Genomic DNA, 55,208 nt, shown 5'->3' on the forward strand with positions numbered 1-55,208 from the left:
ACAAGCGTCACCGCGCCACCGAATTCCTCGACTTCCTGAAGCGGATCGACGCCGAGATGCCAAAGGGCCCGGACGTGCATCTGGTGATGGACAACTATGCGACCCACAAGACGCCACGGATCAAGGCTTGGCTTGCGCGCCGCCCGCACTGGCATGTCCACTTCACACCGACTTCGGCCTCCTGGATCAATCAGGTCGAGCGGTGGTTTGCAGAGCTGACGCGAAAGCAGTTGCAGCGCGGCGTCCATCGCTCCACCGCAGAACTGGAAGCCGATATCGACGCCTTTATCAAAGCCCACAACGAAAGCCCTACCCCTTACAGGTGGGTCAAATCCGCAGACCAAATCCTCGCATCGGTCAAGCGCTTCTGCCAGAAGACAATGAGACGAACTTCAGATTCAGGTGAATAGGAAAAAACGGGACAGAATAATAAAAGGCCGCCGCTGGGCGGCTTTTTTCGTTTATGACGGTTTTCGGCCATTGCTTTTCGCGGTCCGGCCATTGGCCTTGGCCAGCTAAATATGATAATGCGCCGTCATTCACTACAGCGCGGTGCGTCCTTTAGGACGCACAAAGGACGCTGTAAGTTATTGAATCTGCGCATCGTGCTTTCCGAAAATCGATTCCGATTTTCGGGCCGATGCTGTAACCTTTGACCGGCAACCCGGAGGGATAGCTATCATGTCGCAGGCGAACGCTGCTTCAGCGCAGGCATTTTCGGAAACATTCTTCAACGCCAGCCTTGAGGAAACCGATGCCGAACTGTTCGGCGCGATCCGTAACGAACTTGGCCGCCAGCGCCATGAAATCGAGCTGATCGCTTCGGAAAACATCGTTTCCCGTGCCGTTCTCGAGGCGCAGGGCTCGATCATGACCAACAAATATGCCGAAGGCTATCCCGGCAAGCGCTATTATGGCGGCTGCCAGTTCGTCGATGTGGCCGAGGAACTGGCCATCGAGCGTGCCAAAAAGCTGTTCGGCGCGGAATTCGTCAACGTACAGCCGAACTCCGGCAGCCAGATGAACCAGGCCGTGTTCCTGGCATTGTTGCAGCCGGGCGACACCTTCATGGGCCTAGACCTCAATTCCGGCGGACATCTGACGCACGGCTCCCCCGTCAATATGTCGGGCAAATGGTTCAACGTCGTTTCCTACGGCGTGCGTAAGGATGACAACCTACTCGACATGGATGAGGTCGAACGCCTCGCCAATGAGCACAAGCCCAAGCTCATCATCGCCGGCGGCACGGCCTATTCCCGCTTCTGGGATTGGCAGCGCTTCCGCCAGATCGCCGATTCGGTCGGCGCCTACCTGATGGTCGACATGGCGCATATCGCCGGTCTCGTTGCCGGCGGCGTCCATCCTTCACCGATCCCGCACGCCCACGTCGCGACGACGACGACGCACAAATCGCTTCGCGGCCCGCGCGGCGGCATGATCCTCACCAACGATGCCGAACTCGCCAAGAAGATCAATTCGGCCGTGTTCCCCGGCCTCCAGGGCGGCCCGCTGATGCATGTCATCGCGGCAAAGGCCGTGGCTTTCGGCGAGGCGCTACGCCCTGAATTCAAGACCTATACCCGCAATGTCGTGGAAAATGCCCGCGCTCTGGCCGAAGTCCTGAAGCAAAACGGCCTCGACATCGTGTCCGGCGGCACGGACAACCATCTCATGCTGGTCGACCTGCGCCCGAAGAACGCCACCGGCAAACGGGCGGAATCAGCCCTTGGCCGCGCCAACATCACCTGCAACAAGAATGGCATTCCCTTCGATCCCGAAAAGCCGTTCGTCACCTCTGGCGTCCGTCTCGGCACGCCAGCCGGCACGACGCGCGGCTTCGGCATCGCCGAGTTCCAGGAAATCGGCAATCTGATTTCAGAGGTGCTCGACGGGTTGAAGGTCGCCAATTCCGATGATGGCAATGCCGTGGTGGAGAAGGCTGTGAAGGAAAAGGTCGTGGCGCTCACCAGCCGCTTCCCGCTCTATTCATATCTCGGCTGATATCGGGCAATTATTGAATTGGAAACGCCGGTGGGGCAGTACCCCCCTCTGGCTTGCCAGCCATCTCCCCCTCAAGGGGGGAGATTACGCCTTCATGACCGCGCGGCACCAATCGCAGACTTGGCAGAACGGGGGCGGAGAGACGTGTCAGCCAATCTCCCCCCTTGAGGGGGAGATGTCCGGCAGGACAGAGGGGGGTATGCCTCGCCATGCGGCAATTGCGTGGTTCATTATGAAATTCTTATGCCATAGTCTGCCGCGAAGAATCACGGCGAAAGAAGTTCATGCGTTGCCCATATTGCCAGTCGGAAGACACACAGGTGAAGGATTCCCGCCCCGCGGAAGACGGTGCGGTGATCCGTCGGCGTCGGGTCTGCTCGGTTTGCGGCGGACGTTTCACCACTTTTGAACGCGTTCAGCTGCGCGAGCTGCTGGTGGTCAAGAAAAGCGGGCGTCGAGTTCCCTTCGACCGCGACAAGCTGATGCGGTCGGTCGAAGTGGCGCTGCGCAAGCGCCAGGTCGACGCCGAACGCGTCGAGCGCGCCATATCAGGTATTGTCCGCCAGCTGGAAAGCTCGGGCGAAGCGGAAGTGGCATCGGACGAGATCGGCCGCCTGGTCATGGATGCGCTGAAAGGCATAGACGATATCGCCTATATCCGCTTCGCCTCCGTCTACCGCAATTTCCGCGAGGCGAGCGATTTCCACAATGTCATTGACGAGTTGACCGTCAAGGACAAGCTTCCCGACGATTTTTCGGACGACTAGTCGATGTCGGGCGCGCGTTCTTCAGCAATCAGCACTGCCGATCTGCGGTTCATGGCTGCCGCCATCCGCTTTTCCCGCAGGCATCTCGGGCTGACGGGCACCAATCCTTCGGTTGCGACACTGATTGTTCGTGACGATGGTGACGGACCTGTCATCGTCGGCCGCGGCGTGACGGCGATCGGCGGCAGGCCGCATGCCGAAACGCAGGCAATCGCCGAGGCAGGTGAACAGGCCAGGGGTGCGACAGCCTATGTGACCCTCGAACCCTGTGCCCATCACGGCCGCACGCCGCCTTGCGCCGATGCGCTGGTCACCGCCGGTGTGGTGCGCGTCGTCGCGGCCGCGACCGATCCGGACGATCGCGTTTCCGGAAAGGGTTATGCCATATTGCGCGGAAGCAGCCTCGAAGTCATCGAGGGCGTGCTGGCCGACCAGGCCGCCGATGTGATGGCCGGCTATTTGATTCGCTCTTTCAAGAAGCGGCCGGAAGTCACTCTGAAGCTTGCCGTTTCCGCCGACGGCATGATCGGCCGCAAGGGCGAGGGGCAGGTGCCTATCACGGGGCCGGTGTCGCGGGCGCAGGTGCATCTGATGCGAGCAGAAAGCGACGCGATATTGGTTGGGATCGGCACGGCGCTGGCCGACGATCCGATGCTCACCTGTCGCTTGGCCGGACTGGAACAGCGCTCTCCGGTTCGCATCGTGCTCGACAGCGATCTGCGGCTGCCGCTTTCCTCGGCGCTGGTGCTCTCCTCATCTGCTGTTCCCGTCTGGATCGCCTGTGGCGCGGACGCCGATCCCCGCAAAAAGCAGGCGATGATCGATGCCGGCTGCCGTATCCTGGCGACGGAGAGCATCAATGGCCGCATCGCCTTGCCGGAATTGCTGGAGGATCTGGCCGCGCAGGGTATCGCGACAATCATGGTCGAGGGCGGCGCCAATGTCGCCGATTATTTTCTGAACGAGGGTTTGATCGACCGCGTAGCGCTTTTCGAAGGCCCTGATGCGATCGGTGAGGAACAGGGGCTTGCCATGCCTGACCTGCGCTCCCATATCGCCAGTTTCATCTTGTCCCACGAAGCGCGTTTCGGCGCTGATCGTTTCACCGAATTCAGGAGGAAGCCCTGATGTTTACTGGTATCATTACGGACGTCGGCAAGGTCGAACGGATTAAGCTGCTGAATGAGGGCCTGCTTCTGCGCCTCGAGACGGCCTATGATCCTGATACGATCGAACTCGGTGCCTCGATCGCGTGCTCGGGCGTCTGCCTCACTGTCGTGGGACTGCCTGAAAAGGGCTCCAACACCCGTTGGTTCGAAGTCGAGGCATGGGAGGAGGCGCTACGCCTGACCACGATTGGCGAATGGCGACCGGGAACGCCGATCAATCTCGAACGTTCGCTGAAGCTGGGAGACGAGATGGGCGGCCATCTGGTTTCAGGTCATGTCGACGGGCAGGCGGAGATCATCGAGCGCAGGCAGGAGGGCGATGCCGTCCGTTTCCGGCTGCGCGCGCCGGAGGCCCTTGCCCCCTTCATCGCCCAGAAAGGGTCTGTCGCCCTGGACGGGACATCGCTGACCGTCAACGGCGTCGACGGCAATGAATTCGATGTCCTTTTGATCCGCCACTCGCTTGAGGTTACCACCTGGGGAGACCGCAAGGCAGGCGATAAGGTAAATATCGAGATCGATCAGCTCGCGCGATACGCTGCGCGGCTTGCGCAATATCCGAAATCGGCCTAGAGCCATTGCCGAATGGCGGACTACCTTTCCGTCAGCATTTCAGCGTCGACCGCTGTCGGTCCGCAAACCTGTCATGGAGCTCTTTATGGCCAAGAAAAAGGCGCGCGCGCCGCATCTGCTTATTGTCGAAGCCCGGTTTTACGATGACCTCGCCGACGCGCTTCTCAACGGCGCCAAGCTGGCGCTCGACGAGGCTGGCGCGACCTATGAGGTGGTGACCGTGCCGGGTGCGCTGGAAATACCCGCCGCCATTTCCTTCGCGCTCGACGGCGTCGACGAGGATGGGGCCGAGTATGACGGCTATGTCGCGCTCGGCTGCGTCATTCGCGGCGAAACCTATCATTTCGAAATTGTCGCCAATGAATCCTGCCGTGCGCTGACCGGTCTCGCCGTCGAGGAAGGCCTTGCCATCGGCAATGGCATCCTGACCGTCGAGAACGAGGAGCAGGCATGGGTTCGCGCGCGGCGCGAAGACAAGGACAAGGGCGGTTTCGCCGCCCGTGCCGCGCTCACCATGATCGGTTTGCGCAAGAAACTGGGAGCCTGAAGCGATGGCTTCTTCTGCTGAAGGGCGACCCGCCGCCGCCCGTATGGCCAACAAGCGTGGCGCTGCCCGCCTTGCTGCGGTGCAGGCACTCTATCAGATGGACGTCGCCGGAACCGGCGTGCTCGAAGTCGTGGCGGAATATGAATCCTTCCGTCTCGGCAAGGAGGTCGACGGCGCGCAATATCTCGAAGCCGACCCGCAATGGTTCCGCGCCATCGTATCCGGCGTTGTCACCGATCAGCTCAGGCTTGATCCGATGATCCGCGAGGCGCTGACCGAGGATTGGCCGCTGTCGCGGCTGGATTCGACGCTGCGCGCCATCCTGCGTGCCGGTACGTGGGAATTGAAGAACCGCAAGGATGTTCCGACCGCCGTCATCGTCTCGGAATATGTCGATATTGCCAAGGCTTTCTACACCGAGGACGAGCCCAAGCTGGTGAATGCCGTTCTTGACCGCTTGGCGCACCAGATTCGCGGTGAAAGCCGCGGCATGAAGGGCGCGTGAGCGGGCCGGCCGAAACCGAGGCAAAACGAACCGCCCTCATCTTGGCGGCGGCGCAATCGATTATCGGCAGTGCCGCACCCATCGCGATTTCCATGGGGGGACTCGCGGGGTTCTATCTCTTAGGTCTCGACAAGTCGCTGGCCACCGCTCCCGTTACCGGTTTCAATCTGGGAACGGCGCTCGGCATGCTTCCCGCCGCCGCCCTCATGCGGGTGATCGGGCGGCGCTACGGCTTCATGTCCGGCGCCGGCGTCACGTCGCTTGGCGGTCTCGTTGCCGCATTCGCCCTGTTTGAGGGCAATTTCTGGCTGTTCGCGGCAGGTCTCATGCTGATCGGCGCTGGAAACGCCTTCGTCCAGCAATATCGTTTCGCGGCGACCGACAACGCGCCGCTTTCCTTCAAGCCCAGGGCGATCTCCTGGGTCATGACAGGTGGCGTCTTTGCGGCCATCATCGGCCCGACGGCGGTAATCTATACGCGCGAGCTTTTCACTCCGGTCATGTTTGCCGGCTCCTTCCTGGCGGTCGGCGTCATCGGCGTGCTGGGCATGTTCATCCTCTCCCTGCTGCGCATGAAAAATTACGTCGCAGCGGTGGTGGAGGACGATATCCTGCCGCCGCGGCCGGTCCGCACCATCATTTCCCAGCCGCGATTTTTCGTGGCGCTTCTCTGCGCCATCGTCACCTATGCGCTGATGAGCTTCGTCATGACGGGTGCGCCGCTTGCCATGGTCGGTTGCGGGTTTTCGACTGATGAGGCGACGCTCGGCATCCAATGGCACGTTCTCGCCATGTTCGCGCCGAGCTTCTTCACCGGACGCCTCATTGCGCGCTTCGGCAAGGAGACGATCGTCGCAACCGGGCTCCTTCTGCTTCTCGCTTGCGCCGCGGTTGCGCTTTCCGGCCTCGAACTATGGAATTTCTGGCTCGCCCTCATCCTGCTCGGCGTCGGCTGGAACTTCGGTTTCATCGGCGCGACCACGATGGTGACGGATACCTATCGTCGTTCGGAAAAGGGCAAGATCGAGGGCCTGCACGATTTCCTGCTGTTCGGAACGGTTGCCGCCGCCTCCCTGATGTCCGGCAAGACGCTGACTGCATTCGGCTGGGATGCGCTGAACTGGATCGTCTTCCCCGTAGCCGGTGCGTGCCTTCTGGCGCTGGCAGCGCTTGTCGCCTATGAGCGGCGGCGTGTCTCCGCTCCTGCGGAGTGATTGCTGATAGCGTAAGGTTCATATCGGCCGGTTATCTGCTCCCAATAACTATATCTTGACGTTTTCAGCGCTGTTTCGCATCCTCTCCGCCGTGCGGCGGGAGGGGTATCTTCATGCTGTACTGAAACATAGGCCCGGGGAGGAGCTTTGGGCCAAGATCAATGGGAGTTGGCATGGCAGTTCTTCTTCTCGTCATAGCCTGCGGTTTGCTTGCTGTCCTTTACGCCGTCTGGGCGACGAGATCGGTCCTTTCGGCCGATCAGGGCAATGCAAGAATGCAGGAAATCGCAGGCGCCATCCGCGAGGGTGCGCAGGCCTATCTCGCGCGGCAATACACGACCATCGCCCTTGTCGGCATCGTCGTCTTCATCGCCGTCTGGTTCCTTCTGTCGTCGACTGCGGCGATAGGCTTTCTCATAGGCGCTGTCCTATCGGGCCTGACGGGCTTTATCGGCATGCATGTCTCGGTGCGCGCCAATGTCCGTACCGCCCAGGCCGCATCGCGTAGTCTTGCGGGCGGGTTGGAAATCGCCTTCAAATCCGGCGCGATCACCGGCCTTCTGGTGGCTGGCTTGGCGCTTCTCGGCGTCTCCGTTTATTATTTCGTGCTGACGCAATGGCTTGGCTATTCGCCGGCCGACCGCACCGTGATCGACGCGCTGGTTTCGCTCGGCTTCGGTGCTTCGCTTATTTCCATCTTCGCGCGTCTCGGCGGCGGCATCTTCACCAAGGGTGCGGATGTCGGCGGCGATCTCGTCGGCAAGGTCGAGGCGGGAATCCCGGAGGACGACCCGCGCAATCCTGCGACGATCGCCGACAATGTCGGCGATAATGTCGGCGACTGTGCCGGCATGGCGGCGGATTTGTTCGAGACCTACGCGGTGACCGTGGTCGCCACCATGGTGCTGGCGGCGATCTTCTTCAGCGGTAGCGCCTTGTTCGAATCGATCATGCTTTATCCGCTGGCGATCGGCGGCGTCTGCATCGTCACATCCATCGCCGGCACCTTCTTCGTCAAGCTCGGCGCCAACGGCTCGATCATGGGCGCGCTCTACAAGGGCCTGATCGTAACAGGCCTCCTGTCGATCGTCGGCCTCGCCGTCGCCACGTCGATCACCATCGGCTGGGGCGAGATCGGTACGGTTGCTGGAATGGCGATCACCGGCGGCAATCTCTTCATCTGCGGGCTGGTCGGCCTTGTGGTGACGGGATTGATCGTCGTCATCACCGAATACTATACCGGCACCAACAAGCGCCCGGTCAACTCGATCGCCCAGGCGTCGGTGAGCGGCCATGGCACCAATGTTATCCAGGGGCTGGCCGTATCGCTCGAATCGACGGCACTTCCGGCGATCGTCATCATCGGCGGCATCATCTCCACCTACCAGCTTGCCGGCCTGTTCGGGACCGGCATCGCCGTGACCGCCATGCTGGGCATTGCCGGCATGATCGTCGCGCTCGACGCCTTCGGTCCCGTGACCGACAATGCGGGCGGCATCGCCGAGATGGCGGGCCTCGATCCGGAGGTGCGCAAGTCGACCGATGCGCTCGATGCCGTCGGCAATACCACCAAGGCCGTCACCAAGGGTTACGCCATCGGTTCGGCCGGCCTGGGTGCACTGGTGCTTTTTGCCGCCTATTCCAACGATCTGGCCTATTTTGCCGCCAATGGGGCGACCTATCCCTATTTCGCCAATATGGGCCCGGTCTCCTTCGATCTCTCCAACCCCTATGTGGTGGCCGGGCTGATCTTCGGCGGCATGATTCCCTATCTCTTCGGCGGCATAGCCATGACCGCCGTGGGAAGGGCGGCCGGATCGGTGGTGCAGGAAGTGCGCCGCCAGTTCCGCGAAAAGCCGGGGATCATGACCGGCAAGGACAGGCCGGATTATGCCCGCGCGGTCGATCTTCTGACCAAGGCGGCCATCCGGGAGATGATCGTCCCGTCGCTGCTCCCCGTTCTGGCGCCGCTCGTCGTCTATTTCGGCGTGCTGTTGATCTCGGGCTCGAAGGCTTCGGCCTTCGCCGCACTCGGCGCATCGCTTCTTGGCGTCATCGTCAACGGCCTTTTCGTGGCGATCTCCATGACGTCGGGTGGCGGTGCCTGGGACAATGCCAAGAAAAGCTTCGAAGACGGGTTCATCGATGCCGATGGAATCAAGCATATGAAAGGCTCCGAAGCTCATAAGGCTTCGGTCACCGGCGACACCGTGGGCGATCCCTACAAGGATACGGCCGGCCCGGCGGTCAATCCGGCGATCAAGATCACCAACATCGTAGCCTTGCTGCTGCTGGCGGTGCTGGCGCATTCATGAGGTCTTGAAGCCCGATTCAAAAAGAAACCCGCGGAATTGCTTTCGCGGGTTTTTTCTTTCGGATCTGCGTAATTGATTAACAGGTCGGTCAGCGCCCCGTAGTCGGTAGTGAAGGCGTTGTTCCGGCGCCGGCCAGGAGCTGGCCGAGGAAGGATTGATCCTTGCCACCGGTCGGCGTGGTCCGCGAGATGAAATCGAACACTCTGCCGTCCTGGAGGCCATAATTCGCGATTTGCGAGACTTTGCCGTCCCCATCGAAATACACCGCGAGGATGCGCCGGTCGATGGTCTTCGGCCTCAGGAACTGGACCGGCCGATAGCGCTTCTCCGAGATGTAATAGAAGACTTCATTGTCGAAAGTCGCCGTAGTTGACGGCGAGCCGAGCGACAGGAGCACCTGTTCGCGGCTCGAGCCGACGGGAATCGAATCGAGCGCCTGTTCATCCAGTACATAGCCCTGGGTCAGCGTTTCAGCAGGGTTGAGTGACGCCGCGGTGTTGCACCCGGTCAAACTGGCTGAAAAAAGAATGGTGGTTCCGACAAGAAACGCTTCTCTCGTCCGAACACCCTTGAAAATCCGCTGCAACAACGACATCTCCATTTTCATTACCCCAATCTGGCACTTTCGCCATCGGGAGAACTTCGGTAAACCACCTTGCTTCTGGATGCAACAAGCACGGTCCACCCCTGATGATTCTCAATCTTTTCAGCCGCAAGTCGAAGGCGAATGAGGCAATTACCCTTGCCGTTTATGAGGCGATCGTGGCAGCGGCGCGGCAGACGCGCTTCTATTCACAATTTGATGTGCCCGATACGCCGCTTGGACGCTATGAAATGCTTTCGCTGCATGTCTTCCTGACCATGCGCCGTCTGAAGGGAGACAATGCATCGCTTCGCGCCATCAGCCAGGAGATTGCCGATGAGTTCTTCAGGGATGTCGATCATTCCCTGCGCGAACTGGGCATTGGCGACCAGGGCGTGCCGAAGCGGATGAAGAAGCTGGCACGCATGTTTTATGGCCGTGTCGGCTCGTATGAGGCCGCGTTCGCCGAGGATGACCGCGAAGCATTTGCCGCTGCGTTGACACGCAACGTCCGCCCGGATCTGGAGTTCTGGCCAGGCGCGGCACCGCTTGCGGCCTATGGCTTTGAAGCAAAGGAAAGCCTTGAGAGGCAGCTCGACGAGGAACTGGCGCGTGGCAACATCGTGTTTCCCGATGCGGGGCGATTGGCCTTACCGCAGACTGACTGAGAGTGACAGGCTGGGAAACAAGGCCAAGAAAGAAGATTCGAACATGAGCGAGACCTCCGCCCTGAAATTTCCGGTTTCCGTGCAGCATCTGCCCCAGAAAGGCATCACCGTCACGATCAAGGCGAATGAACGGGAGCGCACGGCGCTCGCCAGGGACCACGACCTGGAAGTGGTGAAGTCCTTCGAGGCTGAATTCCAGATCATGCCGTGGAAGAAGCAGGGCGTGAAAGTGCAGGGCCGGATCGATGCCGATATCGTCCAGGCCTGTATTGTCACGCTCGAACCTCTCGATGCCAGGATTGCCGAAGACGTGGAAGCGGTGTTCGTGCCGGAAAATTCCAAGCTCGCGCGCATTCGCCTTGACGAAAGCGGCGAGATGCTGATCGACGCGGAAGGACCGGATATGCCGGAAACCTTCTCCGGTGATCGCATCGATATCGGCGCGGTAGCGGAGGAATTTTTCGAACTTGCCATTGATCCCTATCCTCGCAAGCCCGGCATCACGGAACCGATTACGTCTTCGGAATCAGCGGTGACAGATACGGAAAAGCCGGTTTCTCCTTTCGCCAGCCTCGCCGATTGGAAGAAAAAGCCGTGATATTCGGCTTTGCAGCATTGAAATTCCGGTTGTTTGTGACCGCAAAAACGCTATTTTCCCCGCACCCCGCAAAAGGCACCGGCGGGGAACGGCTGGCGTAAACAACCAGAGCATGTTCGGGAAAGCCACACGGTATTTCCAGGAATATGCCAGGGAACACGCGCTGAACAAAATGGAGCGGTCTGAAAACCGCACCGGCACCGGGACAGGAAAACAGAGTGATCAGAATCTCGATCGATGCGATGGGAGGCGATTTTGGCCCAGAAATTGTTGTCCCCGGCGCGGCGATAGCGCTTGAGCGCCATCCGGATATACGCTTCGTCATCTATGGTCTGGCGGATCGGGTCGAGCCTGTTCTGGCACGATATCCCAGGCTGCAGGCTGCATCCACCTTTCACGCAAGCGAAATCGCCATCCGCATGGATGAGAAGCCGAGTCAGGCGTTGCGCAACGGCCGTGGCAAATCCTCCATGTGGCAGTCGCTCGAAGCGGTCCAGGCGGGCGAGGCGGATGTCTGCGTTTCCGCCGGCAATACCGGCGCATTGATGGCGATGTCGAAATTCTGCCTGCGCATGATGGCCGATGTCGAGCGCCCGGCGATCGCGGCGATCTGGCCGACATTGCGCGGTGAAAGCATCGTGCTCGACGTTGGTGCCACCATCGGCGCCAACGCGCAGCAGCTTGTGGACTATGCCGTCATGGGGGCGGGCATGGCGCGCGCTCTGTTCGAGATCAAGCGCCCCACGGTCGGTCTGCTCAATGTCGGCGTCGAGGAGGTGAAGGGCCTCGACGAGATCAGGGAGGCCGCGCAGATACTCCGCGAGGTCCCGCTGGCCGGCCTTGAATATTCAGGTTTCGTCGAGGGCAACGATATCGGCAAGGGCACGGTCGATGTCGTGGTGACCGAAGGCTTCTCCGGCAATATCGCGCTGAAGGCCGCCGAAGGCACGGCCAGGCAGATGGCGGACCTTCTGCGTGCCGCGATGAACCGGACATGGATGGCGAAGATTGGCTATATCTTCGCCAAGAGCGCGTTCGACCGGCTGCGCGAGAAGATGGACCCGCGCAAGGTCAATGGCGGTGTCTTCCTCGGATTGAACGGCGTCGTTATCAAGAGCCACGGTGGAGCCGATGCGGAAGGCTTCGCTGCTGCGCTGGAAGTCGGTTATGACATGGTGCGCAATGCGCTCCTTGAAAAAATCTCTGCCGATCTGAGTCAATTTCACGAGATCCGCCCTGCTGCTGCCACTGTTGAGGACGACGCCGAGGAACAGCAGTAATCGCCAAGCCCCGAGCTTTTTTGTGCAGGCCCGGCTTTGCGCCAGCTTTGTATATGACAGGAAAACAAGCATGATCAGATCCATCGTGAAAGGCGTCGGCGCTGCAACGCCCGCCCGCATCATGAAGAACGCCGATTTCGAAGGCATTGTCGAGACGTCGGACGAATGGATCGTTCAGCGCACCGGAATCAGGCAGCGCCATATCGCGGGCGAGGGCGAGACCACCGTTTCGCTCGGCGCTGCCGCGGCGCGGGCGGCACTTGAGAATGCCGGGCTGATGCCCGAAGACATCGATGTGATTATTGTCGCGACATCGACGCCCAACCACACCTTTCCGGCGAGCGCCGTTGAGATCCAGAAGGAACTGGGCATCACGCACGGCTTCGCCTTCGATGTGCAGGCCGTATGCAGCGGCTTCATCTATGCCCTTACCACCGCCGACCTCTATATTCGCGGCAGCCTGGCGAGGCGGGTGCTCGTGATCGGTAGCGAGACTTTTTCGCGCATTCTGGACTGGACGGACCGCACGACATGCGTCCTTTTCGGGGATGGCGCCGGCGCCATGGTGCTGGAAGCGGGAGAGGGCCATGGCTTGACCTCCGATCGAGGTGTCCTGGCTGCGAATTTGCGTTCGGACGGTTCGCACAAGGAAAAGCTTTACGTCGATGGCGGGCCATCGACCACGCAAACGGTCGGTCATCTGCGCATGGAAGGCCGCGAAGTGTTCAAACATGCTGTCGGAATGATAACGGACGTGATCGAGGCGTCCTTGGCCGATGCGGGTATTACGGTGGACGATATAGACTGGTTCGTGCCGCACCAGGCAAATAAGCGCATCATCGATGCATCCGCAAAAAAGCTCGGTCTTGCCGAGGAAAAGGTGGTTATTACAGTCGATCGGCACGGCAATACATCCGCTGCGTCGGTTCCGCTGGCGCTGGCGGCGGCAGTCGCCGATGGACGTATCAAGAAGGGCGATCTCGTGCTTTTGGAAGCCATGGGCGGCGGATTTACCTGGGGGGCCGTTCTCGTTCGCTGGTGAAGGGGCTTTTTATCGCTTTGCCCGATCGAGGCGGCTTGACCCCGCTGGAACTCATTGTGTAACGTCCCGTAACTTAACTATATTATTTGTTGCAATCGCTAACCAAGTAGGTTCCGTCATGGGGGGAAAGACTGTCACGCGCGCCGATCTGGCAGAGGCCGTCTACCGCAAGGTGGGACTTTCGCGCACAGAGTCGGCCGCATTGGTGGAAATGATACTCGACGAGGTTTGCGACGCGATTGTGAATGGCGAAACGGTTAAGCTTTCGTCTTTCGCGACGTTTCATGTCCGTGAGAAGAACGAGCGTATCGGTCGCAACCCGAAGACGGGCGAGGAAGTGCCGATCCTTCCGCGCCGCGTGATGACATTCAAGGCGTCCAATGTGCTCAAGCAGCGCATTTTGCAGGCGCATCAAAGCCGCAAGCGCAAAACCGGCTGAGAATTCGTCATTTTTTGCGAATTTCATGAAACAACGGTTGGTAACCCGATCCCAACGCTTGAAAGACCGCGCATAAATCGCTGATATTAAGAGGCGAATCGTACTCCCTGGAGCATTGCGCGCCCATCTGGACGCGCAAAGGACGCTCTGAGTTTTTATATCTACGCATCGTGCTTTCCGAAGATCGATTTCGATTTTCGGGCCGATTTTGTAGCCGGAAGGGGACGCGCATGGACAAGAGCCCGGATGCTTTCAGGACGATCAGCGAAGTAGCCGAAGACCTCGGTCTGCCTCAGCATGTACTGCGTTTCTGGGAAACGCGATTTACCCAGATCAAGCCGATGAAGCGCGGCGGCGGACGCCGTTACTACCGCCCGCTCGATGTCGAACTGCTGAAAGGCATTCGCCATCTCCTCTATGATCAGGGCTACACGATCAAGGGCGTGCAGCGATTGCTGCGCGAGAACAGCGCTCCATTCGTCATTGCGCTTGGTAATGGCGACGTGGCTGCGGTTGAGGCGATCACGCGGCAGAAACAGACAGCCTTGGCAAAGGAAGCCGCCGATAGCGGCGAGGCGGATGGAAACGACGCTCTGCCTGCAGGCATTGCCCGGCCACAGCCCGGCCGCAAGCTTTTCGGCCTGCTGAAGGGCGAGGAAGACGGCCCGATCGGCGCGGATGACAAGCGCCTTTCCAAGGATAACCGAACCTTGCTGCAGGAGGCGCTTTTCGATCTCCTCGAGTGCAAGCGCCTGTTGGATCAGGTCCGCTGACGGTGGATTTCCAACGCAAATCTAGGAAAAGTGCGTAGCGGGTTTCCCCGGGGAAAGCAGCAACTGCTTTTTCCAAGGACTTGCGGGGAAACAAAGGGCCGGAGCGTCCCCGGTTACGTTAAGGCGGCAGGCCCGGCCATCGCGAGAGCTGGTGCGATTGAGGCCCTTTCCCCATTACCGAAAGCAGTTTTCAAGACCATCGATGAGACGGAATATTCTCGGCGCAGGTGGGGGAATATGAATGTCGTGCAGCCATCTTGATTCGAAGGCCGATCTTGGCGCTGCCCGATCAATTGATGCCAACCGAAGCTGCGCAATTCTGCCAAACGAAATTGCGCTACAGAGATTGTAAACTATCAGAAATACTGAAAACTGCCCAATCACTATACGGTAGCTAAGTGATTGATATAATGGTCGGAGCGGCGGGATTCGAACCCACGACCCCTTGACCCCCAGTCAAGTGCGCTACCGGGCTGCGCTACGCTCCGAACCGTCGAAAGCCGTAGATTATCAACGATTTTTTCGCAAGGCCTAAATCAGACTTTTGGAACAAAAGTGGGCGTTCCTCACCGGTTTACGCTGTTCCGTGGTAGAAAGTCCCACGGATATTCCGCAATTGTTTTAGCCACTATCTGCCGTGATCCGCCAGACGTGCAACAGGGTGGCGGTCATGCGGGATGGCAAGATCATGGAAATCGCGGACACGGAGGCGCTTTTCGAGCATCCGCAGCAGAGCTATACGCGTCATTTACTCGACTTGATGCTAGAGCGCCGTGCGTCCAATTGGACGCACAAAGGACGCGTCTCAAGCCTTTGAATCTACGCATCGTGCTTTCCGAAAATCGATTCCGATTTTCGGGCCGATGCTGTAGGAGTTCCCCCGTCCTGGGGCTCGTCGAGCGGCTTGGTCTTTTCCTGCTCCGCTAGAACTTGGCTGACGATGGCGTCGCGCTCCTCGGCGGGAAGATAGTCAAGGAACAAGACGCCGTCCATATGATCTATCTCGTGCTGAATACAGGTTGCGAGCAGCCCATCCGCCGCAAGCACCTTCTCGTTGCCTTCGACGTCGAGATATCTGACCGATATTGTGGCGGGGCGTCTGACTTCTCCGCGAAAATCACCCACCGACAAGCATCCCTCTTGATACGTACTTTGCTCGTCGGATGTTTCGACGATCTCGGGATTGAAGAGAATGTGAGGGGCCGGCTCGCCGTCACGGTATGAAACATCGGTCACCATCAGGCGCAAGAGACTGCCGACTTGAACGGCGGCAAGCCCCGCTGCCTTTGCCGCATATACCGTGTCCAACATGTCCTGTGACAGCGCGCGCACATCATCATCGATCTGATCGACTGGTTTCGAAACTTGTCGCAACAACGGATCGGGGTATTTCACAATTGATAAAACGCCCATGAAGATACTCGCAGGTCAATCGGATTGGTCACAATGGATCGGTATCACAATGATGCAAAAGGGAGCATTTTTCCTCGGGATCGGCAACACCAAGAACGTCCTCCCACGATATTGCCGCGGTGCTGCCGAGCGTGTCGCCATGAAGAACGGCATTTCTGGCACTGCACCGCTATCCACGAGCGCGATACACTGATTTACTCGGGTTTCGCACAAAGCGCCCCTGTCGCACGAACAAGAGCCCAACGGTGCAGATCATCTGCAGCGGCATCGGCGATGGTCGAGGCGACCCATTGGTTACACCGCGCATCCCTGCGATAAGGATCGAACGCTGCAAGACGTTCGAGCAATGTGTTCTGCAATCGATCCAGCTGCGCACGGATTTCGTGCAGGTCTGGATGCGACCCGGAAGGCGCTTTCCCAGTCTGTACCCACTGCCACAGCAGCCCGTACTGAACGAGCTTGTTCGCCTCGATCTGCGCCGAGAAGAAGCGTTGCGTCGGGTCGGGCTCAAGGCGGAAACGCGATGCCTGAGCGGGTACTGCAGTCAGAACGGCTTGCTCCCTCTTCAGATCTTCCACAGGCGCATGACTAGCCCATTTACTCAACGCAACCTGATCGGCGATGGCAATGCGCTGTGCAATGGCGTCGATCAATGGCGTCAGAGCATCGGGGGCAGCTTCGGCCCGTATCGACATCGGCGATAGAAAGAGCCCAATCAGAAGTATTGCCCATAGAAACCTTTTTACCCGTAACGTTCGCATGCCTTATTCCTCCTGGGCATCTCACAGTGTGATCTTAAACTCAGCTTTTGGGCTTATGTGTGGTCCAGGCATTATAGGAGAGGGGCATCGTAAATTGGAGATTGCTGGTCGAAATCTCATCCATCCGTCAGGGCTATTCCACCTCGGCGGGATTAGGATGTTCGGCGCGTCAAAACGGAACAATCTGGGTGCATCAGGGTTTTTCTGAAAGAGAAAGGAGTATCGAAATGCCCGATCCGAAACAGCCGGTTCCGGACGAAGAGCCGCCCATGCCGGCTCCCGCATGGAAGCCTGAGCCGATCGAGGAGCCGGAGCCTGACGTTTTGCCCGATGAAGTGCCGGTTCCCAATCCTGACGAGACTCGTGAGCCGCCATTGCACGCAGCCAACGGCCAGCAGCCACGGCCGGTTCCCCCTGGGCCCCGCCCTGGGCCATTCCCGGATCCAAATCCGGTGCCGCAACCGACACCTGATCCCGAACCGGCCCCGGCACCTGGTCCGGCACCACCGAGGCCTACCATGTGAGGAGCGCGGTGGTCTACGGACAGCAGAGCCTATAGTGAAGACCGGCGTCCATGGGAACGTCCGTCGAAGCGGAAGGGCAGTTTCACTTGCTGTTTGAAGCGAATAGCTTCCTCGTTCGCCATTTCTCTTGAATTCCCGCATCGCTCCAGAATCATTTCGGCTTGCATCGGCGTGATGCGATGCTTTTTGGCGAAATACTCGATTGAATATTGGTTTTGAGGGCTCGGATCGCCGGCCATAGTCATCATCCCCAGTTGCTACAGCGGTGCCAAGCTGCATCTACTATAGGATATCGCCGGCGACAGCTCCCATATGGGAGGGCCGCGCGGAATTTTTGATCTTCCGGTTAAATTGTTCGCGGTGCGAAGCAATGAATGGGAGTGGTTCTAGTGGTTTGTTTCTAACATTTGAGTCCGATGGAATTGGACGCAAATGTGTAAAAGAAACAAACACAAACAAAAGGTTATCTAGTGGTTGGGCCGACGTTTCGCGGGAGCGAAGCGTCGGAGTCAATCCACTAGGCCGCTATGGAGCCGACGAGCCGAACCAGATCGATCTGCCGATTGACCCCGACTTTTTCAAAGACGACCTTGAGATACTGGCGGGCGGTGCCGACTGAGATTCCAAGATGCGAGGCTGCTTCCGCTATGCGTGCCCCGCGGCATAGCAGTGCCGTCAGCTCCGCTTCCCGCTGGGTCAGCCCATATTGCGTTCGCATTTCGATCAGGGACAGATTGCGGCTCTTTTCAGGGTCCACAATCAGCAGGATCGCCGAGACACGCTGGTCTCCCAGTATCGCGCTGCCTGGCACAGCGGAGACAATGAACGGCAATCGTCCCGGAACGCTGGAAATCGCAAGCCGCATCTGTGCAAACGTCGAGCGGTTTGCCGTATCCTCCAGATCGTTCCGGTTTTCGTCGAGACCCGCGGCCACACGGATTGCAGCCTGGAGCCGGGCATTTTCTTTATTGGCCGTTGCGGATACCCCGTCGCGGGAAATCTTGAGACCTGCAGCATCACGCGCGATCATCTCTGCCCGCTTGTTCAGATAGAGTGGGCGGAACTCACGGTCTAGCACCACCACGGCGTCGCTCATGGCATTCAATATCTGATAGGTGCTTGAAGCGGCACGCTGCAAATTGGCAATGCGTCGCGCAATGCGGCTTGCCATGACGATGTGAGGCATCAGCATGTCCATGACGGTCAAATCGCCATCATCGAAATCGCGGTCTTTGGCGGCGGATCGACAGGCAATGGCCGAGACGATCTCCGTCCCATCGCGGCGAAGAGCAACGGAAGCGAGGCCGCCATTCAACGGCCGGATAATATCCTGATAGATAGGGGTGTTCTCCAACTCCTTCGGCGACATCAGGGAAGACATGCGTATAGTGGGGCCGGGGCGTAACTGACCCATCACCGCACCAAAATCATCGCTTTCCGCGATATATTCGAAAATGCGTGGATCGATGCCGGCCAGCCGGCTGCAAGTCCAGGATTGAGCAACATCCGTGTCGGAAAAACGATGCAGCACGACATGCTCGGCTCCCACGCTGGCACGCAACGCGTCGAGGAAATTTCGCTCATCGCCGTCTTCGGCCAGGCAACCATAGATCGCCTGCACCGCCCTAAGAACTTGGCCCGCTTTCATGCACCCGTCCTCTCCAGAGGGTTTGAAGAATGCAGTGAAACAGCGGAAGTTGCAAGCTATGGTGGAAACAGGCGTGGTACAGGTCGCCGATATCGAAAGCACCCGACTGCATTTGATTAATGCGCACACCGCGCCATTTCTACCATGTACGGAGCCAGATGGAGACAAAGATGACGATGAACATGTTCAGTCGGTTTCTGAGCGGCGGTGTCGTGGCGATGCTGATCGTCTCGGGCGCCGCGGCGCATCATGGTTGGTCCTGGGCCGAGGCCGAACAGATCGAACTCCGAGGAACAATCCGCGATATCTATATCGGGCCGCCGCATCCCACACTGGATGTCGAAACCGCCGATGACGGTGTATGGCGCGTGGACCTCGCCAATCCACGGCAGACGGAGCGGTCGGGGTTCGTTGAAGGCTCGGCAAAGGTCGGCGATGAGGTTGTCGTGCTTGGAAACCGGTCCACCGATCCGGATGAAAAGCACATGAAAGCGGTGCGGATCACGGTTGGCGGCAAGAGTTATGATCTTTATCCCCAACGCATAAAGACCAACTGACCGACGCGCTGATGGAACTGCTGCAGGCGCTCTCCGATTGGCCCGTCGCGGTCGTGCTGCGACGGTCCATGATCGCCTATCTGCTTGTCAATGCAGCGCATATCTTCTCGATCGGGCTCCTCGTCGGCGCGATCGTGACGCTCGATCTCCGAGTTCTCGGATTGTTCAAACGCTATCCGATCGCCGTGCTCGGTCCGCCGTTGTCGCATATGGCGATCGCGGGCGTCACCCTCGCCATCCTGACGGGATTTCTGCTCTTCACCGTTCGCCCGACCGCCTATGTCCAGAACAGTGCGTTCCTCGTCAAGATCGGACTGGTAGGCCTTGGCATCGTCAATGCGCTGATGGTCAACTACAATCGCCACTGGCGGCTTGCGCTTGCCGGCGGTGAAATGCATCTGCGGGTGCAGATTGCGGCATTGCTGTCGATCGCGCTCTGGGCAGGTGCTGTCATCGCCGGCCGCTGGATCGGCTTTCTCTAAGTCCGGACTTGGCTTCCAGCGCCGCACATCCCCAGATGATGCCGATCAGCAGATAGAAATGCCGCCAGTGATCGGTGTCGATCACATTGCCGATCAGGACATGCGTCAGGTAAACCACATAGGTACAGATGAGATATGGCTGCCACGGGCGGTCGCGCAGGAGGATGCGCAGGCCCATGCCGATGGTCAGCATCGTCATCGTCAGAAAGGCGGCGAAGCCGAGCCAGCCATAGTCGAGCGCCGCCTTCAGCCAGATATTGTGCGTATCCTCGCCATAGATCGGGCCGAATTCCAGCGGGCCGATACCGAGCGGATGCTGGACGGCGAGTACCAGGCCGTACCAGTGGCGCGCGAACCGGCCGATGCGGTCGCTGTCATACTCCTGCACCAGCTGGGCGCGTTCGAAGAAAAGCTGCGCCACCTGAGGTATCTGCAGTGAGGCGGCAATGGCGAGGCCGATGATCAGGAGCGCGAGTGCTGCGAGAATGATCAGCTTCAGGCGGAATTTGTTGTTGCGGTTGTGGATGGCCAGGATGAGCGGCAGGAGGATCATGACAACCGCCAGCATGCCCCATGCGGCGCGCGAGAACGACAGGAAAAGCCCGAAGACGAGAACCAGGAGGGGGACGAGATGCAGCGGCAGGGCGCGGAGCTTTCCCGTCAAAATCTGGTGAATGCTCCATGTTATAGGCAGGATCAGAAATGGCCCGAAGACGTTTGGATCCTGAAATGCCCCCTTGGCGCGCCCGTAGAGTGTGAAAATGTCGGCGCCCGGGAATGCATTGAAATAGCCGAGGATGCCGCAGACCGAGGTGATGAGGGCGGCCAGATAATAGGCCCGGAAGATCGTCGATAGCCTGTGATAATCCGCTTCGATGATGGCGGTGAAGAAAACCGCGGTGAATGCCAGGAAGAGCGATACGGCTATGTAGAGCGGTGCGCTCTTTAGATCGGGCATCTGGGTTGCCGATATCAATCCGCCGAAATTGAACAGAACCAGGAGCGCCAGAAGCACCGCCGCGGTACGCGATATCCTCAGGCCGAATAGCGCCCAGATGGCGATCAGCCCGGCCATGTAGATCTCGTAAGGCGCCGGTTCGTCGATCACGAACCCGCTCAGGAAGACGCCGAGGCCGATTGCAGCCTTCGATATCAGCCGGACGAGCGCCCGGTTGACCGCCGCCCGATCCGGGGCAGGCGGTGAACTGAGGCCATTTGCCGCCGTCGCGTTCAATAGGCGCTGTCCGTGTTGAGAAGGCGGATCGGCGTCAGGAACAGGATCTTGAGATCGAACCAGAGTGACCAGTTTTCGATGTAGTAAAGGTCGAATTCCGTCCGCATCTTGATCTTTTCGGCATTGTCGATTTCTCCGCGCCAGCCATTGATCTGCGCCCAGCCGGTGACGCCGGGCTTGACCTTGTGGCGGGCAAAATAACCGTCCACCACCTCATTATAGAGCAAATTATGCGAATACGCGGCGATGGCGTGCGGGCGGGGGCCGACAAGCGACAGCGTACCTACCAGCGAATTGAAGAATTGCGGCAATTCGTCGATCGATGTCTTGCGGATGAAGCGCCCGACCCGCGTCACTCGGGGATCGTTCTTTGTCACAGTCTTGCGCGCGGTCGGATCGCATTGTTCGATATACATCGAACGGAATTTCCAGACCTTGATGATCTCGTTGTTGAAGCCGTGCCGCTGCTGCTTGAAGATGACGGGCCCTTTGCTTTCCAGCCGGATGGCGATGGCCGTCAAAAGCATGATGGGCGAAAAGACGATGATCCCCAACAGGCTGAACACGATATCGAAAGCCCGTTTGGCGACGTAATCCCAATCGTTGATCGGCTTGTCGAAGATGTCGAGCATCGGCACCGCGCCGATATAGGAATAGGCGCGGGGGCGGAAGCGAAGATGATTGGTATGCGCCGACAGCCTTATATCGACCGGCAGCACCCATAGTTTCTTGAGCATCGACAGAACGCGCGCTTCCGCAGTCAACGGCAAGGACACGATCAGCATGTCGATATGCGCGATGCGGGCGAACTCGATGAGTTCGGATATGTTGCCGAGCTTGGGATAACCCGCGACGATGGGCGGAGAGCGGCGATTGTCGCGATCGTCGAAGATGCCGCAGATACGGATGTCGTTGTCCGGCTGCTGCTCCAGCGACCGGATCAGATCCTCGGCGTTCTTGCCGCCGCCGACAATGACAGCGCGTCGTTCCATCGTGCCGTTGCGTGCCCAGCCACGGATCTTGCGCGCAATGATGAAGCGCAGCACGACGAGCATGGCGAGACCGGTGCAAAACCAGGTAACGAACCAGAAGCGCGAATATTCGATCGAGATTTTCATGAGAAATCCCGTCAGGGCGAGCATCGCGAAGACGCCTATCCATGCCAGCAGCAGGCGTCCGACATAATGTGCCGGACTGCGCAACGCCATGACCTGATAGCCGTCCGTCATCTCGATCAGCACTACATAGAGCAATGCGCCCGCCAGGATCACCAGCGGATAGACATAGGCGAGGTGGGTTTGAATACCCACATAGACCGCGAAGATCACCAGGCCCGAAACCAGCACGAGCCCGAATTCGGCGATGCGCAGGAGCCCGCTGACCATGACTGGTGAGATGGTATCGCGGCGATACTGGTGGGCGACCTGACTGGCGATCGGATTGAGCGTGACGGGCTGCGACGTCTCGCTTCCGTTCTCGGCACCGTCAAGCCGGGTGAGCGCTTCCCTGCTGAAAGGTCCGCTCGGATGTTTTTTATTCATTGTTGCGCCTCGCCCGGAAGATCGCAGAAATCTCGTTGCTCTATATAATATATACCCGCCAGCCACTAAGAAAGGCTTGATGTGGTTCAGCGTCTCAGCGCCGTCCGGTAGACATCATCGACGGCTTCCGCCATCGCCGCCACGCCGAACCGCCGCCTTATATCCTCATGATCGGGCATTTTTCCCCGATAGGCGACTGGATCGGAAGCAATCTCGGCCATCTTCTCCGCCAACGCCTTGACCGTGGGCGCGACCAGCGTGGCCGGATTCTCACCCAGAATTTCAGGAATGCCGCCGACGCGGGTGGCGAGGAGGGGCTTGGCGGCGGCAAGCGTCTCCAGCACGATATAGGGCATGGCCTCGGCGCGGGAGGGGACGACGACCGTTTGCCCCAGGCGGAAGGCCTGACGCACCGGCATGGGATCACGGAATTTCACCCGGTCGGCCATGCCGAGCTCTTCGGTCAGGCTGATATAGCGCTGCTTGTCGGCGCCATCGCCCACGAGAATGGCCGATAATTTGCGGCCGGTGAGAGGCTCTGCTTCAGCGATCGCTCTGATGAACATGTCAGGACCCTTCAGGTCACGCATCATGCCGACATAGAGGAAATCGGCCGCATCGGCTGAAGCGCCTACCTTCTCGAAATCCGTGTCCGTTAGTCCGTTATAGATGACGACGCTGGCGCATTTCGGCTGTCCGATCTTCTGGACATAGCTGTCATGCTCATATTGCGAGACGAAGATGATGGTGTCGGTGAATGGCTCCATCATCCTTTCAGCCGCAAAGACCAGTTTCCCTTCCAATTCGTCCTTGCCGAAATGCAGGCTGCCGCCATGCGGCGAATAAAAACGGGCTACGCGAGACCTTGAAACCCGTAACACTGTGCCGAATATGCGCGAATAGACGCCGCCTTTGGCGCCGTGTCCGTGCAGGATATCCGGCCGCAATTTCTTGATGATCTTGTAAGTCTTGATGCCGGCGAGAATGTCGCCCGGCCCGACATGACGTTGCATGGCGATGCGGTGCACGCCCAGTGCCAGCTTGTCACGTATGCTGTCGAACAACTGGTCCTCATAGACACCGCCCGTCGATGAATCGCAGATGATGCCGATCTGGTGTCCCGCCGCGAATTGCGCGCTCGCCAGGTCCCGCACATGCCGGAAGATGCCGCCGACCGGCGAACGGAAGCAGTGGACGATGCGCAATGGCGATTCAGTGACCATTGATCATTCATCAAAACAGGCGTTCGCGGACATAGATGGTGTCGCCTGGCAGGAGGGGATCGGTGATGAGGACGCGTCCTGTGATGATCTTGCCGTTGAACTGCCTTGTGATATCGACATCGCTCTGGTTGGCGCGCGGCGAAAAGCCGCCGGCGGCGGCGATGGCCTTTTGCGCGGTCATGCCCGGCACATAGGAATATTGCCCGGCCGCGCCGACTTCGCCCATGATGAACACCGGACGGTAGCGGTCGATCTCGACGGAAACGTCAGGATCGCGCAAAAAGCCGTTGCGCAGCTTGGCGGCGATCGCCGCCTCGAGTTGCTGCAGGGTGCGGCCGCGGGCCGGCACCTTGCCGGCGAGCGGAAAGGCGATATAGCCGGAGGGATCGACGCTATAGGTGTTGGTGAGATCGGCCTGCTCGAAGACGGTGATGCGCAGCCGGTCGCCGGCATCGAGCATATAGGGCCGGTTGAGCGCTTCGTGGAAGGCGGCGGGCGCAGGGCGATAGCTGGCGCATCCGCCGATGGTAAGAGCCATCATGCCGAGAGCCGTCAGGAAAATGCGCCTTGTCTGCACCGCTTAGAACCCTTGCCGCTGCGCTGGCCGTTCTGCTCGACCCACGAGGTCGATATCCACACCGTCAGGCGCGCTTGTCACGCATGCCGTTATCGCCATGTTCTTATCGAATGATTAGGGTTAATGGCTGGTAAAGACATATCCTGAAATGCCGGCTTTCTTGAAAGAAGACGAGGCGCGTGCGGCGGCGTATTAACCGACTGATAATCTCCAATAACAATTGTCTAACAGCAGTTTAACGTGATGGTTACCATACGCATTTACCATGCTGAAAATTGGTATGGAGTAAGTTCATGTCTGGCGCAGGCTCCGTCGGAAACGATGTCGATATAGATATAGGCGCTCTTTTCGCCAGCCTTCGGCGCAACTGGCGTTTCATCCTGGTTGGTGCGCTGGCGCTTGCCGCGCTTGTTCTGCTTTTCTGCCTTCTGTCAACGCCGGAATATCGGGCCGAGACCCGGGTTTTGATCGAAACGCGTGAATCCATTTTCACCCGGCCCAATGGCGAAACCGCGGCCGACCGCCCGGTCCTCGATCAGGAGGGCGTCAAGAGCCAGGTGGAAGTTCTCACCTCCGCCGATCTCTTGAAGAAAGTGGGAGCCAAGCTCGATCTTGCCGCCACGGACGAATTCGGCAAGCCGTCGCTCCTGTCGCGCGGCCTCATCGCTCTCGGGCTGAAGCGGGATCCCTCGCAGATTGCCGGTGACGAAAACATGCTGCGCGAAATGCGCGAGCATCTGCAGGTCTATAATGTTCCCGATTCCCGGGTGATCGTCGTGCAGTTCTCATCGGAGGATCCCGCCCTGGCGGCCAAGGCATCCAACGCCATCGCCGACGAATACATCACCCTCCAGCGCGCCGCCAAGCTGCAGTCGAACGACGATGCGACCGACTGGCTCGAGCCCGAAATCGCCGATCTCAGCAAGCGGGTCAAGGAATCGGAAGCCAAGGTTGCCAATTATCGCGCATCCTCCGATCTCCTGGTCGGCCAGAACGACTCGACGCTTGCCACACAGCAATTGTCCGAAATCTCGTCCGAGCTTTCGCGCGTGCGCGCCAACAGGGCGGCAAGCGAAGCGAAGGCGGCGAGCATCCGCCGGGCGCTTGAAACAGGCGCGCCGCTCGATACCTTGCCCGACGTCGTATCGTCAGGCCTGATGCAGCGTCTGCGCGAGCGCCAGATACAACTCAACACCGATATCGCCGACCTTTCCACATCGCTTCTCGACGGCCATCCCCGTATCAAGGCTCTGCGCTCGCAGCTCGCCGACCTCAACCAACAGGTCCGCGGCGAAGGTCGCAAGATACTCAAGAGCTTCGAAAATGAGGCATCGGTCGCCAGATTGCGCGAGACTGAGCTGACGCGCGAACTGAACGGGATGAAGGCCCAGGCCGCGCGTGCTGGCGGCAAGGCGGTGGAACTGCGCGCGCTGGAACGCGAAGCGGCGGCGCAGCGCGAATTGCTCCAGACCTATCTGACGCGCTATCGCGAAGCGGCATCGCGCACCGACCACAACTACCTGCCGGTCGATGCGCGCGTGTTTTCGCGCGCCGATACGCCGGCGGAGCCCTATTTCCCCAAGACATTGCCGATTGTCGGCGCGACATTTGTTGCGGGTCTGCTGCTGCTTTCGATCTTCGTCCTGCTGCGCGAACTTTTCAGCGGGCGCGCCATGCGGCCGATTGACGGCGTTGCGCAGGCGCCGGCGAACGAAATCCAGATGCCTGCTGCCGATGAAACTGCGCAACCCGTTCCCGGGCGTGCGATAGCGGAGGAAAGAGCGGCTGCAGGCACGGAGTATCCGGCCCGCCCGCCCGCTTCCGCGGAAACCATTCAACAAATCTATGACAGCTACACCACCATTGGCGATGACGTTCCCGAGAATCCCCACAGCGTTCACGCCATCGCTTCGCGCCTGATCGAAACAGGCATATCGCGGGGCCTCGTTGTATCGCCGGAAGGCGATGATGGTTCCGCGGCCTCGGTTCATCTGGCACGCGAATTAGCCGATAGAAAACTCCGCTCCATCCTGATCGACATGACCGGCACCGGCGCGATCAGCAGGACGATGCTCGACGGCAAGACCGTGGCCGGCATCACCGATCTTCTTGCCTCGGAAAAGCAGTTCACCGATGTCATTCACAGCGATCACTATTCGGACGCGCATGTCATGCCGCTCGGCCTCGCCGATCCTGAACGCGCCATGCGGGCCATCGACAGGCTGCCGATCATTTTCGACGCACTGGAAGCCGCCTATGATTTCGTCATCGTCGAATGCGGCCCGTCAAACGCTGAAAGCGTGAAGAGGCTGACCAGCGCCACAACCCAGATCATCCTGAGCGTGGTCGATCCCGATGACAACGCCGTGGCATTGTCGGCGCTTGATCTGGACGAGAATGGATTTGAGGATGTCATCATCCTTACAGGCGCTGAATCCTCCACGCCGACTCCGCCATCCGGCGACGAAAATCCGAACCCGCGCCCGGCGCTATGAATGTTTTCTGGCGTGCAGGCCGCGCAATTTCTTGGCCACGGCCCATAACCGGGCGTTCTTCTTGATCGCAGCTGCGGCGGCGTTGCGTACCCGATATGCGGCGACATAGGAACGGCCCTTCAGCGTGAACCCGACCATGCTGTCATAGAGCGGCTGCTCTATATCGCACCAGTCGCGCTTGTAGGGCTCGTCGCCGATGCCGAAACTGTAGACGGCCATGCCGTCCTGGCAAGCTTGCATGATGTCTTCGAAGAAGAGGAATTCGCCAGGGCTCGCCGAAACGAACTCGTCTTCGGCAATGCCACCGAATTCCACCGTCAGACCGTCCATCCAATAGGATTTTCCGATGATGGCACGAGATCTTCCCGCCACTTCGAGCGCCTTCATCTCGAAGGTATCAGGTTCGTTGCCTGCGGCTTCGCCGAAGATCGAACGGAAGAATTTCCGCACCCCTGCATCGGCGAAAACATCGGTGACGCCGGTTTTAGCGAAGCGTTCGGCCTTCATCGCAAAGAACCGGTCGAGCATCGCGGTTGCCTCTGCCGCAGAGGTTGCCGTGACGATCCGATGTCCGCCTGCTTCCTCATAGCGACGGGCATGCTGACGATGTTTCTTGCGCTTGCGCTTGGCGTTGCTACGCTCGGTCACGGCATCGAAGCCGCATGAAAGCGAAGCCGACAGCACCGGATTGGGGTTGCGGGTTTTGTCGAGATGGAGCAGGGGATTGCTGAAGCCTTCGAGAAGATCGACCTGTCTTGACAGGAGTAGCGCATCGATGTCCGGCCTGGCCTGACGAATGGCGCGGGTGAGGGAGCGGATATCGCTCCGGCCGATCTCGGCTGCATGATCACGCGCAAGGACTGGAAAATTGCAATTGGCATGGGTGCCGCCGGGGAAGCGGGCGAACCGGATCGAACCCGACTTCACCACTTCGAGCGGAAGCAGCAGAACCGGGGTTTCCGAGTCATAAAGAGCGGCGACGAAACAATCCGCATTTGCGTGGTCGTGCCAGTTTCGCACCCAGGCGGCCGACTGGGGCAAGCCCCCGACAAGATCATTTTCTCCCGCCATTTGATCCCACAGGGCGAGGGCGGCGCTCATGTTGCCGAGAATACGAGGCGATAGGCTCTCAATCATTCCGCACCCTTCCAACTGCTTGCTGAACTCTTTTCATAAAAGCAATTGGTGAACGAATGATCGATGTTGCTCAGCCGTTTTTCTCGTGCGGTGGTTTTTCCATCCACCAGATGATCCACATGGCGGGAAGGATCCAGAGAATGCCGGTGACGAGAAAATAGATGAGATGCACCCAGCCGCTCGATTGCCCGAGATGGGCGACCGCTATGATCGTGGCGAGCAGCGCATAGATCGTGACCAGCGCCACCAGCAAAAAGGTCCCGATCAGTTTTTTCAGCCTTACCGGCATCGGCATCTCACTTTCGTTTCGCGTTTACCTAACGTTTCGAGGATGAAAGGAAAAGAGGAAAAGCGGTGCCGGGTCGCCGGATCAATAAGCCGCAACGCGACGGCGTGTCGCGTGGGGTCTGCTTGTAATGCGGACGGGGATGCGGCACCTATCCGCCATATTTTGACACTTATATCGCCTGAGCGCAGGCGTGGCGGAGCAATATCATGGCAGCAACGGCGATTGGCGGCGGTAATCTTGTTTCAATGACGGAGCAGGAAGACCGTAACCGGTGCGCCGTGCGCTATTGGCTTTATGCGGTTTTCCTCGTCCTCATCACCATTGTCATGGTCGGCGGTGCGACGCGCATGACCGGATCGGGCCTTTCCATCACCGAATGGAAGCCGATCCACGGCGTGATACCACCGCTGGGGCAGGCGGAATGGAACGAGGAATTCGAGAAATACCGGCAGATCCCTCAATACGAGCAGATCAACAAGGGAATGAGTCTTGAAGAATTCAAGGGCATCTTCTGGTGGGAATGGGCGCACCGGTTTCTGGCGCGTGGCGTCGGCTTCCTCGTGGCGATTCCACTGGCGTTCTTCTGGCTCACCGGCAGGCTGGAACGCGGGCTCAAGCCACGCCTCCTCGGCATATTGGCGCTCGGCGGCCTGCAAGGCGCAATCGGCTGGTGGATGGTCGCCTCGGGTTTGAGTGAACGCGTCAGCGTCAGCCAGTACCGGCTGGCAACGCATCTGACGCTGGCCTGCATCATCATGACAGCCGTCTTCTATGTGGCGCGCGGCCTCGTTACCTATAGCGAGCGCCCGGCAGAGCGGGGCATCACGCGCTTTGCCGGCTGGCTGGTAGCAGCCGTTCTGGTGCAGATCTATCTCGGCGGTCTCGTGGCGGGCCTGCATGCCGGCCTTACCTACAACACTTGGCCACTGATGGATGGCGCTGTCATTCCGTCCGACCTGTTCACGCAATCGCCATGGTGGCGCAATCTCTTCGAGAACCCGAAGACCGTGCAGTTCATGCACCGCATGTTTGCCTATACCGTGCTCGTCCTGGCTGCCCTTCACGCCGTTCAGGTCTGGCGCAACGCGCCCGATACCACCCATGCGCGCCGCACGGTGTTGCTGGTCGGTCTGATCCTGGTGCAGGCCGCCATCGGCATCGCAACGCTTCTGCTGAGCGTTCCGATCCATTGGGGCCTGACGCATCAGGCCTTCGCGCTGGTCGTGCTTGCCTTCGCCGTGGCGCACTGGCGCGCCTGCAAGGGCGCTTACGCGGGGTAGGCGGAGAAGCGCAGGCCTCTGAGCGCTGTGGCGATCTTCAGTTCCCGCGCTTCGTCCAAATCATTGCCGTCTTCGCGGTGCCAGGCGGCGGAAAGGCAGCCATAGGCGAAGCCGTAATCGAGAATGAAGGCTGGGTGCCGGTCGATGATGGGCGCGAAATGTTCCGCCATGCGCCTGGCGCGCGCGAGATCGAGACAGAGATCGCCCCTGTCGAGCGGATTGTAGAAGATATTGGCCGTATCGAATGCCGCGTCGCCGACAAGCCCATGCGGATCGATCGCCAGCCAGCCGCGCGGACTCTTGATGATATTCTCATGGTGAATGTCGCCATGCAGCGGGATCGGCGTATGCGGTGTCGCGAGCAGACGCTTGGCAAGCGCTGTGGCTTCGGCATAAATCGGCTTTTCGCCGGCTACTGCGAACAGGCTGGAGAAGTGTCTGTCCAGCGGTTGCAGATCGCCAGGGATAGGCGAGGGGGAGGGCGTGTGCAGCGCGGCGATGACCTGCCCGAAGATTTCAAGACACTCCCCGTCCTTGCCCTCATCGAGATGATAGCTGCCCGCATATTCGAGCAGCATAGACGTGCTCTTCAGATCGTATAGGCGCGCCGCGCCATGCCCGTCGCGCCAATGCAGGTAATGCGCCCCGCGCATCTCCTCCATTCCGGCGGGCTTCAATCTCTTGACGACCAGCGGAACACCCGGGCGGTCTTGGCTTTCCACCTTCCAGACAAGGCTTGAACGTGTGTCCGCCAACGGCTCGAACGAGCCGATATTCCATTCAGGGGGAAATATCGGCTTCGCGTCCATCAGGCCTTTCCGAGCATCAGGTTCATGTTCTGCACGGCAGCACCCGACGCCCCCTTGCCAAGATTGTCGAGTAGCGCCACGAGATTGGCCTGTCCGTCGCCTTCCGTACCGAAGACGAAGAGCTTCATGCGGTCGCTGCCGGCCAGTTCCTCGGCATCGACGCGCGGCAACTTGGCGCTCACTTCGAGCGGCACCACGTCCACGATGTCCTGTCCGCCATAGTGCTCGGCGAGCACCGCATGCACCTTTTCGAGCGACGGCGCGCCGTCGAGCTCGCTCAGGAACAGCGGCACCTGCACGATCATGCCCTGCGGGAAACGGCCGACGCTGGGACTGAAGATCGGACGGTGGTCGAGTCGGCCGTGCATCTGCAGCTCGGCGACGTGCTTGTGGCGCAGCGGCAGACCGTAAAGGAAATGGTTCGCAGCCAGATAGTCGGGATGATTCTTGTCCTCCATCTGCGCGATCATCTGCTTGCCGCCGCCCGTATAACCTGAAACGGCATTGACGCTGACCGGATATTCGGGGGCAAGCAGACCTGCATCTCGCAGGGGTCGGACAAGCGCGATGGCGCCCGTGGGATAACAGCCGGGGTTGGCGACGAGGCGCGATTCGGCGATCCGCTCGCGCTGGCCCTTGGCGAGTTCGGCAAAGCCATAAGCCCAGTCGGGATGGACGCGATGCGCCGTCGACGTATCGATGATGCGGGTCGAATTATGTCCTTCGAGCAGCGATACCGCTTCGCGCGAGGCATCGTCCGGCAGACAAAGGATCGCAACATCGGCGGCGCGCAGGTAATCGGCGCGCATATCCTTGTTGCGCCGTTCTGCCTCGGGGATCGACAGCACGTCGAGATCGTCGCGGCTGCCAAGCCGCGTCCTGATCTGCAGCCCCGTAGTGCCATGTTCGCCATCAATGAAGATCTTCGGTTTCATCAGCTTTTGCCTTTAGCTCATATTTTTCAAGATGATGCGGAAATGTTCGGATTCACTTTCCGAAGCGCTTGAATCGATGCGTGAGGCCTTATCGTCGCGCTCTTTTCTCGGCAAGCAGGCCCAGATAGTACATGGCGATCGTCGCTCCGGCGATGGCCGTTATATCGGCATGATCATAGGCGGGTGCAATCTCGACGATATCGGCGCCGACAATGTCGAGGTCGCCCAGTTGGCGCAGCACCGACAATATCTTCGCGGAGGAGGGCCCTCCGGCAACCGGCGTGCCCGTGCCGGGCGCATAGGCGGGGTCGAGGCAGTCGATATCGAATGTCAGGTAGACCTTGCGGCCGGCGGTCCGCTTAGCGATCGCCTCGGCAATCGCAGCCGCCGGCATGTCCTCCACCTCGTGGCCGTGGATCAGCTTGATGCCGCAATCCTCCGGCGCGTGGGTGCGGATGCCGATCTGGATCGAATGGGCCGGATCGATCACGCCGTCGCGTACCGCGCGCCCGACGAAGGAGCCGTGATCGATGCGCTTGCCGTCGTCAAACCACGTATCCTGATGCGCATCGAACTGCACCAGCGCCAGCGGTCCGTATTTGGCCGCATGTGCCCGGAGAAGCGGCCAGGTGACAAAGTGATCGCCGCCGAGCGACAACAGGAACGCATCGGATTTCAGAATCTTCGCCGCTTCCCGCTCGATCGTCGCCGGCGTCTTCTGGTGATTGCCGTAATCGAGCAGGCAATCGCCATAATCGATCACTGCCAGTTCGGCGAAAAGATCGCGGTCGAAGGGATATTGCGGATCATTGTCGAAGATTGCCGACGCCCGCCGGATCGCCTGCGGCCCGAACCGCGCGCCGGGTCGGTTGGAGACCGCGGCATCGAAGGGAATGCCCCAGACGACCGCATCCGCACCTTTAAGATTCTTGGTATAGCGCCGCCGCATGAACGACAGCGCTCCCGCATAGGTCGGGTCCGTTGCGGTACCGGTCAGGCTGCGTGCGGTAAAGGCGTGATCGATGATCTTGGACGGCATGGACGAGCTTCCGTTGTGCGTAGCGGGTTTGAGGGTTTGGGCATAGCCTATTTGCGCGCAACAAAAAAGCGGACCCGAGGGCCCGCTTTTCCAAGTCCGGTATGAAGCGTGGAAATTAACGCTTGGAGAACTGGAACGAACGACGGGCCTTGGCCTTGCCGTACTTCTTGCGCTCGACCACGCGGCTGTCGCGGGTCAGGAAGCCACCCTTCTTGAGAACCGCGCGCAGCGCGGGCTCGTAATAGGTGAGCGCCTTGGAGATGCCGTGACGCACCGCGCCGGCCTGGCCGGAGAGACCGCCGCCTGCAACGGTGGCGATCACGTCATACTGACCGGCACGGTTGGTGGCGATGATCGGCTGCTGCAGGATCATCTGCAGCACGGGCCGTGCGAAATATGCCCCGAATTCCTTGTCGTTGACGACGATCTTGCCTGAGCCGGGCTTGACCCAGACGCGGGCGACCGCATCCTTGCGCTTGCCGGTCGCATAGGCACGGCCCTGCGCATCGAGCTGCTGGACGTGAACCGGTGCGGCTGCTTCGGCCTGCGCAGTGCCTGCGACATTGCCGAGTTCTTCGAGCGAATTGAGCTGCTCAGCCATGATTATGCGATCCTTTTGTTCTTGCGGTTCAGCGAGCCGATGTTGAGGACTTCAGGCTGCTGAGCTTCATGCGGATGGCTGGCGCCGGCATAGACACGCAGGTTCTTCATCTGGCGGCGGCCGAGAGGCCCACGCGGAATCATGCGTTCCACGGCCTTTTCGACGACGCGCTCGGGGAAACGGCCTTCGAGGATCTGGCGCGCGGTGCGCTCCTTGATGCCGCCCGGATGTCCGGTATGCCAGTAATATACCTTGTCGGTGAACTTTTTACCGGTCAGGGCGATCTTGCCTGCATTGATGATGATGACATTGTCGCCATCGTCGACATGCGGGGTGAAGGTGACTTTGTGCTTGCCGCGCAGGCGATTAGCGACGATCGAAGCGAGACGCCCGACGACGAGACCCTCGGCGTCGATCAGAACCCACTTCTTCACCACTTCTGCCGGCTTCTGGGAGAAGGTTGTCATGTTTCTATCCTTGAAAAAGATCCTTCGTTGAAGAAGGCATTTTTTGTTGCTTGCGTTGTCCCGAAAGCCAAAGCCATCAGGAACAACAAAGGACGCGCAAAGCCGAAACTTTCCGCATCCATGCGGCCAGATACACGCATGCCGGCATTACGTCAAGTGCTTATTTATAGTGACTTACGAGAAATATAAACAAAAACAATGGGTTGAAAGTTAGGTATTATAATACCGCATCGGATTAAGCCGTTCTCGGTGGAATGGAGTAGGTGGCAGTCGCATGCGCCACCAGTTCACCATCCGCCTCGCTCGTCATCGATATCTCCACGATGGCCAGGCGCTTGCCGAGTTTGAGGATACGGCAGACGGCGTCTATCCGCCCCGATGAGGGCTTGCGCAGGAAATTGATATTGAGGTTCGTCGTCACGGCCAGCGCCACCGGACCGATATGCGCGAGGATCGCCACATAGGCGGTGATATCGGCAAGGGCGAACAATGTGGGGCCGGAAACCGTGCCGCCGGGGCGCAGGTGCCGTTTGTCGGCATCGAGCCGCATCGATGCCGTGCCGTCACCGATTGCGGTGATCGAATAAGCCGCCCTGCCATCCTGACTACCTGCATTGACCTGTGGAAACTCCCGTTCGATGAAGCCGTTTATTTCATCGGCAGTCATGACAGGTTTGAATGTGTGATGCGACGAATGATCCATATGTCCTCCGGGTATCATCCCCGGATGTTATGGGGCATGGGCGCTCAAGGGAAGAGACGACGCGATGGCGGAAGTCGTAAGTGGCATGCTGTTTGAATTAAAACAAAAATACGCATAAATTGAAGCCAAATATCCACTTTGGCGGGGGCAGAACGTTGGAACTGCATACGATTTTGACGTTCTACGCCGCAGTGCTGGCGCTCCAGCTCTCCCCGGGACCAGACATGGTTCTCGTGATAGGCAGAGGAATAGGGCAGGGAAGCCGCACGGCCTTGCTTACTGCTTTGGGAATGACGCTGTTTGCCGGAGTGATCCAAATCCTGCTGTTGGTTTTGGGCGTGGCTTCGTTGCTCAGCACCTCACCGTTGGCTTTTGAATTACTGAGATGGGTTGGTGCGGCTTATCTTGTTTGGTTGGGATTGAAATTACTCATAAACGCGCGCCCTGGAGCGAAGTTTGTTGATCGGAAGAGGCTTGCGGAGGTTCCGAATATGGTGGCTTTGCGAGAAGGGCTGATCAACAATCTCACCAATCCAAAATCCATCGCCTTCCTTTTCGCTTTTCTTCCACAGTTCATCGACCCCGGTAGCGGCAGCCTTTCTGTAACAAGTCAGTTGCTCCTGCTCGGGTTCATTGCAAAATTTTCCAATTTCTTGATTCTAAGCGGCGTGGCGGTCAGTGCGGGGTCATTAGGCGGGTATTTGTCCCGTCACCCGGGCTGGATAGTCTGGCAGGAACGTTTTGCAGGGGCCGTCATGGTGGGGCTCGGCTTGAAACTCGCATTGAGTGGAGGACAGAGCGCCCGGTAGTCCTACTCCGTCAGGTGGAAAACATGCTTACACGCGATGCGGACGAGCCATTCATCGATAAACGTCAGCTGGAATGAAGAGCGAATGAAGCAGGAAATTTATCCCGACGAATACCTTCTCGATATCCTCCGATCCGTGAAAACCATCGCCTTGGTCGGTGCATCTCCCAAGGAAATCCGGCCGAGCTATTCCGTCATGGCCTATCTCTTGGCCAAGGGATACCGCGTCATTCCTGTCAATCCCGGACAGGCAGGCAAGGAAATCCAGGGGCAGAAGACCTATGCGAGGCTAGGCGACATCGAGGAAGCCATCGACATGGTGGACGTCTTCCGCGCATCCTCCGCGCTGCCGGGGCTTGTCGGAGAGGTCTTGGCGCTTACGCCATTGCCGAAAGTGATCTGGACGCAATTGGACGTTCGTGACGAGGAGGCGGCGGCGCGTGCCGAGCGGGCGGGGATCAAGGTTGTGATGGACCGTTGCCCGAAGATCGAATATGCGCGGCTCATCGGCTGAAGGACTGCAGCATCTATCAGCGCCGTGCGCATAGGCTGTCTGCTTTGATTAACGAGCTTTTTTGAGATGAACGATCTTTCCGGTGGCCCTACAGAGGGAAAACGTGTCGCGCTCTTCATTCGCGCACTCAAGGGCAATGGAGCGGAGCGCTCGATGGTCAATCTGGCGAGGGCTCTGGCGGAGTGTGGAATTGCCGTCGATCTGCTGCTCGCCGAGGCCACGGGAGAATTTCTGTCTGAAATTCCTGCTTCGGTCCGCTTGATCGAGCTGAAGCGCAGCTCTGCCGTGAGGGCGCTGCCGCTGCTCATAACCCGGCCGCGCGATCTTCTGGGCCTTCTTCTCCTTCTCATTGTACCTCATTCGCCAAAACCGATTGGTGCGATCCCTGGTCTGGTCGAGTATTTGCGCACGGAGCGGCCCACGACGCTCCTTTCCGCCCTCGATTACGCCAATGTCGCAGCCATCATCGCCGCCGGCATCGCTCCAACAGGCACGCGGGCGGTGATAAGTCAGCGGAACCATTTCTCAACCGAGATGGCGAGTAGGCAAGCGTGGCGCGCCGGATATGCGCAGTCTGTCTTCCACCGATTGTATTCACGCGCCGATCGCATCGTCGCCGTGTCGAAAAGTGTGGCCGACGATATTGCGCAAGCCTGCGATCTCCCGCGCGATCAGGTCGTGACGATTTATAATGCCGTTGCCGGGCCGGTTCTCGATGCAAAGGCGACGGAACCGCTCGATCACCCCTGGTTTGCACCGGGCGCGCCGCCGGTGGTGCTTGGCGTGGGCAAGTTGAAGCCGCAAAAAGATTTTCCAACGCTTCTCAGAGCCTTCGCCGCTTTGAGACGGGAACGCGAAGCTCGGCTGATCATCCTTGGCGAAGGCCCGGACAGGGCCGAGCTTGAGGCGCTCGCCCGGGAGTTGGGCGTAGCGTCGGATGTGGCGTTTCCGGGCTTCGTGGCAAACCCGTTCCCCTATATGGCGCATGCGGGGCTTTTCGTTCTGTCTTCGACATTCGAGGGGTTGCCCGGTGTGCTGATCCAGGCCCTTGCCTGCGGTTGTCCGGTGATCAGCACGGATTGTCCCGGCGGCTCGGCTGAAATTCTGGAGAACGGCCGTTATGGTGCGCTGACCCCTGTTGGCGATGTCGGGGCGCTCGCCGATGCCATGAAAGCCACGCTGGATGCGCCGCTCGATCGAGATATATTGAGGCAGCGCGGAAACTTCTTTTCGCCGGAACGTGCCGTCGAAGGCTATCTCTATGTCCTGCTCGGGACAAAGCTGTCTCATATACCATCGGCTTTGCAAACCGGCTGATGGCCGCGTCGTATTTTACGCCCGCATTTTCCTTTCCGCATGTTTTCTGGAATGAATTGCTTTGATTTCGGGAAAATGCTGGCCATAGATAGCCGATAAACAGGCAAAGACCATCAAGTGGAGGAAACATGGCTCATCACACCCCAGGGATCGAAACGCTCGCCATTCACGCCGGCGCCAAGCCGGATCCGACAACCGGCGCCCGCGCCACGCCGATCTACCAGACGACCTCTTTCGTCTTCGAGAATGCGGATCATGCGGCCTCGCTTTTCGGCCTGCAGGCCTTCGGCAATATCTATACCCGCATCACCAATCCGACCAATGCAGTGTTGGAGGAACGAATCGCAGCACTTGAAGGCGGCACGGCGGCGCTAGCGACAGCCTCCGGACATGCGGCCCAACTCCTGGTCTTCCACACGCTGATGCAGCCGGGCGATAATTTCGTGGCCGCCAACAAGCTTTACGGCGGTTCGATCAACCAGTTTGGCCAGGCCTTCAAGTCCTTCGGCTGGCAGGTGCGCTGGGCCGATACCGACGATCCGGCATCGTTTGAAGCCCAGATCGACGAGCGCACCCGCGCCATCTTCGTCGAAAGCATCGCCAATCCCGGCGGCATTATCGTCGATCTCGAGGCGGTGGCCGCCGTCGCGCGAAAGCACGACCTGCCGCTCATCGTCGACAACACGCTGGCCTCGCCCTATCTCATCCGCCCCATCGAGCATGGCGCCGATATCGTCGTCCATTCGCTGACCAAGTTCATCGGCGGCCACGGCAATTCCATGGGCGGAATCCTGGTCGACGGCGGCACGTTCGACTGGTCGAAATCCGGCAATTATCCGCTGTTGTCTGAGCCGCGTCCGGAATATGCTGGGCCCGAAAATGTAGGAATGGTGCTGCACCAGACATTCGGCAATATCGCTTTCGCCATCGCCGCCCGCGTCCTCGGCTTGCGCGATCTCGGACCGGCGCTTTCGCCGTTCAACGCCTTCCAGCTCCTGACCGGCGTGGAAACGCTGCCGCTTCGCATGCAGCGTCATTGCGACAATGCGCTTGTCGTCGCCAGCTGGCTGGAGCGGCACGAAAAAATCTCCTGGGTCAGCTATTCCGGCTTGCCGTCCGACAAATATCACGCGCTCCAGCAGAAATATTCGCCCAAAGGCGGCGGTGCTGTGCTGACCTTCGGCCTGAAGGGCGGCTATGACGCCGGCGTCAAGCTCGTCGGAAGCCTCGAACTCTTCTCGCACCTTGCCAATATAGGCGACACGAAATCGCTCGTCATCCATCCCGCCTCAACGACGCATCGCCAGCTCTCCGACGAGCAGAAGATCGCGGCCGGGGCAGGACCGGATGTGGTTCGCCTTTCCATCGGCATCGAGGATGCGAACGACATCATCGCCGATCTCGAACAGGCCCTGGCAAAGGTGGGCTGATCCGTGACAGCGCATCCGTTCTTTATCCCGATCGATGTGGACCATGCCGGTGCGGCGGAGGAGGGCGCGCCTCCCGCCGACCGCGTTCTCTCCGGCAATCCGACATTCCGCACATGGAATGTGGAGGAGGCCGGGGGCGGCCTCTATGCCGGCATCTGGGAGGCGACGCCGGGCAAATGGCGCATTCAGTATGACGAATGGGAATTCTGCCACATCCTCTCCGGTATCTCCGTCATCACGGACGAGGGCGGCCCGGCAGTCACGCTCCGCGCCGGCGACAGCTTCATCCTGCGCCCGGGCTTCGTGGGGACGTGGGAGGTGATCATAACCACACGCAAGGAGTATGTGGTCAGGGTTTGATGGGGGCTATGCGGCGTTCATTTCATGGATCGCCGCAAGTTCGTTCTGGATGGCGGCAGCTTTCTTTTTAAGATCGTAACTTGCCTGCATATTCATCCAGAATTCCGGGGTGGTGCGGAAGAATTTGGCAAGGCGCAAAGCCGTATCAGGCGTGACGCCAGTCTGTTCGATGGCGAGTCGTTCAATACGGGTGCGCGGTACATTCAGATGTTTGGATAGCGCCCCTGCGCTCATGCCGAGCGGAACGAGATATTCTTCCCGAAGGATTTCACCGGGATGCACAGGAGGGAGTATGCTGGTCATGGCTTCTTCCTTTCAGTGATAGTCAACGATCTCGATGTTTTCAGCACCTGCAACGGTCCAGATGAAGCAGATGCGCCACTCGTCATTGATGCGAATGGAGTGCTGGTCTTTGCGGTTCCCTTTCAGAGCCTCAAGCCGATTCCCGGGAGGGGAGCGAAGGTCGTCCAGAACAACCGCATTCTCAATCATGGTGAGCTTTCGGATGGCTGCCCTGACCATATCCGCAGGAAACCCTTTGGGCGTTTTGCCACTCGCAACGGCTTCCGTCCGGGCGTCTTTATAGGATCGGATCACCGTTTGCTCCTTTGCTTGTATCATATCATGATACATTTTGCGGTCAAGCACGGGGATGAGGGTGATTTGAAGGAATGAAGCCCGGTTCATTGAACCGCAGGGTACTTCGTAATTCTATTCGTGGGAGTAGGAAATATGGTGGGCGATGAGAGACTCGAACTCCCGACATCTTCGGTGTAAACGAAGCGCTCTACCAACTGAGCTAATCGCCCGTCTGCGCGAAGCAGTGTATGTCCGCAGCGTTTAGGCAATTCGTGCGCCAAGTGCAAGAGGTAAGTGCGGCACGATGGTGAATCCCTCAATGGAAATGGTATATCCATCCGATTCCGATCCGAAACCGGCAAATGATCCCTGTTTCGTGGTGCATCTGGCGGAGAGGTGGTGAGAGGCCGCTTTAAGCCGGATTCACGTATTTCCAGGCGGTCGCGGGCGATCCGATGCCCAGGTTTCCTGATACGGAAAATATTCTCGAATTTTCCCGAGTTTTCATTGAGGTGTTTGCTTGACAGGTGCCGGCGAACGCCTTAAACGACCGCTCACGCCGGACGAAATGCCGGCCAGAAAATGCGCGGGTGTAGCTCAGTTGGTTAGAGTGCCGGCCTGTCACGCCGGAGGTCGCGGGTTCGAGCCCCGTCACTCGCGCCACTTTTCAACGATCGAGAAAAGTGGCGCTTCGCAATTTCAATTCTCTTTGTCTTCAGTCTGAATTTTCCGTCCAAAGCACACTTGCACAGCGATTTGGCAGAATAGCCCGAGTTGTCCGGACTTATGCCTCTCTGGCGTGCAGCGCTTAAGTCTGCCTAAAATCGGTCTGTATATGTATAGACAACCCCGGCGAAAGATGCTGCTATAGTGCCCATACTCCGCGGAAACAGCGGCAGGGGAACGATGGCGTGAATATTCCGGCACTCTTTGACTTGGCAGGGCGCAAAGCGCTCGTGACCGGCGCCAGCCGCGGTATTGGTCAGGCCATTGCCGAAGCGTTGGCGGCCGCCGGTGCCGATGTCGCCGTCACCGCGCGCGGCATGGCCGCGCTGGGGGAGACGTGCCGTCGGATAGAAGCCAGGAAGAAGTCGGCTTTTGCCTTTTCCCTCGATGTCCGCGAGGTGGATGCCTGCGCGCGGGTCGTCGCCGATGCAGCCGAGCGCCTTGGCGGGCTCGATATTCTCGTCAACAATGCCGGTTGTGAGGAAGTGCGCCCGTCTCTCGATGTCGACGAGGCCTTGTGGGACCGGATCGTCTCCACCAATCTGAAAGGCGCCTTCTTCTGTGCGCAGGCCGCGGCACGCCAGATGGCCGATAGCGGCGAGGGCGGCGCGATCATCAATCTCTGCTCGCTCACCTCCTATGTAGGCGTGCCGACCGCCGTCCCCTATGGCTCGTCGAAATCAGGCCTGATGGGGATGACTCATGCGCTTGCCGCCGAATGGGCCGGTCTCGGCATCAGGGTCAATGCGATCGCACCCGGTTATTTCCGCACCGCCATGACCGATGTCTTTTATCAGGACGCCGCCTGGCAGGAGGCTATGCTGGCCAAGATACCGCAGCGCCGTTTCGGCGCCATGGAGGATGTGGCGGGTGCCGTCATTTTTCTTGCAAGCGACGCCTCGGCCTATGTCACCGGTCATTGCGTGCCGGTGGACGGCGGTTATCTTGCCTCGATCTGAGGGCAGGCGGAAAAGCGGGAAGCAGTCGAATGGATGGCGTAAGCGTCGCGAAGGGAAATGAGATGCAGGCAGTTGCGACGGAAACGGGCGCTGAAAGCAGGCCGAAGGCGCTACCCGTTGCCGTATCGGTCAAGGATGTCAGCATGGTTTTCGACGGCTTCCATGCGGTTCACTCAGCCTCCTTCGAACTGCCCACTGGCAAGTTCCTGACGATCCTCGGCCCCTCCGGTTCAGGCAAGACGACGCTGCTCAGGCTGATCGCCGGTTTCCAGCGCCCGACCAGCGGCGAAATCTTCATCAATGGCGAGGCCGTCAACGCCGTGCCGCCGCACAAGCGCTCCATTGGCATGGTCTTCCAGAAACTCGCGCTCTTTCCGCATATGACCGCCGCCGAAAACGTCGCCTTTCCGCTCAAGATGCGGCGCCGGGATGCGCGCAGCATTCCGGAACGTGTCGAACGCTATCTCGATCTCGTGAAGCTCGGCGGCTTCGGCACCCGGCGCGTGCACGAGCTTTCCGGCGGCCAGCAGCAGCGCGTGGCGATTGCCCGTGCCCTCGTCTTCGAGCCGGACCTCTTGCTTCTCGACGAACCGCTCGCCGCGCTCGACCGCAAGCTGCGCGAGGAAATGCAGCTCGAATTCCGCCGCATCCAGCGCGAGCTCGGCGTCACCACCATCAACGTCACCCACGATCAGCGCGAGGCCCTTGTTGTCTCCGATGAGGTGATCGTCATGGATGGCGGGCGGATACAGCAGAAGGCGCGTCCATCGGAAACCTATCGTAACCCATCCAACGCCTTCGTCGCCCATTTCATCGGCGTCACCAATTTCATCACTGGAACCGTGCGTTCTCTGGCCAGCCGCGATGTCGTCTTCGTCCAGGGCGAAAATGCGCTCCCGGGCGTGGTCGGCGATGCCAGCAATCCGCCGAAGGCAGGTGGAACCGCCCTGGGCGCGATTCGCGCCGAGCAGATCCGCATGGCCGGAGATGCCGCAGCACTTGCCGGGCTGGACATGGTGCAGCAGGGCACCATTGCCGACGCGATCTTCGAGGGCGAGCGGGTGGTTTACGAGGTGCGTGTGCCGTCGCTGGGCGATGCCCTCTTCAGGGTCTTCGACCATGATCCGGTCGCTCACACGCAGTTCGAGCAGGGTGCTGCCGTACATCTCGGCTGGAATGCCAGGGATATGCTCGTCTTTGATAAATAAGCCGGAAATCAGAAAATCGGCCAACCAGAGGAGAATGGAAATGAGTGGATCGAAACTCCAATCCGAAAAACTAATGTCAATCGCGCTGCGGCGCAGGAGTTTTCTCCAGGGCGTTGCGGCGGCCGGCGGCGCTGCCGGGTTGTCGACGCTCGGCATCACCCGCGCCTTCGCTGAGGAGCCTGAGAAGCCGAAGGAGTTGATTGTCCGCGCCTGGGGCGGAAGCTGGGTCGATGCGCTGAAGGCCGGCGTGTCGGACAGCTTCACCGCCAAGACCGGTATCGCCATCCGTCACGATTTGACGGAGGACAATGAGATCCAGCCGAAGGTGTGGGCCGCCGTCGCGCAGAAACGCGTTCCGCCCATCCACATCAACTGGGACACCACCACAAACGCCACCAAATCGGCGCTGCGCGGGGTGACGGAAGACCTCTCCGATCTCTCCAACCTCAAGAACACGACCGATCTTGCTAAGCCCGTCGGCCTCGATGGCTATCCGATCGTCAACACCTACGGCTATGTCTATGTGCTCGCCTACCGCCCAGCGGCCTTCCCGGATGGTCCGCCGAAATCATGGAAGGACCTGCTCGATCCCAAGTTCAAGGGCCGCATCGCGCTCTATAATGACGGCATCGGCTTCCATTTCCCGGCGCAGGTGGCGGGCGGCGGCAAGTTGGAGGATATTCCGGCCAACATGCAGCCGGCCTGGGATTTCATCACCAAGATCAAGCAGCAACAGCCGCTGCTCGGCGAGGATCCGGATTTTACCACCTGGTTCCAGAAGGGTGAGATCGACGCCGCCTGTACCATCTCCACCAACGCCCGCGAGGCCAAGAAGAACGGTATCGATATCGCCTGGGTCGTTCCGGAGGAGGGGGCAAAGTTCGACACGGATGGCCTGTGGATTCCGAAAGGGCTGCCGGAAAACGAACTCTACTGGGCCAAGGAATATATCAACCATGCGCTGACGGTCGAAGCACAGCAGATCTGGCTTGATGGCCTTGGCCTGCCGGGCGTGGTGCCGGGCGTCAAGCCACCGGAAGATCTCGTCAATGATCCGTCCTATCCGACGAAGGAAGAGGATTTCAAGCATCTCATCCGCATCTCGTCCAAGGTCCAGGTCGAAAACGAGAGTGAGTGGTTCTCCAAATTCAAGGCGATCATGCAGGGCTGATTGCTCTTCCGAGCCGCCATCTTCCGGGGCGGCGGCTCTCACATTTTGATCATCGGGAATTTTCGCATGCGAGCCGCCAAATCAGCCTATCCCGTGACCTGGCGCATCATGGACGCACTCGAAGCCTTTGCCGCTTTCCTGTGGCCGGCGCGGTTCGAGCGCGCGGTTCCCTACCTCATGCTGGCGCCCGCCATCCTGCTCGTTGGGCTGCTCGTCCTCGGTCTGGTTCAGATCGGCGATGCCAGCCTGCGCACGCTCGATACCTCCACCTTCCTGATGTCGGAGGAATATACGCTCGCCAATTACCGGCGGGCGCTGACGGAATCGTTGTTTACGACGGTTGCGATGCGCAGTCTTCTCGGTTCGCTGATCGTGACGGTCGTCACGTTGGTCCTCGCCTTTCCCTATGCCTATGTGCTGGTGCGAACGCCATCCGCCATGCTGCGCAAGATTCTGCTGATCGCTTTGTTCCTGCCGTTCTTCATCGGCCAGGTGGTGCGCGCCTATGGCTGGCTGATCATTCTCGGCAATCAGGGCATGGTCAACGAGGCGCTCGGCCTCGTCGGTGTCGCGCCATTGCGCCTGCTCTATAATTATCCGGCCGTACTCTTCGGCCTCGTTCAATACATGCTGCCTTTTGCGGTGCTGATGCTGACGCCGGCATTGACCGCCATCCCCGAGGAGCTGGAGGCGGCGGCGGGATCGCTCGGCGCCAACTGGGCGCGCAGCTTCGTCCATGTCGTGCTGCCGCTCGCAAGGCCGGGCCTCGTCGGCGCGGGCCTCGTCGTTTTGACCTTGTCGCTGACGGATTTCGCCATGCCGGCCATTCTCGGCGGCGGCAGCCAGGATTTCATCGCCAACGCCATCTATGATCAGTTCTTCCGCACCTCCGACCAGGGGCTCGGCGCGACGCTGGCACTGCTTCTGGTCGGCCTCGGCTCTCTGCTGGTCGGCGTCGTCTTCACGCTGTTCGGCGCGGGCACGCTTGCCATGGGGAGGGCGCGCCAGTGACCGCCCCGCTCAGCAAGACCGTCGTTTTGTGGGTTTTCGTCATCACCGTGCTGGTGATGCTGTCGGCACCCACCATCGTCGTCCTCGGCGCATCCTTCACGTCAGGCAATATCATCACCTTTCCGCCCGAAGGGCTGTCGCTCAAATGGTATGCGAAGATCGCCGGCGCCAGCGATCTCTGGGATGCGTTCCTGCGCTCCGTCTATGTCGCTGCCGTCTGCACGATCCTCGCCATTCCGGTCGGCACGCTCGCCGGCATAGCGCTCGCCAAATATGCGGTGCGTTTCGAGAAGACCATCCAGATCTACCTGCTGCTCCCCTTCACCATTCCGCTGATCGGCTCCGGCATCGGGCTCATGCTCGTCTTTGGAGAGGCGCGGATTCTCGGCCAGCTCTGGCCGGTCGGCATTGCCTGCTGCGTCATCAACCTGCCGTTCATGATCTGGGCGGTGACCGCAAGTGCCTCCAGCCTCGATCCGGATCTGGAGCTCGCCGCCGCCAATTGCGGTGCGCCGCCGCTTTCCACTTTCTTTCATGTCACGCTGCCGGCCGTCATGCCCGGAGTAATCTCGGGCTCGCTCCTGATGTTCATCCTGGCCTTGAACGAGTTCCTGGTGAGCCTGCTTCTGGTCGATGCGCGCATCGTCACGCTGCCGGTGCAGATCTATAATTCCATCCGCTCGATCATCACGCCCGATCTGGCGGCCATCTCGGTAGTGTTCATCGCCTCGGCTGCTGCGGCGATCTTCCTGCTCGACCGATTGGTCGGGCTCGACATCTTTCTCAAATCCAAATGACAGATGCCGGCAGGGCCGGCGAAACAGGGTAGGTTTACCGACATGTCCGATGTTTCCTTCCACGATCTCGCAAAACTCGACGAAACGGCTCGCGCTACGCTTCTCAACCGGTCTGAGACCGATCTTTCAGACTTCATCGACAAGGTGAAGCCGATCATCGAGGCGGTGCGGACGGAAGGCGACGCGGCGCTCGTGCGTTTTGCCCGCGATCTCGACAAGGCCGACCTCGATGCGAGCCGTCTGAAGGCGACCGAGGCGGAATTCGATGCGGCTTTCGACAAGGTCGATGGCGAGGTCATCGCGGCGATCCGGTTCGGTATCGACAATATCCGCCGCTTTCACGAGGAGCAGAAGCCGGAGGCAATGTGGTTGAAGGAGATGCGTCCCGGTGCCTATGCCGGCGACCGCTTCACGCCGATCAAGTCCGTCGCGCTCTATATCCCACGCGGCAAGGGCGCTTTTCCCTCCGTCACCATGATGACGGCGGTTCCGGCGGTGGTAGCCGACGTGCCTGAACTGGCCATCGTCACGCCGCCGGCGCCGGATGGCTCCGTCGATGCCGCGACGCTGGTCGCCGCGCGCCTTGCCGGTGTCGAGACCGTCTATAAGGTCGGCGGTGCGCAGGCCATAGCCGCCGTTGCTTATGGTACTGAGACGATAAAGCCGGCGCTGAAGATCGTCGGCCCGGGCAGCCCATGGGTGGTGGCCGCCAAGCGCCTGCTCTCAGGCGTTATCGATCCGGGCCTGCCTGCCGGTCCGTCCGAAGCCGTCATTTTCGCCGACGACACGGTGAAGGGCGGGCTTGCGGCGCTCGATCTGCTGATCGAGGCCGAGCACGGACCGGATTCCTCCGCCTGGCTCGTCACCCATAGTCGCCGTGTGGCCGAGGAAGCACTGGCAGCCTTGCCGGAGCATTGGGCGCGCATGACGGAGCAGCGTGTTGCCTTCTCGAAGGCCGTACTCACCGGCAAGTGCGGCGGCATCGTACTGACGCCATCGGTCGAAGAGAGCTACCGCTTCATCAACGACTATGCGCCAGAGCATCTCGAAATCCTCTCCAGCGATCCCTTCGCCCATCTCGGTCACATAACCGAGGCTGCGGAAATCCTGATGGGACCATATACGCCTGTTTCTATCGGCAATTTCGGCCTTGGGCCGAATGCGGTACTGCCGACGAGCCGCTGGGCACGCACCTATGGACCGCTCTCGGTGACGGATTTCGTCAAGCGGTCATCGATCGGCTATGTCACGGCCCCGGCCTATCCGGAATTCGCCAGGCATGCCCGCACACTGGCGCGCTACGAAGGGTTTTCCTCGCACGAGCATGCCGTTTCCGATGTGCGCAAGGCATATCTGTGACATGGCACTGAACCGGACAATGAACGCGGCAAGGCTCTATGCGGCAGGAGACATCCGCGTCGAGGAGATCGAAATACCCGGCCCGCTCGCGCCTGGCTGGGTGCGCATGAAGGTGACTGCCGCAGGCATTTGCGGGTCCGACCTCCACAATTTCCGCACCGGTCAGTGGATCAGCCGTTCGCCTTCGGTCGTCGGTCATGAATTCGCGGGCATTGTGACGGAGGCGGGCGAGGGCGTCTCCGGATTTTCCGTGGGCGATACGGTCGTCGCCGACAGCCGCTTCTGGTGCGGCGAATGCCCCGCCTGCCGGAGCGGACGGCAAAATGTCTGTATTCATCTGGGCTTCGTCGGTGAAGTCTGCGATGGCGGCTTTGCCGAGGAAGCCGTGCTCCCCGCCCGCCTGCTGGTGAAGCATGATCCAACACTCGATCCCGCGATTGCGGCTATGGCCGAGCCGCTCGCGGTGGCGCTCCACGCCGTGCGCAAGCAGGTGGTGCCGGCGGGCGAGCCGGTCCTTGTCGTCGGATGCGGGCCGATCGGCGGGCTCGCGGCGCTGCTGCTTTCGCATCTCCACGATGGTCCGGTGCTGGTGGCGGATCGAAACCATGCACGCGCTGGCCTGGTAGCGGCGGTTTCGGGTGCAACGGTGGTTGATCTCGATGCCGCATCTGTTCATGCAGTCCTTGGTGAAAAAGTGCTCCGCCATGCGCTGGATGCCACGGGCAATATCGGCGTGCTGACGACGGTGCTCGATCTTATCGCCGGCGGTGGTTCCATCGCGCTCGTCGGCATTGCCCAAGGGCATATTGACCTCGATCCGAACATGCTCGTCGAGCGTGAGGTTTCACTTATCGGCTGCCACGCCTTCGCCGGAGAACTGCCGGAGGCGGTGGCAATGCTCCCCGGGCTTGCGCCGGTGCTTTCCCGGCTGATCGATACGGAAATCGCGCTCGATGAGCTGCCCGCCGCCTATGCCAGTCTGCTTGCCGGGGAGGCGCAAGGGCTCAAGACCATCCTGCGTATTGGAAGGGCCGAGTTGGGAAAGGCTGAGCGGTGACAGCAAAAAGCGGAAAGGCATCGGATATGACCATGCTTCCCGAAGCGGCGAGCCCGCTCTACGAAAGAGTGAAGACTTATGTCCTTTCCAATATAGGCAGCGGCAAGTGGGGCAAGCACCACAAATTGCCCTCCGAGCATGATCTGGTAGCGGCGCTCGGTGTGTCGCGCATGACCGTGCACCGGGCGTTGCGTGAGCTGACATCGGAGGGGTTTCTCCTGCGCATCCAGGGCGTGGGAACCTTCGTAGCGCCGCCCAAGCCGCAATCAGCGCTGATCGAGATCAACAACATCGCCAGCGAGATCCATCGGCGCGGCGGGTATCATCTCGCCAGGGTGATTCTACTCGAGACGATCCAGCCCTCAACTGAACTGCTCGCGGCATTCGGGTTCCGCAAGCGCATGCCCGTCGCCCATTCCGTCGTTGTGCACTATGAGAACGATGTTCCGGTGCAACTCGAGGAGCGCTTCGTCAATCCGGAACTGGTGCCGGATTATGAGAAGCAGGATTTCGAAACGACCACCACCTATGATTACCTGCAGCAGAGCACGCCGCTGACTGAAGTCGAGCATGTGATTTCCGCCATCAGGGCGGACGCCGAAACGGCGCGGCTGCTGATGCTCGAAGCAGGCGATCCCTGTCTGCTCCTTCATCGCCGCACCTGGTCCGGCGTCGCCGTGGCAACCGTCAACAAGCTCACCTATGCCGGTAACCGCTATTCCCTTGGCAGCCGTTATGCGCCCGCATCGATGTCGTGATCATCGCTTTCCGCCTTCGCTTCGTATGCCATGACCCGTATCACGAACATTTGACACGTCTATTCAGGCGGGAAAACATTTGTTCTGCCCTCATTCCAATGGCAGTAGGCCCGCTTCAATCCATTCTTCTTTCGGCCTTATGGTCTGGAAGGTGTAGTCTTGCCGCCTTCCATATCCTATATGCAATGATGTATGCGGGCTTGGGCCGCATGTTATTAAGCATGTGGCAAAAGGTCGGCAGCCGTTTGCCTGTCTATGGGCTTGCGCCATCGGCGGCTCTGCGCTAACCCTCGCCGCAAATCACGCTTGGTTTTCGCACGGCATGCCTTTTGAAGCTGCTTGGGCGAGGGGTCTGCTCAGGTGCAATGTGTCGCATGTTCGTGGCCGGTAAAAGGCTTATAGACCAAGCGAAACAGCCTCGTTTCAAAAGGCGGAAAAGGATCATGAACGAACTTTTGAGTTCCTACCTGCCCATCGTCATTTTTGTTGGCGTTGCGCTGGTGATCGGTCTGGCGCTGCTTGTCGCGCCCTTCCTTGTTGCGTACCGGCAGCCGGACCCCGAAAAATTGTCGGCCTACGAGTGCGGCTTCAATGCCTTCGACGATGCGCGCATGAAATTCGACATCCGGTTTTACCTGGTGTCGATTCTCTTCATCATCTTCGATCTCGAAGTCGCCTTCCTGTTCCCCTGGGCCGTATCCTTCGGCGCCATAGGCTGGTTCGGTTTCTGGTCGATGATGCTTTTCCTCACCGTGCTGACCATTGGCTTCATCTATGAATGGAAAAAAGGAGCGCTGGAATGGGATTGACCGATAACGGTGCCACGCTCGTCGCGCCGCGCCCGAAGGGAATCATCGATCCCAATACGGGCAAGCCGATCGGTTCGGACGACGCCTTTTTTGGCGAACTGAACAATGAACTGTCCGACAAGGGCTTTCTCGTCACGTCGGCCGATGCGCTCGTCACCTGGGCGCGTACCGGCTCGCTGATGTGGATGACCTTCGGGCTGGCCTGCTGCGCGGTGGAGATGATGCACATCTCCATGCCGCGCTATGACGCCGAGCGCTTCGGCATCGCGCCGCGCGCTTCTCCGCGCCAGTCGGATGTGATGATCGTCGCCGGCACACTGACCAACAAGATGGCGCCCGCGCTGCGCAAGGTCTATGACCAGATGCCGGAGCCGCGCTACGTCATCTCCATGGGCTCATGCGCCAATGGCGGCGGCTATTATCATTATTCCTATTCGGTGGTGCGCGGCTGTGACCGCGTCGTGCCGGTGGATATCTATGTGCCGGGCTGCCCGCCCACGGCCGAGGCGCTGCTTTACGGCATCCTGCTTCTTCAAAAGAAGATCCGCCGTACCGGAACGATCGAGCGATAGGAGAGACCTATATGAACGAGGAAGCCCTCGCCGATCTCATGGCCTATCTGAAGGAGCGTCTCGGCAGCGGTATCGACGCCATTGGGCTGAGCTATGGCGAACTGATGCTCAGCGTACCCGTCGACAGGCTGATCGGCACGCTGACGTTCCTCCGCGATGACGTTCAGTGCCAGTTCGTGGCGCTGATCGATATCTGCGGCGTTGATTATCCCTCGCGTGCGCGGCGTTTCGATGTCGTCTATCAGTTTCTGTCGCCGCGCCAGAATCTGCGCGTCCGCGTCAAGGTTCAGACCGATGAGGATACGCCGGTCCCCTCTGCGACCGCCGTCTATCCGGGCGCGGACTGGTTTGAGCGCGAAGCCTACGACATGTGTGGGATCCTGTTCTCGGGGCATCCGGACCTGCGCCGTATTCTCACCGATTACGGTTTCGAGGGGCATCCCCTGCGCAAGGACTTCCCGCTGACCGGTTTTGTCGAAGTGCGCTATGACGACGAGGTCAAGCGCGTCGTCTATCAACCGGTCGAATTGCGGCAGGAATTCCGCAATTTCGATTTTCTCTCTCCGTGGGAGGGAACGGATTACGTTCTGCCCGGCGATGAGAAGGCGAAACAGTGAATGGTGAATGGTCAATAGTGAATGGAAAAGGCGGGGCCGGAACGCGAAAAGATACGTGACTATCGCGACTTGAGCGTCTGGAAGGATTCGATGGATTTGGCGGTTGACATCTACACGCTGACGCGGGCTTTCCCCCGTGACGAGATGTTTGCGATGACGTCGCAAATGCGCCGTGCTTCGACGTCGATTCCCGCAAATATCGCCGAAGGTTTTGGACGCGCTCAGAGGAAAGTATTTATTCAATTTTTGCGGGTGGCCCAAGGCTCATTGAAGGAGTTGGAGACACATACGGTATTATCCCGGCGTGTTGGGTTGCTGAACGAAAAACAGGCCGATGACCTTGGTCTAAGATATGAAAAACTTGGAAAAATGCTGGTTTCATTGGTCCGATCATTAGAGCGTAACGGGGGTGAAAGATGAAAGATTACTATTCACTATTCACTATTCACTATTCACGCCGGTGGCATCATGGCTGAGACACAGGTCCGCAACTTCAACATCAATTTCGGCCCGCAGCATCCGGCGGCGCACGGCGTTCTGCGCCTCGTGCTGGAGCTGGACGGCGAGGTGGTCGCGCGCGTCGATCCCCATATCGGCCTGCTTCATCGCGGCACCGAGAAGCTGATGGAGGCTAAGACCTACCTGCAGGCTATACCTTATCTCGACCGTCTCGATTATGTCGCGCCGATGAATCAGGAACACGCCTACGCGCTCGCCATCGAGCGGCTGCTGGGCCTTGAAGTGCCGCGGCGCGGGCAGGTCATTCGCGTGCTCTTCTCCGAGATTGGGCGCATTCTCAACCATCTTCTCAACGTCACCACGCAAGCCATGGACGTCGGCGCGCTCACCCCGCCACTCTGGGGTTTCGAAGAACGCGAGAAGCTGATGGTGTTCTATGAGCGCGCATCGGGCGCGCGCATGCACGCGGCCTATTTCCGTCCGGGCGGCGTGCATCAGGATATCCCGCAGAAGCTGGTCGAGGATATCGGCAAGTGGATCGATCCGTTCCTCAACACCTTGAAGAACCTTGACGATCTCATCACGCCCAACCGCATCTTCAAGCAGCGCAACGTCGATATCGGCGTCGTCACGCTGGAAGAGGCCTGGGCATGGGGCTTTTCGGGCGTCATGGTTCGCGGCTCCGGCGCGGCATGGGACTTACGCAAGTCGCAGCCCTATGAAATCTATCCCGAAATGGAATTCGACATTCCCATCGGCAAGAACGGCGATTGCTACGATCGCTATCTGATCCGTATGGAAGAAATGCGCCAGTCGGTGCGCATCATGCGCCAGTGCGTCGACTTGCTGATGGGCAAGGATTCGACCGGTCCCGTCTCCAATTCGGACCACAAGATCGTGCCGCCGAAGCGCGGCCAGATGAAGCGCTCGATGGAAGCGCTCATCCAGCACTTCAAGCTCTATACCGAGGGCTACCGCGTGCCCGAAGGCGAGGTTTACGCCGCCGTCGAAGCGCCGAAAGGCGAATTCGGGGTCTATCTCGTCTCCGACGGCTCCAACAAGCCTTATCGCTGCAAGTTCCGCGCGCCGGGATTTGCCCATCTCCAGGCCATGGATTTCATGTGCCGTGGCCATATGCTTGCCGACGTATCCGCAATTCTCGGCTCGCTCGATATCGTGTTTGGTGAGGTTGATCGCTGATGTCCGTACGTCGTCTCGCTGATGATTCCGTTCAGCCGCTCGCCTTCTCGTTCAACCGCGCGAACAGCGTTTGGGCGCAGCAGGTCATCAAGAAATATCCTGAAGGACGCCAGCAGTCGGCGGTCATTCCGCTTTTGATGCGCGCCCAGGAGCAGGACGGCTGGGTTACGCGCGCGGCTATCGAATATGTCGCGCAGATGCTCGATATGCCGCTTATCCGCGTGCTGGAAGTGGCGACGTTCTATACCCAGTTCCAGCTTGCGCCGGTCGGCACCCGCGCCCATATCCAGGTCTGCGGCACGACGCCCTGCATGCTGCGCGGTGCGGAAGACCTCAAGAAGGTCTGCCAGCACAAGATCAATCACGAACCGTTCGAGACCAATGCGGACGGCACGCTGTCCTGGGAAGAGGTCGAGTGCCTGGGCGCCTGCGTCAACGCTCCCATGGTCCTGATCTTTAGGGATACCTATGAGGATCTGACGCCTGAGCGTCTCGAGGAGATCATCGATGCTTTCGAGGCGGGCAGGGGCGATGAGGTGAAGCCCGGTCCGCAGATCGATCGCGTTTCTTCGGCGCCGGTCGGCGGATTGACGTCGCTGAATGACAATGTGGCGGCAAAGCCGAAGGCTTTGGAAAGTGGTCGGAAGGCCGCCAAGGGCGCGGCAGCCGCCGAAGCCGATCTGCCGCCGTCGAAGGCGGCAAAGCCGAAGACCTATTCCGAAGAGACGAGCGAAGCGATCAAGTCGCCATCGCCGGTCAAGGTGAGCAAGGGCGCCGAGAACAAGACATCGACGTCGCCTGCGCCAGGCGTCTCACTCGATGACAAGAATCGCCCGGTCGGCATCGAAAAACCGGCGGCGGTCGACGATCTGAAATTGATTTCAGGCGTTGGCCCCAAGATCGAGGGCATCCTGCATGATCTCGGCATCTACACCTATGCGCAGATCGCCGCGTGGAAGAAGCCGGAGCGCGACTGGATCGATGGCTATCTGAAGTTCAAGGGCCGGATCGAGCGTGAGGACTGGGTGAAACAGGCCAAGGCTCTGGCGAAGGGCGGCGTCGCCGAATACGTCAAGGTTTTCGGCAAAAGGCCGGTATAGTGCGGTTCGCAATGATGAAACGAATTGATCGGGACAATAGGTGAGACATGCTGGCTGATAAGGATCGCATCTTCACCAATATCTATGGCCTGTACGACAAATCGCTGAAAGGCGCGATGTCGCGCGGCAATTGGGATAACACCAGGGGCCTGATCGACAAGGGCCGCGACTGGATCATCAACGAGATGAAGGCGTCCGGCCTGCGCGGACGCGGCGGCGCGGGCTTCCCGACCGGCCTGAAATGGTCGTTCATGCCGAAGGAAAGCGGCGGTCGTCCGCATTATCTCGTGGTCAATGCCGACGAATCGGAGCCTGGCACCTGCAAGGACCGCGACATCATGCGCCACGATCCGCACACGCTGCTCGAGGGCTGCGTCATCGCGGGCTGCGCCATGGGCGCGCATGTCGCCTATATCTATATCCGTGGCGAATATATCCGCGAGCGCGAGGCGCTGCAGGCGGCGATCGATGCATGCTATGACGCGCGCCTGCTCGGCAAGGATAACAAATGCGGCTGGGACATGGATATCTATGTCCACCATGGCGCGGGCGCCTATATCTGCGGCGAGGAGACCGCTCTTCTCGAAAGCCTCGAAGGCAAGAAGGGCCAGCCCCGTCTCAAGCCGCCATTCCCGGCTAACGTCGGCCTCTATGGCTGCCCGACGACGGTCAACAATGTCGAATCCATCGCCGTCGCGCCGACCATCCTGCGTCGCGGTGCTGCATGGTTCTCGTCGCTTGGCCGGCCGAACAATGTCGGCACCAAGCTCTATATGATCTCCGGCCATGTGAACACGCCCTGCACGGTCGAGGAGGTGATGGGCATCACCTTCCGCGAACTGATCGAGCAGCATGCGGGCGGCATTCGCGGCGGCTGGGACAATCTTCTGGCGGTCATCCCCGGCGGCGCGTCCTGCCCGGTGGTGAAGGCAGAGGATATCATGGATTGCCCGATGGATTTCGACGGGCTTCGCGAGGTGAAATCCTCCTTCGGCACCGCCGCTGTCATCGTCATGGACAAGTCCACCGATATCATCAAGGCAATCGCGCGCCTGTCGCAGTTCTTCAAGCACGAAAGCTGTGGCCAGTGCACGCCGTGCCGCGAGGGCACCGGCTGGATGTGGCGGGTCATGGAGCGCATGGTCACCGGCAACGCGCAACGGCGCGAGATCGACATGCTGCTCGACGTCACCAAGCAGGTGGAAGGCCACACGATCTGTGCGCTTGGCGACGCTGCGGCATGGCCGATTCAGGGCCTCATCCGCAATTTCCGTCCGGAAATCGAGAAGCGGATCGACGAATATAGCCGCAACGCCGTGAACAGCCGCAATATCGCGCTGGAAGCGGCGGAGTAGAACTGATGAAGATCGACCAGGAAAAGCACCGGCTGACTGTCACGAAGAGTGACCTTTCGGGTTCCGTTTTCAATGACGTGAACCTCTCGGGTTCCACCTACGATAACGTCAACATGTCCGGCAGCACGTATCACAACATCAATCTGTCGGGCTGCACGTTCGATAATCTGAACATGTCCGGCTGGACGGTGACGGATGCCAATCTCGCGGGTTTGCGACTTATGAACGCCAATCTTGCAGGCGCGTCGATTTCCGGTTGCCGCCTGGAAGGCATGACGATCAACGGCGTCGCGGTCAGCGATCTCTTTCAAGCCTACGAGGCGGCGCGCCTCAACGGGGGCAAATGATGGCAAAAATCAAGGTTGACGGCAAAGAGATCGAGGTTCCCGATCACTATACGCTCCTTCAGGCAGCCGAGGATGCGGGCGCGGAAGTGCCGCGCTTCTGCTTTCACGAGCGCCTTTCCATCGCAGGCAATTGCCGCATGTGTCTGGTCGAGGTGAAAGGCGGACCGCCGAAGCCGGCGGCCTCCTGCGCCATGGGCGTGCGCGATTTACGCCCGGGGCCGAACGGCGAGACGCCGGAGATCTTCACCAACACGCCGATGGTCAAGAAGGCCCGCGAAGGCGTGATGGAATTCCTTTTGATCAACCATCCGCTGGATTGCCCGATCTGCGATCAGGGCGGCGAATGCGATCTTCAGGATCAGGCCATGGCGTTCGGCGCCGATGGCTCGCGCTATCGTGAGAACAAGCGCGCCGTCGAGAACAAATATATCGGCCCGCTAGTCAAGACGATCATGACGCGCTGCATCCACTGCACGCGCTGCGTCCGCTTCACCACCGAGGTGGCT

General features: G+C 59.6%; 60 protein-coding genes, 3 tRNA genes and 1 pseudogene (1 of these 64 running past the window's edge). 42 read left to right on the forward strand and 22 right to left on the reverse strand.

Going from position 1 to position 55,208, the window contains the following annotated elements; all coding sequences use genetic code 11:
- The 9 genes from C5748_RS18540 to C5748_RS18585 form a co-directional block, all read left to right on the forward strand.
- A partial coding sequence (locus C5748_RS18540; protein ID WP_199194833.1) for a transposase occupies positions 1–410 on the forward strand: 410 nt, incomplete at its 5' end.
- A gap of 271 nt (positions 411–681) precedes the next feature.
- Complete coding sequence (gene glyA / locus C5748_RS18545; RefSeq protein ID WP_105743430.1) at positions 682–2,001, forward strand: serine hydroxymethyltransferase; 1,320 nt, start codon at positions 682–684, stop codon at positions 1,999–2,001.
- Positions 2,002–2,285: 284 nt separating this feature from the next.
- Positions 2,286–2,768, forward strand: a complete 483-nt coding sequence (nrdR, locus tag C5748_RS18555) for a transcriptional regulator NrdR (protein WP_105743432.1) — start codon at positions 2,286–2,288, stop codon at positions 2,766–2,768.
- Positions 2,769–2,771: 3 nt separating this feature from the next.
- Positions 2,772–3,896 carry a bifunctional diaminohydroxyphosphoribosylaminopyrimidine deaminase/5-amino-6-(5-phosphoribosylamino)uracil reductase RibD gene (ribD, locus tag C5748_RS18560; protein WP_105743433.1) on the forward strand — a complete coding sequence of 375 codons (1,125 nt, stop codon included), beginning with the start codon at positions 2,772–2,774 and terminating at the stop codon, positions 3,894–3,896.
- Positions 3,896–4,510, forward strand: a complete 615-nt coding sequence (locus tag C5748_RS18565; protein ID WP_105743434.1) for a riboflavin synthase — start codon at positions 3,896–3,898, stop codon at positions 4,508–4,510. Before ribD ends, C5748_RS18565 begins: the two co-directional genes overlap by 1 nt.
- Before the next feature lie 85 nt (positions 4,511–4,595).
- Complete coding sequence (locus tag C5748_RS18570) at positions 4,596–5,057, forward strand: 6,7-dimethyl-8-ribityllumazine synthase (RefSeq protein ID WP_105743528.1); 462 nt, start codon at positions 4,596–4,598, stop codon at positions 5,055–5,057.
- Positions 5,058–5,061: 4 nt separating this feature from the next.
- A complete protein-coding gene (gene nusB / locus C5748_RS18575; protein WP_105743435.1) occupies positions 5,062–5,562 on the forward strand; it encodes a transcription antitermination factor NusB in 501 nt (166 codons plus the stop codon).
- Positions 5,559–6,776: an MFS transporter gene (locus tag C5748_RS18580; protein WP_105743436.1), complete on the forward strand. Its 1,218-nt coding sequence runs from the start codon at positions 5,559–5,561 to the stop codon at positions 6,774–6,776. The genes nusB and C5748_RS18580 overlap by 4 nt, the downstream gene beginning before the upstream one ends.
- Positions 6,777–6,937: 161 nt before the next feature.
- Positions 6,938–9,091, forward strand: coding sequence for a sodium-translocating pyrophosphatase (locus tag C5748_RS18585; RefSeq protein ID WP_105743437.1), 2,154 nt, complete (start codon positions 6,938–6,940; stop codon positions 9,089–9,091).
- 88 nt (positions 9,092–9,179) lie between these two features.
- On the opposite strand, the gene C5748_RS18590 is transcribed toward C5748_RS18585, so the two are convergent.
- The gene (locus C5748_RS18590; protein ID WP_199194838.1) at positions 9,180–9,680 is read right to left on the reverse strand and encodes an outer membrane protein assembly factor BamE; all 501 of its coding nucleotides are present in this window, start codon (positions 9,678–9,680) and stop codon (positions 9,180–9,182) included.
- 101 nt (positions 9,681–9,781) lie between these two features.
- Here C5748_RS18590 and C5748_RS18595 point away from each other — a divergent pair, with 101 nt between their 5' ends.
- From C5748_RS18595 to C5748_RS18620, 6 genes are all read left to right on the forward strand, one after another.
- Entirely contained in the window at positions 9,782–10,342 is a 561-nt protein-coding gene (locus C5748_RS18595; RefSeq protein ID WP_105743438.1) for a ubiquinol-cytochrome C chaperone family protein, read from the forward strand.
- A gap of 43 nt (positions 10,343–10,385) precedes the next feature.
- Complete coding sequence (locus tag C5748_RS18600) at positions 10,386–10,940, forward strand: YceD family protein (RefSeq protein ID WP_105743439.1); 555 nt, start codon at positions 10,386–10,388, stop codon at positions 10,938–10,940.
- A gap of 218 nt (positions 10,941–11,158) precedes the next feature.
- Positions 11,159–12,220 (forward strand): phosphate acyltransferase PlsX, encoded by a 1,062-nt coding sequence (gene plsX, locus C5748_RS18605; protein ID WP_105743440.1) that lies wholly within the window; start codon positions 11,159–11,161, stop codon positions 12,218–12,220.
- 70 nt (positions 12,221–12,290) lie between these two features.
- Positions 12,291–13,262, forward strand: coding sequence for a beta-ketoacyl-ACP synthase III (locus C5748_RS18610; protein WP_105743441.1), 972 nt, complete (start codon positions 12,291–12,293; stop codon positions 13,260–13,262).
- Between the two features lie 118 nt (positions 13,263–13,380).
- The gene (locus tag C5748_RS18615; RefSeq protein WP_105743442.1) at positions 13,381–13,701 is read left to right on the forward strand and encodes an integration host factor subunit alpha; all 321 of its coding nucleotides are present in this window, start codon (positions 13,381–13,383) and stop codon (positions 13,699–13,701) included.
- 230 nt (positions 13,702–13,931) lie between these two features.
- The gene (locus C5748_RS18620) at positions 13,932–14,474 is read left to right on the forward strand and encodes a MerR family transcriptional regulator (RefSeq protein WP_105743443.1); all 543 of its coding nucleotides are present in this window, start codon (positions 13,932–13,934) and stop codon (positions 14,472–14,474) included.
- Between the two features lie 411 nt (positions 14,475–14,885).
- Here the strand turns inward: C5748_RS18620 and C5748_RS18625 are convergent.
- The 5 genes and pseudogenes from C5748_RS18625 to C5748_RS18650 form a co-directional block, all read right to left on the reverse strand.
- Positions 14,886–14,962: transfer RNA gene (locus C5748_RS18625), tRNA-Pro, on the reverse strand.
- 415 nt (positions 14,963–15,377) lie between these two features.
- A pseudogene (gene def / locus C5748_RS18630) lies at positions 15,378–15,887 on the reverse strand (peptide deformylase); the annotation flags it as partial.
- Between the two features lie 194 nt (positions 15,888–16,081).
- Complete coding sequence (locus C5748_RS18640; protein WP_105743446.1) at positions 16,082–16,648, reverse strand: chorismate mutase; 567 nt, start codon at positions 16,646–16,648, stop codon at positions 16,082–16,084.
- A 553-nt stretch (positions 16,649–17,201) separates the two neighbouring features.
- Entirely contained in the window at positions 17,202–17,411 is a 210-nt protein-coding gene (locus tag C5748_RS18645; RefSeq protein ID WP_105743447.1) for a hypothetical protein, read from the reverse strand.
- Positions 17,412–17,689: 278 nt separating this feature from the next.
- A complete protein-coding gene (locus C5748_RS18650) occupies positions 17,690–18,820 on the reverse strand; it encodes a helix-turn-helix transcriptional regulator (protein ID WP_105743448.1) in 1,131 nt (376 codons plus the stop codon).
- A gap of 170 nt (positions 18,821–18,990) precedes the next feature.
- Between C5748_RS18650 and C5748_RS18655 the strand changes: the two genes are divergently transcribed.
- Together C5748_RS18655 and C5748_RS18660 are read left to right on the forward strand one after the other, a co-directional pair.
- Positions 18,991–19,377 carry a DUF6152 family protein gene (locus tag C5748_RS18655; RefSeq protein WP_105743449.1) on the forward strand — a complete coding sequence of 129 codons (387 nt, stop codon included), beginning with the start codon at positions 18,991–18,993 and terminating at the stop codon, positions 19,375–19,377.
- 11 nt (positions 19,378–19,388) lie between these two features.
- Positions 19,389–19,859 carry a DUF2214 domain-containing protein gene (locus C5748_RS18660; protein ID WP_105743450.1) on the forward strand — a complete coding sequence of 157 codons (471 nt, stop codon included), beginning with the start codon at positions 19,389–19,391 and terminating at the stop codon, positions 19,857–19,859.
- Here C5748_RS18660 and C5748_RS18665 read toward each other — a convergent pair.
- The 4 genes from C5748_RS18665 to C5748_RS18680 form a co-directional block, all read right to left on the reverse strand.
- Positions 19,828–21,093 carry an O-antigen ligase family protein gene (locus C5748_RS18665; protein ID WP_105743451.1) on the reverse strand — a complete coding sequence of 422 codons (1,266 nt, stop codon included), beginning with the start codon at positions 21,091–21,093 and terminating at the stop codon, positions 19,828–19,830. The two genes, C5748_RS18660 and C5748_RS18665, sit on opposite strands and share 32 nt — an antisense overlap.
- A complete protein-coding gene (locus C5748_RS18670) occupies positions 21,090–22,634 on the reverse strand; it encodes an undecaprenyl-phosphate glucose phosphotransferase (protein ID WP_105743452.1) in 1,545 nt (514 codons plus the stop codon). The genes C5748_RS18665 and C5748_RS18670 overlap by 4 nt, the downstream gene beginning before the upstream one ends.
- Positions 22,635–22,720: 86 nt before the next feature.
- The gene (locus tag C5748_RS18675; protein ID WP_105743453.1) at positions 22,721–23,857 is read right to left on the reverse strand and encodes a glycosyltransferase family 4 protein; all 1,137 of its coding nucleotides are present in this window, start codon (positions 23,855–23,857) and stop codon (positions 22,721–22,723) included.
- A gap of 10 nt (positions 23,858–23,867) precedes the next feature.
- Entirely contained in the window at positions 23,868–24,398 is a 531-nt protein-coding gene (locus tag C5748_RS18680; RefSeq protein WP_105741382.1) for a polysaccharide biosynthesis/export family protein, read from the reverse strand.
- Positions 24,399–24,727: 329 nt separating this feature from the next.
- Between C5748_RS18680 and C5748_RS18685 the strand changes: the two genes are divergently transcribed.
- Complete coding sequence (locus C5748_RS18685; protein ID WP_105743454.1) at positions 24,728–26,929, forward strand: GumC family protein; 2,202 nt, start codon at positions 24,728–24,730, stop codon at positions 26,927–26,929.
- Here the strand turns inward: C5748_RS18685 and C5748_RS18690 are convergent.
- Together C5748_RS18690 and C5748_RS18695 are read right to left on the reverse strand one after the other, a co-directional pair.
- Positions 26,924–28,066, reverse strand: coding sequence for a GNAT family N-acetyltransferase (locus C5748_RS18690; RefSeq protein ID WP_105743455.1), 1,143 nt, complete (start codon positions 28,064–28,066; stop codon positions 26,924–26,926). The genes C5748_RS18685 and C5748_RS18690 overlap by 6 nt on opposite strands.
- Positions 28,067–28,136: 70 nt before the next feature.
- Positions 28,137–28,355 carry a DUF2842 domain-containing protein gene (locus C5748_RS18695; RefSeq protein ID WP_105743530.1) on the reverse strand — a complete coding sequence of 73 codons (219 nt, stop codon included), beginning with the start codon at positions 28,353–28,355 and terminating at the stop codon, positions 28,137–28,139.
- Positions 28,356–28,561: 206 nt separating this feature from the next.
- On the opposite strand from C5748_RS18695, the gene C5748_RS18700 reads away from it, so the two are divergent.
- Positions 28,562–29,635 carry a COX15/CtaA family protein gene (locus tag C5748_RS18700; protein ID WP_105743456.1) on the forward strand — a complete coding sequence of 358 codons (1,074 nt, stop codon included), beginning with the start codon at positions 28,562–28,564 and terminating at the stop codon, positions 29,633–29,635.
- Here the strand turns inward: C5748_RS18700 and C5748_RS18705 are convergent.
- From C5748_RS18705 to C5748_RS18730, 7 genes are all read right to left on the reverse strand, one after another.
- Positions 29,623–30,444, reverse strand: coding sequence for an aminoglycoside phosphotransferase family protein (locus tag C5748_RS18705; RefSeq protein WP_105743457.1), 822 nt, complete (start codon positions 30,442–30,444; stop codon positions 29,623–29,625). The genes C5748_RS18700 and C5748_RS18705 overlap by 13 nt on opposite strands.
- Entirely contained in the window at positions 30,444–31,379 is a 936-nt protein-coding gene (argC, locus tag C5748_RS18710; RefSeq protein WP_105743458.1) for an N-acetyl-gamma-glutamyl-phosphate reductase, read from the reverse strand. Before argC ends, C5748_RS18705 begins: the two co-directional genes overlap by 1 nt.
- 88 nt (positions 31,380–31,467) lie before the next feature.
- Positions 31,468–32,418 (reverse strand): agmatinase, encoded by a 951-nt coding sequence (gene speB / locus C5748_RS18715; protein WP_105743459.1) that lies wholly within the window; start codon positions 32,416–32,418, stop codon positions 31,468–31,470.
- Between the two features lie 115 nt (positions 32,419–32,533).
- Positions 32,534–33,019, reverse strand: coding sequence for a 30S ribosomal protein S9 (gene rpsI / locus C5748_RS18720; RefSeq protein WP_105743460.1), 486 nt, complete (start codon positions 33,017–33,019; stop codon positions 32,534–32,536).
- A 2-nt stretch (positions 33,020–33,021) separates the two neighbouring features.
- Positions 33,022–33,486 carry a 50S ribosomal protein L13 gene (rplM, locus tag C5748_RS18725; RefSeq protein ID WP_105743461.1) on the reverse strand — a complete coding sequence of 155 codons (465 nt, stop codon included), beginning with the start codon at positions 33,484–33,486 and terminating at the stop codon, positions 33,022–33,024.
- On the reverse strand, positions 33,483–33,626 hold the full coding sequence (locus C5748_RS28285) for a hypothetical protein (protein WP_158259894.1): 144 nt from the start codon (positions 33,624–33,626) through the stop codon (positions 33,483–33,485). Before C5748_RS28285 ends, rplM begins: the two co-directional genes overlap by 4 nt.
- A gap of 95 nt (positions 33,627–33,721) precedes the next feature.
- On the reverse strand, positions 33,722–34,189 hold the full coding sequence (locus C5748_RS18730; RefSeq protein WP_105743462.1) for a PaaI family thioesterase: 468 nt from the start codon (positions 34,187–34,189) through the stop codon (positions 33,722–33,724).
- A gap of 155 nt (positions 34,190–34,344) precedes the next feature.
- Between C5748_RS18730 and C5748_RS18735 the strand changes: the two genes are divergently transcribed.
- The 5 genes from C5748_RS18735 (at position 34,345) to C5748_RS18755 (ending at position 38,618) form a co-directional block, all read left to right on the forward strand.
- Positions 34,345–34,998, forward strand: coding sequence for a LysE family translocator (locus C5748_RS18735; protein ID WP_245581863.1), 654 nt, complete (start codon positions 34,345–34,347; stop codon positions 34,996–34,998).
- Positions 34,999–35,082: 84 nt separating this feature from the next.
- Positions 35,083–35,511, forward strand: a complete 429-nt coding sequence (locus C5748_RS18740; protein ID WP_105743463.1) for a CoA-binding protein — start codon at positions 35,083–35,085, stop codon at positions 35,509–35,511.
- Positions 35,512–35,577: 66 nt separating this feature from the next.
- Positions 35,578–36,828, forward strand: coding sequence for a glycosyltransferase (locus C5748_RS18745; RefSeq protein WP_105743464.1), 1,251 nt, complete (start codon positions 35,578–35,580; stop codon positions 36,826–36,828).
- Between the two features lie 128 nt (positions 36,829–36,956).
- Positions 36,957–38,258, forward strand: a complete 1,302-nt coding sequence (locus C5748_RS18750) for an O-acetylhomoserine aminocarboxypropyltransferase (RefSeq protein WP_105743465.1) — start codon at positions 36,957–36,959, stop codon at positions 38,256–38,258.
- Positions 38,259–38,261: 3 nt separating this feature from the next.
- The gene (locus C5748_RS18755; protein WP_105743466.1) at positions 38,262–38,618 is read left to right on the forward strand and encodes a cupin domain-containing protein; all 357 of its coding nucleotides are present in this window, start codon (positions 38,262–38,264) and stop codon (positions 38,616–38,618) included.
- Between the two features lie 6 nt (positions 38,619–38,624).
- On the opposite strand, the gene C5748_RS18760 is transcribed toward C5748_RS18755, so the two are convergent.
- From C5748_RS18760 to C5748_RS18770, 3 genes are all read right to left on the reverse strand, one after another.
- Positions 38,625–38,921: a HigA family addiction module antitoxin gene (locus tag C5748_RS18760; RefSeq protein ID WP_105743467.1), complete on the reverse strand. Its 297-nt coding sequence runs from the start codon at positions 38,919–38,921 to the stop codon at positions 38,625–38,627.
- A gap of 12 nt (positions 38,922–38,933) precedes the next feature.
- Complete coding sequence (locus C5748_RS18765; protein ID WP_105743532.1) at positions 38,934–39,215, reverse strand: type II toxin-antitoxin system RelE/ParE family toxin; 282 nt, start codon at positions 39,213–39,215, stop codon at positions 38,934–38,936.
- 136 nt (positions 39,216–39,351) lie between these two features.
- Positions 39,352–39,427: transfer RNA gene (locus C5748_RS18770), tRNA-Val, on the reverse strand.
- Between the two features lie 356 nt (positions 39,428–39,783).
- Here C5748_RS18770 and C5748_RS18775 point away from each other — a divergent pair.
- The 18 genes from C5748_RS18775 to nuoG form a co-directional block, all read left to right on the forward strand.
- A tRNA-Asp gene (locus C5748_RS18775) sits at positions 39,784–39,860 on the forward strand.
- 254 nt (positions 39,861–40,114) lie between these two features.
- Positions 40,115–40,882, forward strand: coding sequence for an SDR family NAD(P)-dependent oxidoreductase (locus tag C5748_RS18780; RefSeq protein WP_425350278.1), 768 nt, complete (start codon positions 40,115–40,117; stop codon positions 40,880–40,882).
- A 62-nt stretch (positions 40,883–40,944) separates the two neighbouring features.
- Positions 40,945–42,090, forward strand: a complete 1,146-nt coding sequence (locus C5748_RS18785) for an ABC transporter ATP-binding protein (RefSeq protein ID WP_105743533.1) — start codon at positions 40,945–40,947, stop codon at positions 42,088–42,090.
- A 73-nt stretch (positions 42,091–42,163) separates the two neighbouring features.
- Positions 42,164–43,261 (forward strand): ABC transporter substrate-binding protein, encoded by a 1,098-nt coding sequence (locus tag C5748_RS18790; protein ID WP_105743469.1) that lies wholly within the window; start codon positions 42,164–42,166, stop codon positions 43,259–43,261.
- A gap of 66 nt (positions 43,262–43,327) precedes the next feature.
- Entirely contained in the window at positions 43,328–44,272 is a 945-nt protein-coding gene (locus C5748_RS18795) for an ABC transporter permease (RefSeq protein ID WP_105743534.1), read from the forward strand.
- A complete protein-coding gene (locus tag C5748_RS18800; RefSeq protein WP_105743470.1) occupies positions 44,269–45,069 on the forward strand; it encodes an ABC transporter permease in 801 nt (266 codons plus the stop codon). The genes C5748_RS18795 and C5748_RS18800 overlap by 4 nt, the downstream gene beginning before the upstream one ends.
- Before the next feature lie 42 nt (positions 45,070–45,111).
- On the forward strand, positions 45,112–46,428 hold the full coding sequence (hisD, locus tag C5748_RS18805; RefSeq protein WP_105743471.1) for a histidinol dehydrogenase: 1,317 nt from the start codon (positions 45,112–45,114) through the stop codon (positions 46,426–46,428).
- 19 nt (positions 46,429–46,447) lie between these two features.
- Positions 46,448–47,485, forward strand: coding sequence for a zinc-dependent alcohol dehydrogenase (locus tag C5748_RS18810; protein ID WP_105743535.1), 1,038 nt, complete (start codon positions 46,448–46,450; stop codon positions 47,483–47,485).
- A gap of 26 nt (positions 47,486–47,511) precedes the next feature.
- Positions 47,512–48,243, forward strand: a complete 732-nt coding sequence (hutC, locus tag C5748_RS18815; protein WP_105743536.1) for a histidine utilization transcriptional repressor HutC — start codon at positions 47,512–47,514, stop codon at positions 48,241–48,243.
- A 443-nt stretch (positions 48,244–48,686) separates the two neighbouring features.
- A complete protein-coding gene (locus C5748_RS18820; protein ID WP_105743472.1) occupies positions 48,687–49,052 on the forward strand; it encodes an NADH-quinone oxidoreductase subunit A in 366 nt (121 codons plus the stop codon).
- Positions 49,043–49,624, forward strand: coding sequence for a NuoB/complex I 20 kDa subunit family protein (locus C5748_RS18825; RefSeq protein WP_105743473.1), 582 nt, complete (start codon positions 49,043–49,045; stop codon positions 49,622–49,624). The genes C5748_RS18820 and C5748_RS18825 overlap by 10 nt, the downstream gene beginning before the upstream one ends.
- A gap of 11 nt (positions 49,625–49,635) precedes the next feature.
- A complete protein-coding gene (locus C5748_RS18830) occupies positions 49,636–50,241 on the forward strand; it encodes an NADH-quinone oxidoreductase subunit C (protein ID WP_105743474.1) in 606 nt (201 codons plus the stop codon).
- A gap of 21 nt (positions 50,242–50,262) precedes the next feature.
- The gene (locus tag C5748_RS18835; protein WP_105743475.1) at positions 50,263–50,661 is read left to right on the forward strand and encodes a four helix bundle protein; all 399 of its coding nucleotides are present in this window, start codon (positions 50,263–50,265) and stop codon (positions 50,659–50,661) included.
- Between the two features lie 48 nt (positions 50,662–50,709).
- The gene (locus C5748_RS18840; protein ID WP_105743476.1) at positions 50,710–51,900 is read left to right on the forward strand and encodes an NADH-quinone oxidoreductase subunit D; all 1,191 of its coding nucleotides are present in this window, start codon (positions 50,710–50,712) and stop codon (positions 51,898–51,900) included.
- Positions 51,900–53,000, forward strand: a complete 1,101-nt coding sequence (nuoE, locus tag C5748_RS18845) for an NADH-quinone oxidoreductase subunit NuoE (RefSeq protein ID WP_105743477.1) — start codon at positions 51,900–51,902, stop codon at positions 52,998–53,000. Before C5748_RS18840 ends, nuoE begins: the two co-directional genes overlap by 1 nt.
- Before the next feature lie 47 nt (positions 53,001–53,047).
- Positions 53,048–54,355 (forward strand): NADH-quinone oxidoreductase subunit NuoF, encoded by a 1,308-nt coding sequence (gene nuoF, locus C5748_RS18850; protein ID WP_105743478.1) that lies wholly within the window; start codon positions 53,048–53,050, stop codon positions 54,353–54,355.
- Between the two features lie 5 nt (positions 54,356–54,360).
- Complete coding sequence (locus C5748_RS18855) at positions 54,361–54,702, forward strand: pentapeptide repeat-containing protein (protein WP_105743479.1); 342 nt, start codon at positions 54,361–54,363, stop codon at positions 54,700–54,702.
- Positions 54,702–55,208, forward strand: the beginning of a protein-coding gene (gene nuoG, locus C5748_RS18860; RefSeq protein ID WP_105743480.1) for an NADH-quinone oxidoreductase subunit NuoG. Its footprint extends 1,575 nt past the window's final position; only the first 507 of its 2,082 coding nucleotides appear in the window; it begins with the start codon at positions 54,702–54,704; its stop codon lies off the right edge, out of view. The genes C5748_RS18855 and nuoG overlap by 1 nt, the downstream gene beginning before the upstream one ends.

It is taken from the genome of Phyllobacterium phragmitis (assembly GCF_002980495.1).
GTDB lineage: Bacteria > Pseudomonadota > Alphaproteobacteria > Rhizobiales > Rhizobiaceae > Paramesorhizobium > Paramesorhizobium phragmitis.

Excerpts from the sequence above, each read along its gene's own strand:
- glyA (WP_105743430.1), top strand. The coding sequence starts at position 682 with ATGTCGCAGGCGAACGCTGCTTCAGCGCAGGCATTTTCGGAAACATTC.
- nrdR (WP_105743432.1), top strand. The coding sequence starts at position 2,286 with ATGCGTTGCCCATATTGCCAGTCGGAAGACACACAGGTGAAGGATTCC.
- ribD (WP_105743433.1), top strand. The coding sequence starts at position 2,772 with ATGTCGGGCGCGCGTTCTTCAGCAATCAGCACTGCCGATCTGCGGTTC.
- C5748_RS18565 (WP_105743434.1), top strand. The coding sequence starts at position 3,896 with ATGTTTACTGGTATCATTACGGACGTCGGCAAGGTCGAACGGATTAAG.
- C5748_RS18570 (WP_105743528.1), top strand. The coding sequence starts at position 4,596 with ATGGCCAAGAAAAAGGCGCGCGCGCCGCATCTGCTTATTGTCGAAGCC.
- nusB (WP_105743435.1), top strand. The coding sequence starts at position 5,062 with ATGGCTTCTTCTGCTGAAGGGCGACCCGCCGCCGCCCGTATGGCCAAC.
- C5748_RS18585 (WP_105743437.1), top strand. The coding sequence starts at position 6,938 with ATGGGAGTTGGCATGGCAGTTCTTCTTCTCGTCATAGCCTGCGGTTTG.
- C5748_RS18595 (WP_105743438.1), top strand. The coding sequence starts at position 9,782 with ATGATTCTCAATCTTTTCAGCCGCAAGTCGAAGGCGAATGAGGCAATT.
- C5748_RS18600 (WP_105743439.1), top strand. The coding sequence starts at position 10,386 with ATGAGCGAGACCTCCGCCCTGAAATTTCCGGTTTCCGTGCAGCATCTG.
- C5748_RS18610 (WP_105743441.1), top strand. The coding sequence starts at position 12,291 with ATGATCAGATCCATCGTGAAAGGCGTCGGCGCTGCAACGCCCGCCCGC.
- C5748_RS18615 (WP_105743442.1), top strand. The coding sequence starts at position 13,381 with ATGGGGGGAAAGACTGTCACGCGCGCCGATCTGGCAGAGGCCGTCTAC.
- C5748_RS18620 (WP_105743443.1), top strand. The coding sequence starts at position 13,932 with ATGGACAAGAGCCCGGATGCTTTCAGGACGATCAGCGAAGTAGCCGAA.
- C5748_RS18640 (WP_105743446.1), bottom strand. The coding sequence starts at position 16,648 with ATGCGAACGTTACGGGTAAAAAGGTTTCTATGGGCAATACTTCTGATT.
- C5748_RS18645 (WP_105743447.1), bottom strand. The coding sequence starts at position 17,411 with ATGGCCGGCGATCCGAGCCCTCAAAACCAATATTCAATCGAGTATTTC.
- C5748_RS18650 (WP_105743448.1), bottom strand. The coding sequence starts at position 18,820 with ATGAAAGCGGGCCAAGTTCTTAGGGCGGTGCAGGCGATCTATGGTTGC.
- C5748_RS18655 (WP_105743449.1), top strand. The coding sequence starts at position 18,991 with ATGACGATGAACATGTTCAGTCGGTTTCTGAGCGGCGGTGTCGTGGCG.
- C5748_RS18660 (WP_105743450.1), top strand. The coding sequence starts at position 19,389 with ATGGAACTGCTGCAGGCGCTCTCCGATTGGCCCGTCGCGGTCGTGCTG.
- C5748_RS18670 (WP_105743452.1), bottom strand. The coding sequence starts at position 22,634 with ATGAATAAAAAACATCCGAGCGGACCTTTCAGCAGGGAAGCGCTCACC.
- C5748_RS18675 (WP_105743453.1), bottom strand. The coding sequence starts at position 23,857 with ATGGTCACTGAATCGCCATTGCGCATCGTCCACTGCTTCCGTTCGCCG.
- C5748_RS18680 (WP_105741382.1), bottom strand. The coding sequence starts at position 24,398 with ATGATGGCTCTTACCATCGGCGGATGCGCCAGCTATCGCCCTGCGCCC.
- C5748_RS18685 (WP_105743454.1), top strand. The coding sequence starts at position 24,728 with ATGTCTGGCGCAGGCTCCGTCGGAAACGATGTCGATATAGATATAGGC.
- C5748_RS18690 (WP_105743455.1), bottom strand. The coding sequence starts at position 28,066 with ATGATTGAGAGCCTATCGCCTCGTATTCTCGGCAACATGAGCGCCGCC.
- C5748_RS18695 (WP_105743530.1), bottom strand. The coding sequence starts at position 28,355 with ATGCCGGTAAGGCTGAAAAAACTGATCGGGACCTTTTTGCTGGTGGCG.
- C5748_RS18700 (WP_105743456.1), top strand. The coding sequence starts at position 28,562 with ATGGCAGCAACGGCGATTGGCGGCGGTAATCTTGTTTCAATGACGGAG.
- C5748_RS18705 (WP_105743457.1), bottom strand. The coding sequence starts at position 30,444 with ATGGACGCGAAGCCGATATTTCCCCCTGAATGGAATATCGGCTCGTTC.
- argC (WP_105743458.1), bottom strand. The coding sequence starts at position 31,379 with ATGAAACCGAAGATCTTCATTGATGGCGAACATGGCACTACGGGGCTG.
- speB (WP_105743459.1), bottom strand. The coding sequence starts at position 32,418 with ATGCCGTCCAAGATCATCGATCACGCCTTTACCGCACGCAGCCTGACC.
- rpsI (WP_105743460.1), bottom strand. The coding sequence starts at position 33,019 with ATGGCTGAGCAGCTCAATTCGCTCGAAGAACTCGGCAATGTCGCAGGC.
- rplM (WP_105743461.1), bottom strand. The coding sequence starts at position 33,486 with ATGACAACCTTCTCCCAGAAGCCGGCAGAAGTGGTGAAGAAGTGGGTT.
- C5748_RS28285 (WP_158259894.1), bottom strand. The coding sequence starts at position 33,626 with ATGCGTGTATCTGGCCGCATGGATGCGGAAAGTTTCGGCTTTGCGCGT.
- C5748_RS18730 (WP_105743462.1), bottom strand. The coding sequence starts at position 34,189 with ATGGATCATTCGTCGCATCACACATTCAAACCTGTCATGACTGCCGAT.
- C5748_RS18740 (WP_105743463.1), top strand. The coding sequence starts at position 35,083 with ATGAAGCAGGAAATTTATCCCGACGAATACCTTCTCGATATCCTCCGA.
- C5748_RS18745 (WP_105743464.1), top strand. The coding sequence starts at position 35,578 with ATGAACGATCTTTCCGGTGGCCCTACAGAGGGAAAACGTGTCGCGCTC.
- C5748_RS18750 (WP_105743465.1), top strand. The coding sequence starts at position 36,957 with ATGGCTCATCACACCCCAGGGATCGAAACGCTCGCCATTCACGCCGGC.
- C5748_RS18760 (WP_105743467.1), bottom strand. The coding sequence starts at position 38,921 with ATGACCAGCATACTCCCTCCTGTGCATCCCGGTGAAATCCTTCGGGAA.
- C5748_RS18785 (WP_105743533.1), top strand. The coding sequence starts at position 40,945 with ATGCAGGCAGTTGCGACGGAAACGGGCGCTGAAAGCAGGCCGAAGGCG.
- C5748_RS18790 (WP_105743469.1), top strand. The coding sequence starts at position 42,164 with ATGTCAATCGCGCTGCGGCGCAGGAGTTTTCTCCAGGGCGTTGCGGCG.
- C5748_RS18795 (WP_105743534.1), top strand. The coding sequence starts at position 43,328 with ATGCGAGCCGCCAAATCAGCCTATCCCGTGACCTGGCGCATCATGGAC.
- hisD (WP_105743471.1), top strand. The coding sequence starts at position 45,112 with ATGTCCGATGTTTCCTTCCACGATCTCGCAAAACTCGACGAAACGGCT.
- C5748_RS18810 (WP_105743535.1), top strand. The coding sequence starts at position 46,448 with ATGAACGCGGCAAGGCTCTATGCGGCAGGAGACATCCGCGTCGAGGAG.
- hutC (WP_105743536.1), top strand. The coding sequence starts at position 47,512 with ATGACCATGCTTCCCGAAGCGGCGAGCCCGCTCTACGAAAGAGTGAAG.
- C5748_RS18820 (WP_105743472.1), top strand. The coding sequence starts at position 48,687 with ATGAACGAACTTTTGAGTTCCTACCTGCCCATCGTCATTTTTGTTGGC.
- C5748_RS18825 (WP_105743473.1), top strand. The coding sequence starts at position 49,043 with ATGGGATTGACCGATAACGGTGCCACGCTCGTCGCGCCGCGCCCGAAG.
- C5748_RS18830 (WP_105743474.1), top strand. The coding sequence starts at position 49,636 with ATGAACGAGGAAGCCCTCGCCGATCTCATGGCCTATCTGAAGGAGCGT.
- C5748_RS18835 (WP_105743475.1), top strand. The coding sequence starts at position 50,263 with ATGGAAAAGGCGGGGCCGGAACGCGAAAAGATACGTGACTATCGCGAC.
- C5748_RS18840 (WP_105743476.1), top strand. The coding sequence starts at position 50,710 with ATGGCTGAGACACAGGTCCGCAACTTCAACATCAATTTCGGCCCGCAG.
- nuoE (WP_105743477.1), top strand. The coding sequence starts at position 51,900 with ATGTCCGTACGTCGTCTCGCTGATGATTCCGTTCAGCCGCTCGCCTTC.
- nuoF (WP_105743478.1), top strand. The coding sequence starts at position 53,048 with ATGCTGGCTGATAAGGATCGCATCTTCACCAATATCTATGGCCTGTAC.
- C5748_RS18855 (WP_105743479.1), top strand. The coding sequence starts at position 54,361 with ATGAAGATCGACCAGGAAAAGCACCGGCTGACTGTCACGAAGAGTGAC.